Source organism: Corynebacterium sp. NML180780, assembly GCF_007786415.1.
In the GTDB taxonomy this organism is placed as follows: domain Bacteria; phylum Actinomycetota; class Actinomycetes; order Mycobacteriales; family Mycobacteriaceae; genus Corynebacterium; species Corynebacterium gottingense.
In genome coordinates this window covers 165,592-222,719 of the sequence record NZ_VNKN01000001.1, presented here as the reverse complement: position 1 = coordinate 222,719, position 57,128 = coordinate 165,592, and the positions used below count along the sequence as shown (strand labels likewise).

General features: G+C 64.1%; 56 protein-coding genes and 1 tRNA gene (2 of these 57 only partly in view). 48 read left to right on the top strand and 9 right to left on the bottom strand.

Going from position 1 to position 57,128, the window contains the following annotated elements:
• The 3 genes from rplJ to FPP74_RS01110 all read left to right on the top strand — a co-directional run.
• Positions 1-397: the 3' portion of a 50S ribosomal protein L10 gene (rplJ, locus tag FPP74_RS01120; RefSeq protein ID WP_144716846.1), read on the top strand. It extends 125 nt beyond the left edge of the window; only the last 397 of its 522 coding nucleotides appear in the window; its start codon lies beyond the left edge, outside the window; the stop codon is at positions 395-397.
• A 64-nt stretch (positions 398-461) separates the two neighbouring features.
• Positions 462-851, top strand: coding sequence for a 50S ribosomal protein L7/L12 (rplL, locus tag FPP74_RS01115; RefSeq protein WP_095275082.1), 390 nt, complete (start codon positions 462-464; stop codon positions 849-851).
• Between the two features lie 219 nt (positions 852-1,070).
• A complete protein-coding gene (locus FPP74_RS01110; RefSeq protein ID WP_144716844.1) occupies positions 1,071-1,907 on the top strand; it encodes a hypothetical protein in 837 nt (278 codons plus the stop codon).
• A 160-nt stretch (positions 1,908-2,067) separates the two neighbouring features.
• On the opposite strand, the gene FPP74_RS01105 is transcribed toward FPP74_RS01110, so the two are convergent.
• Positions 2,068-6,942 (bottom strand): Rib/alpha-like domain-containing protein, encoded by a 4,875-nt coding sequence (locus FPP74_RS01105; protein ID WP_144716842.1) that lies wholly within the window; start codon positions 6,940-6,942, stop codon positions 2,068-2,070.
• A 605-nt stretch (positions 6,943-7,547) separates the two neighbouring features.
• Here FPP74_RS01105 and FPP74_RS01100 point away from each other — a divergent pair.
• The 19 genes from FPP74_RS01100 (at position 7,548) to FPP74_RS12375 (ending at position 23,022) form a co-directional block, all read left to right on the top strand.
• Positions 7,548-7,757, top strand: a complete 210-nt coding sequence (locus FPP74_RS01100; protein ID WP_070478508.1) for a heavy-metal-associated domain-containing protein — start codon at positions 7,548-7,550, stop codon at positions 7,755-7,757.
• On the top strand, positions 7,757-8,698 hold the full coding sequence (locus tag FPP74_RS01095) for a hypothetical protein (RefSeq protein WP_070478510.1): 942 nt from the start codon (positions 7,757-7,759) through the stop codon (positions 8,696-8,698). The genes FPP74_RS01100 and FPP74_RS01095 overlap by 1 nt, the downstream gene beginning before the upstream one ends.
• A gap of 47 nt (positions 8,699-8,745) precedes the next feature.
• Positions 8,746-11,016 carry a cation-translocating P-type ATPase gene (locus tag FPP74_RS01090; RefSeq protein WP_070478511.1) on the top strand — a complete coding sequence of 757 codons (2,271 nt, stop codon included), beginning with the start codon at positions 8,746-8,748 and terminating at the stop codon, positions 11,014-11,016.
• A gap of 83 nt (positions 11,017-11,099) precedes the next feature.
• The gene (locus FPP74_RS01085; protein ID WP_070478513.1) at positions 11,100-11,351 is read left to right on the top strand and encodes a YHS domain-containing protein; all 252 of its coding nucleotides are present in this window, start codon (positions 11,100-11,102) and stop codon (positions 11,349-11,351) included.
• 85 nt (positions 11,352-11,436) lie between these two features.
• The gene (locus FPP74_RS01080) at positions 11,437-11,772 is read left to right on the top strand and encodes a metal-sensitive transcriptional regulator (RefSeq protein ID WP_070478537.1); all 336 of its coding nucleotides are present in this window, start codon (positions 11,437-11,439) and stop codon (positions 11,770-11,772) included.
• Positions 11,773-11,819: 47 nt separating this feature from the next.
• Positions 11,820-12,965 carry an FAD-dependent oxidoreductase gene (locus FPP74_RS01075; RefSeq protein WP_070478515.1) on the top strand — a complete coding sequence of 382 codons (1,146 nt, stop codon included), beginning with the start codon at positions 11,820-11,822 and terminating at the stop codon, positions 12,963-12,965.
• Between the two features lie 54 nt (positions 12,966-13,019).
• A complete protein-coding gene (locus FPP74_RS01070; RefSeq protein ID WP_255456025.1) occupies positions 13,020-14,153 on the top strand; it encodes an MFS transporter in 1,134 nt (377 codons plus the stop codon).
• Positions 14,154-14,242: 89 nt separating this feature from the next.
• Positions 14,243-14,572, top strand: a complete 330-nt coding sequence (fdxA, locus tag FPP74_RS01065) for a ferredoxin (protein ID WP_070478519.1) — start codon at positions 14,243-14,245, stop codon at positions 14,570-14,572.
• 97 nt (positions 14,573-14,669) lie between these two features.
• On the top strand, positions 14,670-15,278 hold the full coding sequence (locus tag FPP74_RS01060; protein ID WP_070478521.1) for a YdhK family protein: 609 nt from the start codon (positions 14,670-14,672) through the stop codon (positions 15,276-15,278).
• A gap of 213 nt (positions 15,279-15,491) precedes the next feature.
• Entirely contained in the window at positions 15,492-17,552 is a 2,061-nt protein-coding gene (locus FPP74_RS01055; RefSeq protein ID WP_200818376.1) for a heavy metal translocating P-type ATPase, read from the top strand.
• Positions 17,553-17,562: 10 nt separating this feature from the next.
• Positions 17,563-17,868, top strand: coding sequence for a metal-sensitive transcriptional regulator (locus FPP74_RS01050; protein WP_070478524.1), 306 nt, complete (start codon positions 17,563-17,565; stop codon positions 17,866-17,868).
• 393 nt (positions 17,869-18,261) lie between these two features.
• A complete protein-coding gene (locus tag FPP74_RS01045) occupies positions 18,262-18,606 on the top strand; it encodes a hypothetical protein (RefSeq protein WP_099299415.1) in 345 nt (114 codons plus the stop codon).
• Positions 18,607-18,840: 234 nt separating this feature from the next.
• Positions 18,841-19,359, top strand: coding sequence for a carboxymuconolactone decarboxylase family protein (locus FPP74_RS01040; protein WP_070478526.1), 519 nt, complete (start codon positions 18,841-18,843; stop codon positions 19,357-19,359).
• A 15-nt stretch (positions 19,360-19,374) separates the two neighbouring features.
• Positions 19,375-19,448, top strand: a tRNA-Cys gene (locus FPP74_RS01035).
• A 146-nt stretch (positions 19,449-19,594) separates the two neighbouring features.
• Positions 19,595-19,978, top strand: a complete 384-nt coding sequence (locus FPP74_RS01030) for a helix-turn-helix transcriptional regulator (RefSeq protein WP_228008270.1) — start codon at positions 19,595-19,597, stop codon at positions 19,976-19,978.
• A 2-nt stretch (positions 19,979-19,980) separates the two neighbouring features.
• Complete coding sequence (locus tag FPP74_RS01025; protein ID WP_070478530.1) at positions 19,981-20,922, top strand: cation diffusion facilitator family transporter; 942 nt, start codon at positions 19,981-19,983, stop codon at positions 20,920-20,922.
• 120 nt (positions 20,923-21,042) lie between these two features.
• Positions 21,043-21,657 carry a CueP family metal-binding protein gene (locus FPP74_RS01020; protein ID WP_180965366.1) on the top strand — a complete coding sequence of 205 codons (615 nt, stop codon included), beginning with the start codon at positions 21,043-21,045 and terminating at the stop codon, positions 21,655-21,657.
• 94 nt (positions 21,658-21,751) lie between these two features.
• The gene (trxA, locus tag FPP74_RS01015; RefSeq protein WP_099299417.1) at positions 21,752-22,075 is read left to right on the top strand and encodes a thioredoxin; all 324 of its coding nucleotides are present in this window, start codon (positions 21,752-21,754) and stop codon (positions 22,073-22,075) included.
• Between the two features lie 320 nt (positions 22,076-22,395).
• Positions 22,396-23,022 (top strand): replication protein RepA, encoded by a 627-nt coding sequence (locus FPP74_RS12375; RefSeq protein WP_255456024.1) that lies wholly within the window; start codon positions 22,396-22,398, stop codon positions 23,020-23,022.
• Here the strand turns inward: FPP74_RS12375 and FPP74_RS01000 are convergent.
• Positions 22,968-23,246 (bottom strand): hypothetical protein, encoded by a 279-nt coding sequence (locus FPP74_RS01000; RefSeq protein WP_144716838.1) that lies wholly within the window; start codon positions 23,244-23,246, stop codon positions 22,968-22,970. The two genes, FPP74_RS12375 and FPP74_RS01000, sit on opposite strands and share 55 nt — an antisense overlap.
• 531 nt (positions 23,247-23,777) lie before the next feature.
• Here FPP74_RS01000 and FPP74_RS00995 point away from each other — a divergent pair.
• The 6 genes from FPP74_RS00995 (at position 23,778) to FPP74_RS00970 (ending at position 34,701) form a co-directional block, all read left to right on the top strand.
• On the top strand, positions 23,778-24,716 hold the full coding sequence (locus FPP74_RS00995) for a DUF3068 domain-containing protein (protein ID WP_144716835.1): 939 nt from the start codon (positions 23,778-23,780) through the stop codon (positions 24,714-24,716).
• Positions 24,717-25,123: 407 nt separating this feature from the next.
• The gene (locus tag FPP74_RS00990) at positions 25,124-28,621 is read left to right on the top strand and encodes a DNA-directed RNA polymerase subunit beta (RefSeq protein ID WP_095535276.1); all 3,498 of its coding nucleotides are present in this window, start codon (positions 25,124-25,126) and stop codon (positions 28,619-28,621) included.
• 110 nt (positions 28,622-28,731) lie between these two features.
• Positions 28,732-32,730 carry a DNA-directed RNA polymerase subunit beta' gene (locus FPP74_RS00985; RefSeq protein ID WP_095546816.1) on the top strand — a complete coding sequence of 1,333 codons (3,999 nt, stop codon included), beginning with the start codon at positions 28,732-28,734 and terminating at the stop codon, positions 32,728-32,730.
• 134 nt (positions 32,731-32,864) lie between these two features.
• A complete protein-coding gene (locus tag FPP74_RS00980; RefSeq protein WP_144716833.1) occupies positions 32,865-33,509 on the top strand; it encodes a hypothetical protein in 645 nt (214 codons plus the stop codon).
• Positions 33,506-34,012: a hypothetical protein gene (locus FPP74_RS00975; protein ID WP_144716831.1), complete on the top strand. Its 507-nt coding sequence runs from the start codon at positions 33,506-33,508 to the stop codon at positions 34,010-34,012. The genes FPP74_RS00980 and FPP74_RS00975 overlap by 4 nt, the downstream gene beginning before the upstream one ends.
• Positions 34,009-34,701, top strand: coding sequence for a hypothetical protein (locus FPP74_RS00970; protein WP_095277987.1), 693 nt, complete (start codon positions 34,009-34,011; stop codon positions 34,699-34,701). Before FPP74_RS00975 ends, FPP74_RS00970 begins: the two co-directional genes overlap by 4 nt.
• Here the strand turns inward: FPP74_RS00970 and FPP74_RS00965 are convergent.
• Positions 34,641-35,966, bottom strand: coding sequence for a hypothetical protein (locus FPP74_RS00965; RefSeq protein ID WP_144716829.1), 1,326 nt, complete (start codon positions 35,964-35,966; stop codon positions 34,641-34,643). The genes FPP74_RS00970 and FPP74_RS00965 overlap by 61 nt on opposite strands.
• A 244-nt stretch (positions 35,967-36,210) precedes the next feature.
• On the opposite strand from FPP74_RS00965, the gene rpsL reads away from it, so the two are divergent.
• The 5 genes from rpsL to FPP74_RS00940 all read left to right on the top strand — a co-directional run bounded on the left by rpsL (position 36,211) and on the right by FPP74_RS00940 (position 41,793).
• Positions 36,211-36,582 carry a 30S ribosomal protein S12 gene (rpsL, locus tag FPP74_RS00960; RefSeq protein ID WP_076598032.1) on the top strand — a complete coding sequence of 124 codons (372 nt, stop codon included), beginning with the start codon at positions 36,211-36,213 and terminating at the stop codon, positions 36,580-36,582.
• A 6-nt stretch (positions 36,583-36,588) separates the two neighbouring features.
• On the top strand, positions 36,589-37,056 hold the full coding sequence (gene rpsG / locus FPP74_RS00955; protein ID WP_095277982.1) for a 30S ribosomal protein S7: 468 nt from the start codon (positions 36,589-36,591) through the stop codon (positions 37,054-37,056).
• Between the two features lie 257 nt (positions 37,057-37,313).
• Positions 37,314-39,434, top strand: coding sequence for an elongation factor G (gene fusA, locus FPP74_RS00950; protein WP_095547648.1), 2,121 nt, complete (start codon positions 37,314-37,316; stop codon positions 39,432-39,434).
• Positions 39,435-39,797: 363 nt separating this feature from the next.
• Positions 39,798-40,988, top strand: a complete 1,191-nt coding sequence (gene tuf / locus FPP74_RS00945) for an elongation factor Tu (protein ID WP_095277977.1) — start codon at positions 39,798-39,800, stop codon at positions 40,986-40,988.
• A gap of 112 nt (positions 40,989-41,100) precedes the next feature.
• Positions 41,101-41,793 carry a hypothetical protein gene (locus FPP74_RS00940; protein WP_095547647.1) on the top strand — a complete coding sequence of 231 codons (693 nt, stop codon included), beginning with the start codon at positions 41,101-41,103 and terminating at the stop codon, positions 41,791-41,793.
• Positions 41,794-41,817: 24 nt separating this feature from the next.
• Here the strand turns inward: FPP74_RS00940 and FPP74_RS00935 are convergent, their stop codons facing one another.
• The 6 genes from FPP74_RS00935 to FPP74_RS00910 form a co-directional block, all read right to left on the bottom strand.
• Positions 41,818-42,378: a hypothetical protein gene (locus FPP74_RS00935; protein WP_144716827.1), complete on the bottom strand. Its 561-nt coding sequence runs from the start codon at positions 42,376-42,378 to the stop codon at positions 41,818-41,820.
• The gene (locus FPP74_RS00930) at positions 42,375-43,121 is read right to left on the bottom strand and encodes a hypothetical protein (RefSeq protein ID WP_186439355.1); all 747 of its coding nucleotides are present in this window, start codon (positions 43,119-43,121) and stop codon (positions 42,375-42,377) included. Before FPP74_RS00930 ends, FPP74_RS00935 begins: the two co-directional genes overlap by 4 nt.
• On the bottom strand, positions 43,105-44,088 hold the full coding sequence (locus FPP74_RS00925; protein WP_144716825.1) for an Asp23/Gls24 family envelope stress response protein: 984 nt from the start codon (positions 44,086-44,088) through the stop codon (positions 43,105-43,107). Before FPP74_RS00925 ends, FPP74_RS00930 begins: the two co-directional genes overlap by 17 nt.
• On the bottom strand, positions 44,088-44,288 hold the full coding sequence (locus FPP74_RS00920; RefSeq protein WP_095277968.1) for a hypothetical protein: 201 nt from the start codon (positions 44,286-44,288) through the stop codon (positions 44,088-44,090). Before FPP74_RS00920 ends, FPP74_RS00925 begins: the two co-directional genes overlap by 1 nt.
• Before the next feature lie 87 nt (positions 44,289-44,375).
• On the bottom strand, positions 44,376-44,678 hold the full coding sequence (locus tag FPP74_RS00915) for a hypothetical protein (protein WP_095537556.1): 303 nt from the start codon (positions 44,676-44,678) through the stop codon (positions 44,376-44,378).
• 2 nt (positions 44,679-44,680) lie between these two features.
• Positions 44,681-45,193, bottom strand: a complete 513-nt coding sequence (locus FPP74_RS00910; RefSeq protein ID WP_095535286.1) for an Asp23/Gls24 family envelope stress response protein — start codon at positions 45,191-45,193, stop codon at positions 44,681-44,683.
• 656 nt (positions 45,194-45,849) lie between these two features.
• Between FPP74_RS00910 and rpsJ the strand changes: the two genes are divergently transcribed.
• The 15 genes from rpsJ to glmS form a co-directional block, all read left to right on the top strand.
• Positions 45,850-46,155 (top strand): 30S ribosomal protein S10, encoded by a 306-nt coding sequence (gene rpsJ, locus FPP74_RS00905; RefSeq protein ID WP_038588232.1) that lies wholly within the window; start codon positions 45,850-45,852, stop codon positions 46,153-46,155.
• 41 nt (positions 46,156-46,196) lie between these two features.
• Positions 46,197-46,853 carry a 50S ribosomal protein L3 gene (rplC, locus tag FPP74_RS00900; protein ID WP_095277962.1) on the top strand — a complete coding sequence of 219 codons (657 nt, stop codon included), beginning with the start codon at positions 46,197-46,199 and terminating at the stop codon, positions 46,851-46,853.
• Positions 46,850-47,518, top strand: coding sequence for a 50S ribosomal protein L4 (rplD, locus tag FPP74_RS00895; RefSeq protein WP_095277960.1), 669 nt, complete (start codon positions 46,850-46,852; stop codon positions 47,516-47,518). Before rplC ends, rplD begins: the two co-directional genes overlap by 4 nt.
• Positions 47,519-47,824 (top strand): 50S ribosomal protein L23, encoded by a 306-nt coding sequence (gene rplW, locus FPP74_RS00890; protein WP_095277958.1) that lies wholly within the window; start codon positions 47,519-47,521, stop codon positions 47,822-47,824.
• A 41-nt stretch (positions 47,825-47,865) separates the two neighbouring features.
• Positions 47,866-48,705 carry a 50S ribosomal protein L2 gene (gene rplB / locus FPP74_RS00885; protein ID WP_095277956.1) on the top strand — a complete coding sequence of 280 codons (840 nt, stop codon included), beginning with the start codon at positions 47,866-47,868 and terminating at the stop codon, positions 48,703-48,705.
• 16 nt (positions 48,706-48,721) lie between these two features.
• The gene (gene rpsS, locus FPP74_RS00880; RefSeq protein ID WP_095277954.1) at positions 48,722-48,997 is read left to right on the top strand and encodes a 30S ribosomal protein S19; all 276 of its coding nucleotides are present in this window, start codon (positions 48,722-48,724) and stop codon (positions 48,995-48,997) included.
• Positions 48,998-49,000: 3 nt separating this feature from the next.
• On the top strand, positions 49,001-49,360 hold the full coding sequence (gene rplV, locus FPP74_RS00875) for a 50S ribosomal protein L22 (protein ID WP_095277951.1): 360 nt from the start codon (positions 49,001-49,003) through the stop codon (positions 49,358-49,360).
• Positions 49,360-50,103 carry a 30S ribosomal protein S3 gene (gene rpsC, locus FPP74_RS00870; RefSeq protein WP_095277949.1) on the top strand — a complete coding sequence of 248 codons (744 nt, stop codon included), beginning with the start codon at positions 49,360-49,362 and terminating at the stop codon, positions 50,101-50,103. The genes rplV and rpsC overlap by 1 nt, the downstream gene beginning before the upstream one ends.
• Before the next feature lie 4 nt (positions 50,104-50,107).
• Positions 50,108-50,524, top strand: coding sequence for a 50S ribosomal protein L16 (rplP, locus tag FPP74_RS00865; RefSeq protein WP_095277947.1), 417 nt, complete (start codon positions 50,108-50,110; stop codon positions 50,522-50,524).
• Positions 50,524-50,754 (top strand): 50S ribosomal protein L29, encoded by a 231-nt coding sequence (rpmC, locus tag FPP74_RS00860; protein ID WP_038588270.1) that lies wholly within the window; start codon positions 50,524-50,526, stop codon positions 50,752-50,754. The genes rplP and rpmC overlap by 1 nt, the downstream gene beginning before the upstream one ends.
• 2 nt (positions 50,755-50,756) lie before the next feature.
• Positions 50,757-51,041 (top strand): 30S ribosomal protein S17, encoded by a 285-nt coding sequence (gene rpsQ, locus FPP74_RS00855; RefSeq protein WP_095277945.1) that lies wholly within the window; start codon positions 50,757-50,759, stop codon positions 51,039-51,041.
• Between the two features lie 159 nt (positions 51,042-51,200).
• Positions 51,201-52,703: a SulP family inorganic anion transporter gene (locus tag FPP74_RS00850; protein WP_144716823.1), complete on the top strand. Its 1,503-nt coding sequence runs from the start codon at positions 51,201-51,203 to the stop codon at positions 52,701-52,703.
• A 120-nt stretch (positions 52,704-52,823) separates the two neighbouring features.
• On the top strand, positions 52,824-55,358 hold the full coding sequence (gene nirB, locus FPP74_RS00845; protein ID WP_144716821.1) for a nitrite reductase large subunit NirB: 2,535 nt from the start codon (positions 52,824-52,826) through the stop codon (positions 55,356-55,358).
• A 31-nt stretch (positions 55,359-55,389) separates the two neighbouring features.
• Positions 55,390-55,734 (top strand): nitrite reductase small subunit NirD, encoded by a 345-nt coding sequence (gene nirD, locus FPP74_RS00840; RefSeq protein WP_144716819.1) that lies wholly within the window; start codon positions 55,390-55,392, stop codon positions 55,732-55,734.
• Positions 55,735-55,782: 48 nt separating this feature from the next.
• On the top strand, positions 55,783-57,128 hold the 5' portion of the coding sequence (gene glmS / locus FPP74_RS00835) for a glutamine--fructose-6-phosphate transaminase (isomerizing) (protein ID WP_095546804.1). The gene runs 523 nt beyond the window's last position; only the first 1,346 of its 1,869 coding nucleotides appear in the window; the start codon lies at positions 55,783-55,785; its stop codon lies off the right edge, out of view.

The following is a 57,128-nucleotide window of genomic DNA, read 5'->3' as shown; positions in this document are numbered from 1 at the left end:
GCTCGGCTTCGACGTCGAATACCACGTCGCCAAGAACACCCTCATCAAGATCGCTGCTAACGAGCAGGGCATCGAGGGTCTCGACGATCTTCTTGTCGGCCCGACCGCTATCGCCTTTATCAAGGGCGAGGCTGTCGACGCTGCGAAGGTCATGAAGAAGTTCAACAAGGATCACGACGCATTCGTGATCAAGGGCGGCTACATGGATGGCAATGCCATCGATGCTGCTCAGGTTGATGCCATCGCCGAGATGGACAACCGCGAGACCACTCTTGCAAAGCTCGCTGGTGCCTTCGAGGGCTCCTTGGCAAAGGCCGCCGGCCTGTTCCAGGCTCCGGCGTCCAAGACGGCCCGCCTTGTCGCTGCACTGCAGGACAAGCAGGACGACGCTGCATAACGCGAACTAACTACACACACCAAACATTCGGGCCAAAGCGCCCACAAACAGAAAGGATGCCATTATGGCTAAGCTGTCCAAGGACGAGCTCATTGAGCAGTTCAAGGAAATGACCCTCATCGAGCTTTCCGAGTTCCTGAAGGAATTCGAGGAGGTCTTCGACGTCACCGCTGCTGCACCGGTTGCTGCTGTTGCTGCCGCTCCGGGCGCTGCTGGCGACGCTGCTGCTGAGGAAGAGAAGGACGAGTTCGACGTCGTGCTCGAGGACGCGGGCGCCAAGAAGATCGGTGTCATTAAGGCTGTCCGCGAGATCGTCTCCGGCCTGGGCCTGAAGGACGCTAAGGAAATGGTCGAGGGTGCTCCGAAGGCCATCCTCGAGGGCGCAAACAAGGACGACGCTGAGGCTGCAAAGGCCAAGCTCGAGGAGGCTGGCGCAAAGGTCACCCTCAAGTAAGAGCCTTTCGCTTCTCGACGTCACCCCCGCCACCGGTATTCACACCGGGGAGCGGGGGTTTCGCGTGTTTGGTGGGAGAGAGGGGCTGGGTTCTTTCACGTAAGTATTCGCAACAGGGGCGATTAGCTTTAAACCAGTGCAGCAACACTTTGCCTTGTATTGTGCCTAGCGAGTGGCAGCCGCGTCGCGGAGGCTGACTTGAGACTAGGGAGTGAGGCAATGATTAATCGACAACTTGCAATGCAGGTCCGCGAAGCAAGCAATATAGCGCAAGAACATGAGCAGTACCTTTCTCGGTGGGCTGCCTTGAAATCCCAGTTGAGGCGGCCCAGGAGCCTGCCTCAAATCACATTTGACGTGCTGAAATGGGCATTTATTGTGTCACTGTTGTTGTGGGCCGTCCACGCGTACAAAAGTTGGGCAAGGCTGCGGACCTATAAGCGCACCATGGCAGAGTGGGAAGAATACGCCGAGTCTGAAGCCAGTTTCGTTGCAACGCTCAATGACATCTCCGAAGAGGAAGCGCGAGAAATCGTCGACAACTACAGCACTCGGCCTGGGGATCCTCCATTCTATTTTCCCGAATCAGTGTTAGAAATGCTGTTCTTCATAGTTATTGGCGGGATCCTCATTTTCGGCCTCATCTTCGGCACGTTGTACCTCTACAACAAAAATCTCAACACATTGAACCGCGCGCTTTTTGGAAGAGAGAATGCTTCACGCCGCGCGAAGAATCGGGCGACTGAAGCGCAGATGCAACAGTACGCCCAACAGCTGGGAGAACTGCGTCAGCGCTATAACAGCCTTGGATTTCCTGATGTCTACTTTTCCTCCGCGGTACTTCGCAGAATAGGGGAGTACGTTGCAGCAGGCAGGGCCCAGAATTTTAGCCAGGCAGCTAATCTGTACGAGCAGGATGAAAAGCACAACAGGCAGTTGGCCGAAGCCCGTCGCGCGCAGAATCAGCTTACCGAGCAGCTCGAACGACACCATCATGCGCAAATGATGAGTGATATGTGGCTGCAGGCCTCCATCGATGACCTCAAACGCCGGTAAAGAATAGTGATGCAGCGCAAAAGCAGTGCAGCGGAGGCGCTTGAAGCGTGATCGCCGACGTTTGCGCTGCATGACAAACCCCCTGCCTGATCCTCTAGAAGCCTATCTAGACGATCGTGCAGGGGGTTTGATGCTGGCGGCCGCGGCCAACTAGGTGGAACTAGTTTTCATCAGCCTCGTTCTTCTTCGCGTCTTCCTTGCTGGAAGACCCCTTGGCGCCTTCGCCGCCGCCAATCTTGGAGCTCAGGCCGTCGTACTCAGGCGCGCAGGCCTGGGCAATCTGGTCAGCGATGAGCAGACCGAGTGCGGTGAGCGCCAGAGCCGCGGCTGCGGTGCCGAGCTCGCGGGCCGGGAAGTTCGGTCCAAGCACGGACTGTGCCGCCTGGGCGAACTGCTCGTCGAAGATACCCAGCTGCTGCTGGATCTGCGTGTTCACCTGCTCGATAGCCTTGCCAGCCTCGGCGCGGAACTCCTCGAGACCCGGGATAGCCACCTGGGTAGCCACACCGAGCGGGATCAGGAGCAGGAGCGGGATGCCGACGCCCGCGAGACCGGCGATGCAGCGATCGCTCAGTTCCGAGGAACCAGTGGTCGTGCCCTGCGACTCCGAGGAAACCTTGATGACCACGACGCGGTCGCCATCCTTGGTCTCGATGACGTAGGTGCCTTCGGCCCAGTCCTTCGGGACAGTGATGGTGATGTTGCCATCAGCGTCCTTGCCCGGGTTGAGCTCGGAGATGTCCTTGATGGTGCCATCCGGGTAGCGGATCTGCAGATCCTTCGGGTCGATGTCGCCACCAACGGTGACGGTATCGCCCGGCTTGACCTCAACGGTCGCACCGTTGGACACCTGCGGCGGAACCTGCACAGGGACGGTGATCGTTTCGTTCGAACCATCCGGGTAGGTCACCACGACGGGGATGTCGTAGCTTCCGCCCTTGGCGTCCTTGTCCGGGTTTACCGTCACCTTGCCGGTGCCCGGGTGGACGGTCACCTTGCCCCGGAAGGTGTGCTTACCGGGTGCGAAGGTGGTGTCCTTCGGAAGATCGGAGCCGTCCTCGTTCTTCGGGCCCTCAATAACAGTGTCCTGTTCGCGAGGCGTCGTGGTGCGGTCGCCACCGTAGGTGGGATCGTGCGCGTCGCTATCCTGCGGGTCCTTGCCATCGGTGTCGTTGCCGCCGGTGTTTCCGCCGGGGGTCGTGCCGGTATTGCCGCCGTCGCCGGGCTTATCGGAACCGCCCGAGGTGGTACCGACGGTGAAGATCGGAGACAGCGTCTCACTGGAACCATCCGGGTAGGAAACGATGACCGGGATGGTCACCTCGGTGCCGTTCGGAGTGTTCGCAGGCGCCTTAATGGTGAAGTCACCGGTGTCAGCGTCACCATCCAGGGTCCAGCCGGACGGGAACTTCGGGAAGACGAACGTCGTGCCTTCCGGCAGCTCGCGGTCGCCGTTCTGCTCGAACTTGACCGGGGTTTCGGCCAGACCGCGCTGGTTCTCGTAGCCAGGGTTGTTGTTGTCAGCCTGGGAAGTCGAGTCCTCGCTGCCCTTACCGTTGTCGCCGCCCTTACCGTCGTCCTTGTCCTCGTCTCCGCTGTCAGCCGGGATGACCTCGACGGGGACTTCAACGGTGTCGGTGGTGCCGTCCGGGTAGGTCACCTCCACGACGACAGTGTGCTTGCCGGGCTTTGCGTCCTCGTCCGGAGTGACAGTGATCTCGCCGGTACCCGGATCGACCTCGACCTTGCCAGGGAAATCGTCGTCCTTGTGCTCGAACTTGGTGTCATCCGGAAGCGCAGAACCGTCCGGGTTACGCGGTGCGTCGACGGTCTCGGTGTCACCGGGCTCGACCTTGGTGTCGCCGTCGTACACCGGCTCGTTGTCCGTTGCGTCATCGGAAGTGCCAACAACCTCGAACGGTGCGTTGACGGTCTCGCGGGAGCCATCCGGGTAGACCACGCTGACCGGAATAGACACTGCCGTACCCGGCAGAGCGGACTCGGGCGGGGTGACCGTGAAGTCGCCGTTCTCGTTCGGCTCACCGAAGGTCCAGCCAGCCGGTGCCTTCGGCAGGACGAACTTGGTGCCCTCTGGGAGCTCACGGTCGCCATCCTGCTTCAGCTCGGTCGCGGTACCCGCCGGACCGGACCCGGGGGAGTACGCCGGATCGTTGTCTACAGCGTCGGTAGAGCCGTTGTCCTTACCGTCATCCGAACCGTCGCCGGAGCCATCGTCCGAACCGTCATCCGAACCGTCACCGGAACCGTTGTCGCTGCCGCCGTTGTCCGGCGGGGTGATGGTGGTGTCATCCGGGATGAGGACCGGGAGGTCGATGGTTTCCTCGGTGCCGTCCGGGTAGGTGATGTCAACCGGGATGGTGTAGTCGCCCGGGGTGGCGTCCTCGTCAGGCGTGAGCGTGACCTCACCGGTGCCAGGGTCGACGGTGACCTTGCCCGGGAAGTCCGAATCGTCAGAGTCGCCCTGCTCGAAGGTCGTGTCCTCCGGCAGCGAGGAGCCGTCCGGGTTCGTGGGGGCGTCGACACGCGTGTCCTTGCCTCGCGGAGCCTTGGTTTCCTTGTACGCAGGGTCGTTGTCGGCTGCGTCGTTGGTCACCACGAAGACGGCCTCGGTGTCGTCGATGGTGCCGTCCGGGTAGGTGAAGCGAACCGGGATGGTCACGCGGGTGCCGGAGAACGCGTCGGGGCCCGGGGCGACGGTGAAGTCGCCAGCCTCGTTGGGCTCTCCGAAGGTCCAGCCCTCAGGAGCATCCGCGACCGTGATCTTGGTGCCCTTAGGCAGCTCGCGGTCGCCGTTCTGGGAAACCTTGGTCTCCTTGCCAGCCGCGCCCTCGGTGGTGCCGTAGCTCGGGTCGTTGTCAGCAGCCTGGTCGGAGGAGCCGGTATCGCCGCCGTCGCCGTTGTCCTTGGGGTCTTCGGGGACGGTGACGGTGACGGTGGTGGTCTCCTCGGAGTCATCCGGGTAGGTGACCTCAACTGGGATCTCGTAGTCGCCCGGGGTTGCATCGTCGTCAGGAGTGACGGTGACCTTACCGGTGCCCGGGTCGACCTCGACCTTGCCCGGGAAGTCGTTCTCGCCCGGCTTGAACGTGGTGTCCTCCGGAAGCTCGGAGCCGTCCGGGTTCTTCGGCGAATCGATCTCGGTGGGCTCGCCCTTCGGGGTCTCAGTGTCTTCGTAACGCGGGTCGTTCGTGCCCTTATCCAGCGGCAGGACGGTGAACGGCGCGGTGACGGTGTCCTGTGAGCCGTCCGGGTAGGTCACCAGGACGGGGATGTCGACCTTGCCCGGGCGAGCGTTCTTCGCCGGGGTGACGGTGAAGTCGCCGTTTTCATCCGGCTCGGACGCGGTCCAGCCGTTCGGCAGGGTCGGGGTAAAGGTGCTGCCCTTCGGCAGGTCCTGGGTTTGGTCAACCTTCGTGCCCACGCCCGGCTTGCCCTGTGCGGGCTGGTAGTACGGGTCGAAGTTCTCCGCATCGGACTTGTCCGGATCCTCGGTCGCGTTGTCGCGGGCCGGGACGGTGACCTCAACGTCGACCGTATCGGTGGTGCCGTCCGGGTAGGTGACCTTGACCGGAATGTCGTAGTCGCCCTCGCGAGCGCCGTTGTCCGGGTTGACCGTGACCTTGCCGGTACCCGGGTCGACCGTTACCTTGCCCGGGAAGCCCGGGAGCTGCTCACCGTTCGGGCCGGTGACCGGCTTAGTCGGGTGCTGCTCGAAGGTGGTGTCGCCAGGAAGGTCGGAGCCGTCCGTGTTCTTCGGGCCGTCGATGACGGTGTCGGTCCCGCGCGGCGTTTCGACGCGGCCGCCATAGGTCGGATCGTTCGCGTCGTTATCAGCCTCGCGATCGGGCTGGCCCGGGGTGACCGTGTGGCTGGAGCCGTCAGCGTTTGTAGCCAACGCGAAGTTCACGTTGGTCCAGTTGCCGCCACCGTCGCGGTGCGGGGCGGTGGCAACGTTCGCATTGTTGCCCAGGTGCTTCTGGCCAGGCACGTGGCCGTTATGCGCCCAGTCGGTGTCGGCAAGGGAGCGCTGTGCGTGGCCCTTTTCGGTATAGACGTCGTTGCCCACCGGTGCGCGGAACTCAGAGGTGTTCCAGGACGACAGGTTTGTCTTGATGTTGTGGTCTGCGTCCTCGACCCACATGTAGACGTAGTCCGCGTGACGGGCCTGGTCGAAGGACGAGCGCAGCATGTAGGTGCCATCCGCCTTCACCGGTGCGGAGTAGACGGTGAGGTTCTCGGGATGCGCCCGGACGTAGTCTGCCGTTCGCTTGATACGGCCCTGGATGTCGGCTGTCGTGCGGTTACCGGTGGTGTTTGTATCGCGACGGATCGCATCCAGCGCCTGGTACGCCTCGTCGTTCGGTACCGCCTGGTAGACAGTGTGTCCCTCGGCCGGAGTGTCCGTGCCGTCGAAAAGCACACCATTGTCCACGTTGATGTTGTACTGGTCCTTGGCCCACACGTTCTCCGTGTTGGTGCCCTTCATAAAGTCGTTCCATACCCGGCCGGAGTACGTACGCTTGACGGCCTTATCCGGGGTTTCGGAGAGCTGGCTCTTCAGGGTGTTCGACGCGGGGGAGACCTGGTAGACCTTGACCACCGTCTCACCCCACGTGGGGCCGCGACGGTCGTTGACTGCCACTGGGTGGATGGACCAGTTGAGGTTGCGGGAATCTTCGACGCTGCCGCTGTACCATGCGCCACCCGGGGTCGCGCGTACGACGGAGAACGGCTCGTTGATGTGCGGGTTGATCGCCGAGTTGTTCTCGCCGATCAGCAGCTGGACGTCAGCGGAGCCATCCTTCCAGGTGCCTGCAGCCAGCTTCGGGGAGCCGTCCTTGAACTCGAAGGCGTAGACCGTGTTGCCAAAGTCATCCGTGTGTGTCGTCGCCTTGTGGATGCGAGACATCTTCCCGCCACCGGTGTCGTAGCGCATGTACATGTCCGCGCCCTCCGGAACCGGGGTGTCGCTCCATGGGTTGCGCATATCGTCGACCTCCATGGCGACAATCATGTGCGCTAGCACCTCCAGGAACTTATTGAGGTTGCCTGGATCTGCCGTGATGGTTTCGAAGACTTCCTGAGACTCCCGGGCCGCCTGCACGAGTGCGCCGAACCCTTTGTTTTTAAAAGCGTCAGTGCCAGCAACCTGTGAGGGGTTATTTTTCCTGACTAATGCCTGCACAGGGGCTGCTAACTGTCTCCGGCGTAACTGAGCACTCCAGCTGGGATTCGTCTGTTCCACTCACCAATCTCGAACGCCTGCGAATCCAGTTGACATGGCCGGCTTCGTACCATGAGCACCAGCGACTGATCGGTGTTTGGTGGTGTCCGGCCCGTACCGGTCGTCACTGCCTTCGCCGACGTGGCAAGGAAGTCCACGGTTCTCATTAGACCGGGACCACTACTCTCCGACGCGCAGCGACACCGTCCAGCGGGTCGCCCCGCAGCATCGTTTCGCCACGAGGCGCATGTCGGACGCTCCAGCCATCGTCTGCAGCACGCGTGCGATGTGGCTCATACGACCACCCCCTTCTTGCGGAATACCTGACAGGGGTATACTGTTGACTTGTACAGGTACCCGGTAGGGGTACTACAGAGACACAAGGAGGATACATAATGGCTTCGAACAATTACCAGGTGACGGGCATGACCTGCGGGCACTGCGAGATGTCGGTCCGCGAGGAAGTCGGTGAGATCCCCGGCGTCCAGGACATCCAGGTCAGCGCGCAGACCGGCAAGCTTAACGTCACCGCCGAGGGCGAGATTGACGATGCCAAGGTCCTCGCGGCGGTCGAGGAGGCCGGCTACTCGGCGGTGCGTGTCTGATGAAGGCCGGAGGACGGCTTGCGCTCTACGGGGCCGGGCTGGTGGTGGCGTTCGGCGGGGCCTTCGGCCTTGCCGGCGCCGTCATTCCTGACAGCTTCGTAGCAGCATGGGCAGAAGGAAGTGACGTGAACACACACGGTGAAGGACACGGCGGCGCTGCGCAAGAAACTGCGGAGCCCACTCTGAACGGGGTCTCCGCAAGCGCGGACGGCTTCGTACTTTCCCCAGTCCAGGCTCCCACGGCTGCAGGCGAGGATGGAGACCTGAGTTTCCAGATCCTCGACGAGTCCGGCGAAGCGGTGACCGAGTACACTACCGCGCACGAGAAGGACCTGCATCTGATCGCCGTTCGCACCGATGGTACTGGTTTCCAGCACGTGCACCCCGAGCTTGACACGAGCACAGGCACTTGGTCGGTGCCGTGGACCTGGGACGAGGCGGGCACCTACCGCGTGTACGCCGACTTCACACCCGAGGGCGAGGGAGCCGAAGGGATCACCCTGACTCGCGCCGTCGAGGTGGCGGGCGACTTCGCCCCTGTTGAGACCGAGTCACAGACCACCGACGAGGTCGACGGATACACCGTCTCCCTGAATGGCGACCTTACCGCCGGCACCTCAAGCGAGCTCACCATCTCGGTCGAGCGCGACGGTCAGCCGGTGACCACGCTGGAGCCCTACCTGGGCGCGTTTGGCCACCTGGTGGCGCTGCGCGAAGGCGACCTCGCCTACTTGCACGTCCACGCCGAGGGCGACGAGCCCCAGGCCAGGGACACGGCCGGACCCGAGATCGGATTCGCAGCGGAGGCCCCGACCGCCGACCGTTACCTGCTCTACCTGGACTTCCAGGTCGATGGGCAGGTGCACACCGCCGAGTTCGTGATCGACGCCGAGCATGGTGACGGCTCGCAGACAGACGATTCGCATACCGGCGGCCACTGACCCGCAGGGCCTGGCGTCGCACGAGAGATGAAGAGAGAAGGAAGAGGATGAGTACATTAGCGCCCCCCATCGGTGGGCCGGACATCGAGCTGGAGATCGGCGGGATGACCTGCGCCTCCTGTGCGAACCGGATCGAGAAGAAGCTGAACAAGCTCGAGGGCGTCGCGGCCACGGTCAACTACGCCACCGAGAAGGCCAAGGTCACCGTGCCTGCCGGCTACGATCCGGGCCTGCTGGTCGCCGAGGTCGAGAAGACCGGCTACACGGCTGCGCTGCCCAAGCCCAAGGGCACCACGGCGAACACGTCGGAGACCGAGGCCGGGGAGGAGGAAGACACTGAGCTCACCTCGCTGCGCCATCGGCTAGTCGGCGCCATTGTGCTCACGGTTCCCGTGATCGCCATGGCCATGATCCCCGCACTGCAGTTCGTATATTGGCAGTGGGCCTCACTCGCGCTTGCCGCCCCGGTGATCATCTGGGCAGCCTGGCCGTTCCATAAGGCCGCATGGACGAACCTCAAGCACGGTACCGCGACGATGGACACACTCATCTCGATGGGCACCTCGGTCGCACTGCTGTGGTCCGTCTACGCACTATTCTTCGGAACCGCTGGCACACCCGGGATGACGCACCCGTTCGAGTTCACGATCGCTCCCTCGGATGGCGCGGCGAACATCTATCTCGAAGTTGGCGCGGGCGTGACGATGTTCATCCTCGCCGGCCGCTACTTCGAGAAGCGCTCCAAACGCCAGGCCGGGGCCGCGCTGCGCGCCCTCCTGGAGCTCGGCGCGAAGGAAGTCGCCGTGCTCCGCGACGGCGTTGAGGTGAAGATCCCCACCTCTGACCTGCAGGTCGGCGACGAGTTCATCGTTCGTCCGGGTGAGAAGATCGCCACCGACGGCATCGTGGTCTCCGGCTCCTCCGCGGTGGACGCCTCCATGCTCACCGGCGAGTCCGTACCGGTCGAGGTCCGCGAGGGCGACTCGGTCACCGGTGCCACCGTCAACGCGGGCGGCCGCCTTGTCGTGCGGGCGACCCGTGTCGGTTCGGACACGCAGCTTGCGCAGATGGCGAAGCTCGTCGAGGATGCGCAGACTGGCAAGGCCGAGGTGCAGCGTCTGGCTGACACGATCTCCGGCGTGTTCGTGCCGATCGTCATCGTCGTCGCGTTCATCACCCTCGGCGCCTGGCTGGGAGCCGGATTCCCCGTCGCCGCCGCGTTCACCGCAGCGGTCGCCGTGCTCGTTATCGCCTGCCCCTGCGCGCTGGGACTCGCGACTCCGACCGCGCTGCTGGTCGGCACCGGCCGCGGGGCGCAGATGGGCATCCTCATCAAGGGCCCAGAGGTGCTGGAGTCCACCCGCAAGGTCGATACCGTCGTGCTCGACAAGACCGGTACCGTCACCAGCGGCAAGATGACCCTGACAGATGTGATCACCGAATCCGGTGTGGACCGTGCCGAGCTGCTGCGCTTCGCGGGTGCGTTGGAGGACTCCTCGGAGCACCCGATCGCGCAGGCGATCGCCAAGGGCGCCACCCAGGAAGTCGGCCAGTTGCCCACGCCCGAGGACTTCGCCAATGTTGAAGGCAAGGGCGTGCAGGGCATCGTCGAGGGCACCCCGGTCGTCGTCGGACGCGAGTCGCTGCTGGCCGACTGGTCACAGAAGCTCTCTCCGGAGGTCGCACGGGCGAAGGCTCAAGCTGAGGGTGAAGGCAAGACGGTCGTCGCGATCGGCTGGGACGGTGCTGCGCGCGGCATCCTCGTCGTCGCCGACACCGTCAAGCCCACGAGCGCGGAGGCGATCCGCGGGCTCAAGGAGATCGGCCTGACCCCGGTGCTGCTCACCGGTGACAATGAGGCCGTGGCCCGCCAGATCGCCGCCGAGGTCGGCATCGAGGAGGTCATCGCCGAGGTGCTGCCCAAGGACAAGGTCGACGTCGTCACCCGTCTCCAGGGCGAGGGCAAGATCGTCGCGATGGTCGGCGACGGCGTCAACGACGCCCCCGCGCTCGCGCAGGCCGATCTGGGCCTGGCGATGGGCACCGGCACGGACGTCGCGATCGAGGCCTCCGACATCACCCTGGTCCGCGGCGACCTGCGGGCCGCGGTCGACGCGATCCGTCTGTCTCGGAAGACACTTTCGACGATCAAGACCAACCTGTTCTGGGCATTCGCCTATAACACCGCCGCGATCCCAGTCGCAGCGCTGGGCATGCTCAACCCCATGCTCGCAGGCGCGGCGATGGCGTTCTCCAGCGTCTTCGTCGTCGGCAACAGCCTCCGCCTGCGCGGGTTCAAGAGCGTCGCCACGAAGTGACGAACGAGAACCCACCCATCCATACCAATCCGATACAGAACCCACCCATCCATACGAATCCGATACAGAAGGAACACCAGAAAATGAGCAACTGCTGTAGCACGAACGAGACTAACCCCGCCGCCGAGAACGGTGGACGCGAGAACCTGCTCGGCGGGGGCGCCGATGACATGACCACCTGCCCGGTCATGGTCGGCACCCCGGTCAGCAAGAAGACCGCCGAGGCCGCCGGCCTCTACCGCGACTTCAAGGGCGAGCGCTACTACTTCTGCTGCGCCGGCTGCGGCCCCGCATTTGATTCGGACCCCGCCAAATACGCCGCCAACATGGCGTAATCCACCAGCGTGCCGGGGTGCCGCGGCACCGCTGCGGCACCCCGGCACCTGATCGGAGCGAACCGACATGACCACCCCGACCTCAATGACCGAACCTCACATCGACACCTGCCCGGCGGGAGGCGACGGCGATCCGTCCGTCCACGGATACATCAGCGACAAGGCGACCTACCGCAATCGCCTGCGGCGCCTCGAAGGCCAAATCCGCGGCATCGATCGGATGATCGATGAGGACCGCTACTGCATCGACATCTTCACCCAGATCTCCGCAGCCACCAGGGCACTCGAAAACGTCGCCCTCGGACTGCTCGACGATCACCTCAAGCATTGCGTCCTCGACGCCGCCCTCGCCGGTGGACCAGTCAGCGAGCAGAGGCTCGGCGAGGCATCCGAGGCCATCGCCCGTCTCGTTCGCTCCTGACGCCCGCACACCAAATCGATCACGACCTGCAGCCCAGGAGTTTCCCTATGACCACACAACACGTCCTCATCCTCGGTTCAGGAGCAGCCGGAGCCGCAGCCGCCCGCACTCTCGCCACACGTGACGACGTCCGGGTGACGATGGTGACCCGCACCGGGGAGACGCCTTACACGCGAATGCTCATCAAAGGAATCGCGTTCGGCCCGACCCCGCCGGAGATGATCAAGCTCCCGCTACCTCAGATTGAGGTCATCGCCGACACCGTGCTCGATGTCGATACTACGGCGAAGCGGGTCCAACTGACCTCCGGCGCGCAGGTCTCCTACGACGCGCTCATTGTCGCGACAGGGAGCGTGCCCCGCTCTCTGCCCGCGGGTGTACTCGAAGGCGACGACGTCGGACAAGGCCGGGTCACTGCTCTGCACTCCTTGGAAGATGCCATGGGTATCCGCGATCTGCTGACCAGCCTGGCACGGCCGGCGCGAGTGACGATCTATGGCGGCGGAATCATCGCAGCCGAGACCGCTTCGTCGCTGCAAGCCGACGGACACATGGTCATGCTGGTCTCTCGCAGTTCTGTTCCCGGCATCGGAGCGTTTGGGGCGCCGGTGGCTGAGCGCCTCGCCGCTGACCATGCCGCCAAGGTGCAGACTCGATTCGGTCGCACTCTCCAGCATGTCGACGAAACAGAATCCGGTGTTGCCATCACCCTCGACGACGATCAACGCATCGTGGCCGACTTACTCCTCGTTGCGCTCGGCACGACGCCCGCAGCCCCGTCGCCGTGGACGAACGGCATCGACGTCGATGATCGCCTCCGTGCCGCAGCAGACCACGTCTACGCCGCCGGAGGTGTAGCTACGCATCACGACGAAGCACTGGGCGTCTGGCGCATCGACCATTGGGAAGACGCCGCCGCGCAGGGCACGCACGCCGCACAGGCCGCACTGCACGACCTCGACATCAGCGACGATCCGGGCACCTACCTGCCGCGCAGCCCCTACATGGCGCTGGTCTACGGTCAGATGATCTCCGGAGTCGGGTACACCGCTGGTGCAGACGCCCAGGTGGAAGCCGGCGAGGAGTTCATCGTGCGCCACGAGACCGACGGCACCGTCGTCGGCGTCACCGGCATCGACGCGGTCGGCACCGTCTACCAGTGGGGTCAGCAGCTCCACGGCCTGCAGGCATAGACGATGGCGGGCGACTATACGAGGCAGATCCCGCGGCGGGGTTTCGCGCTCGCGATGGCAGCGACCATTCTCATGATGGCGGCTGCCAGCGCGCCGTCGTTGTTCTACCCCCAGATCGCAGAACAGCTCGGACTCGTCCCCGTCGCCACCACACTCGTATTCGCGGTCTACACCTTCACCCTCCTGGCCGCGCTGCTCTACCTCGGACCGCTCTCCGATCACATCGGCCGACGTCCGGTCGTAACCGCCGGTTCCCTGGCGCTGGCACTCAGCCTGGCCATGTTCTGGTTCGCCGACAGCCTCGCGACACTCCTGGTCGCCCGCGCTCTGCAAGGACTCGCAGCGGGTCTGCTCATCCCGGCCCTGTCGGCGATGATGATCGACTTCGAGCCGCCGTCGCATCCGAACATCGCAGCCCTGTGGAACACGATCGGGCCGATGATCGGTCTCGGGACCGGGGCACTCGGTGCTGCGCTGCTCCTCGATCTCACCCCCGAACCGACAGCTGCGGTCTTCGGCCCGCTCGTGCTCGCCTTCCTCACCGTGGCAGCGACGGTGTGGAGCACACCGGAACTGGTCCCCAAGACCCGGATACGACGTGGCGACCTCCGCCCGCGGTTTATGGTGCCACTGCACCTGCGCCGCATGTTCACCGCCGGTGTGCCCGCGATTATCGCCGGGTGGGCGACCAACGGACTCTTCCTCGCGCTCGGAGCCGGCCTCGTCGGCAGTGAGCTCGGGGGCTCCACGCACACCCACGCGGGCATCGTCATCTTCGCACTGGCGATCTCCGGAATCACCGCCTCGTCCGTCCTGCAGCGGCGTTCCGCCCGCACCATCAGCCTGTATGCGACCAGCGCCCTGGCATTCGGCACCGCAGCGAGCATCGTCGCCCTCGCACTCGGTTCCTACCCGGCCTACGTCGTGTCGGTCGCGATCGTCGGTTCCGGGTTCGGCACAGCGTTCCTCGGGGTGCTGCGCACACTCATGCCCCACACGGCATCGTCGGAACGCGCCGCCGTGATGGCTGTGATCTACACGGTCGCCTACCTGGCATTCGGCGTGCCCACCATCGTCGCCGGGTTGCTCGTGCCGGTACTCACCCTGTCAGGAACGATGACAGTCCTCGGTGCGATCATCATCGTCCTCAGCCTTGCAGCCACCGTCCTACGCCTGCGCATTCCTTAGCCGGCCGCAGATCCGGCAGAGACTGACGACTTCTCCGAACTCCCCACCGACTCTCGCCGCCGAACCGCACCCGACCAAGAAGAGCAGCCATGACCTATGCGATCGCGCTTCCCTGCGCGGACGTCAAGGACCGCGCCTGCATCGACGAATGTCCTGTCGACTGCATCTACGAGGGCGAACGCTCGCTCTACATCCATCCCGACGAATGCGTTGACTGCGGAGCCTGCGAACCGGTTTGTCCCGTCGAGGCCATCTACTACGAAGACGACCTGCCCGACGAATGGTCTGACTACTACAAGGCCAACGTCGAGTTCTTCGACGAATTTGGTTCTCCCGGTGGAGCCGCGAAGATCGGACCGGCGGGCTTCGACCATCCCCTCATCGCCGCATTGCCCATCCAACATGAGCAGTCCCTCTGAGAAGGACAATTCGATCGATTCACGCCGGTACAACGCGCAATCCTTGACTAGTACCCCTGGGGGGTATAGGGTAGGTGTCATGATGAAAGGAGCTGACATGCAGAGGAGACTGCGAGCAGGGCTGGCAGCAGGAGTGCTCGGAGTGACACTCGTGCTCGCCGGTTGCAGCAGCGGAGCAGACGAAGACCAGCAGACCGACCCTTCGGCTACTGAGGAGCAGGGCCACGGCGGCGACAATGCAGAAAGCGGAGATGAGGAAATGGATCACTCGATGGAGCACCCGATGGACGGCGGACCGGCACCCGAGGGTATCGCCGAAGCCAGTGACCCCACATACCCGGTCGGCACAGAGGTACAGCTCACGGCCGACCACATGGAAGGCATGGACGGTGCGACAGCGACGATCTCCGGCGCATTCGACACGTACACGTACTCCGTGAACTACACTAACGCAGGTGGCGGCGACCCCGTCACGGACCACAAGTGGGTCGTGCAGGAAGAAATCGAGGATGCCGGCGACGAGCGCCTGACCGATGGCACAGCGGTGACGCTGCTCGCCAAGCACATGGAGGGCATGGAGGGCGCGAGGGCCACCATCGCTTCGTCCACCGATGAGACGGTCTACATGGTCGACTACGAGACGGACGGCATGAAGATGACGAACCACAAGTGGGTCGTCGAGAGCGAGATCCAACCAGCGCCCTGAGCCGACGTTCGCTTGCCCGGCGACCGGGTGAGCGGCATGGCTCGATGACGAAGGAGAAGAACGATGACGGACCCGAACTCACACCAGCACCACGGTCACGGAACCGATGCACCCGCTCACGGCGAGCATCACCACGGGTCTGTGTCCGCACACGCCTCGGCGGAGGCGCACGGCACGCACGAGGGCCAGCACACTGGACACCAGGGCCACGCCATGAACCACGGGCAGCACTCAGACCACACGGGCCTCGATGAGAACGGTGTCCACGGAGATCACAGCGGCCATGGCGGCCACGGGGACCACGTTGGCCAGTTCCGCCGGCTGTTTTGGATCAACCTCGTCATCGCCATCCCCGCGGTCACCCTCTCGCCGATGTTCTCCATGCTGCTGGGCTACGAGGTCCCCGGCTGGGCGGGCTGGGTCGCCGCGGTACTGGGCACCGTCATGTACGTCTGGGGCGGCAGGCCCTTCCTCACCGGCGCCGTCAGCGAGTTGAAGTCCCGCAAGCCCGGGATGATGCTGCTCATCGCTCTGGCGATCACGGTGGCCTTCTTCGCCTCCTGGGCCGCGACCCTCGGGCTTGTCCATCACGAGCTGGAGTTCTGGTGGGAGCTGGCGCTGCTGATCGTGATCATGCTGCTGGGCCACTGGATCGAGATGCGCTCCCTGGCCCAGACCACCTCGGCGCTCGACTCGTTGGCTGCACTGCTGCCCGACGAGGCCGAGCGCGTCGAGGGCGAGAACGTCGTTAAGGTGGCCCCAGCCGACCTCGTTGTGGGTGACGTCGTGATCGTGCGCCCCGGCGGCAGCGTTCCGGCCGACGGCACCATCGTCGACGGCCGCGCCGACATGGACGAGTCCATGATCACCGGCGAGTCCCGCCCGGTCTCTCGGGGCGAGGGCGAGACAGCTACCGCCGGCACCGTCGCCACCGACTCCGGCCTGCGGGTGAAAATCACCGCCACCGGCGACGACACCGCCCTGGCCGGGATCAACCGGCTCGTCACCGAGGCCCAGAACTCCTCCTCCCGCGCCCAGCGGATCGCCGACAAGGCCGCGGCCTGGCTGTTCTGGTTCGCTCTCGGCGCGGCGCTGGTCACCGCTGTCGTCTGGACGCTCATCGGCATGCCCGACGAGGCCGTGGTCCGTACCATCACCGTACTCGTCATCGCCTGCCCCCACGCCCTCGGCCTGGCGATCCCGCTCGTGGTCTCCATCGCCACCGAGCGCGCCGCCCGCGGCGGCGTGCTGGTCAAGGACCGCCTCGCCCTGGAGTCGATGCGGCAGGTCGACGCAGTGCTCTTCGACAAGACCGGCACACTGACCAAGGGCGAGCCCACCGTCACCGGCGTCGAACCGACCGGCGACCTCGACGCCGACCAGGTCCTCGCCCTCGCGGCCTCGGCCGAGGCCGACAGCGAGCACCCGCTCGCCAAGGCCATCGTCGCCGCCGCCAAGGACAAGGGCCTCGCCCTTCAGCAGGCCAGCGGCTTCTCATCCTCGCCCGCCGTCGGAGTCACCGCGACTGTCGCCGGCCAGGAGGTCCGCGTCGGCGGCCCCCGGCTGCTTGAGGAGACCGGCCAGCACGAGGTCGGCACAGCCGAGGAATGGCGTTCTGAGGGCGCGATCATCCTGCACGTCCTCCGCGACGGCCAGGTGGTCGGCGGCCTCAAGCTCGCCGACGAGATCCGCCCCGAATCCCGCAACGCCGTCGACGCCCTCCACGCCCTGAGCGTCGAGGTCGTCATGATCACCGGCGACGCCGAGGCCGTGGCGAACGAGGTCGGACGGGAGCTCGGCATCGACCGCGTCTTCGCCGGCGTCCGCCCCGAGGACAAGTCCGCCAAGGTCGCCCAACTGCAGCACGAGGGCAAGAAGGTCGCCATGGTCGGCGACGGCGTCAACGACGCCCCGGCACTGGCCCAGGCCGACGTCGGCATCGCGATCGGCGCCGGCACCGATGTCGCCATCGCCTCGGCCGGGGTGATCCTGGCCAGCTCCGACCCCCGGTCGGTGCTCTCCATCATCCAGCTCTCACGACGCGCATACGGTAAGATGAAGCAGAACCTGTGGTGGGCCGCCGGATACAACCTCATCTCCGTGCCGCTTGCGGCCGGCATCCTGGCACCGGTGGGATTCGTCCTGCCAATGTCGATCGGCGCGATCCTGATGTCGGCCTCCACCGTGGTCGTCGCGCTCAACGCCCAACTCCTGCGGCGCATCGACCTCACACCCGAAGCCAGCACGCGTTCCGTCCTGGAACGCCAGAAGTAAGGACATGCCCATGTCTGTCGACACCGATTCTCATCAGCACGGATACATCAACGACAAGGAGCGCTACCTCGGCCGTATGAAGCGCATTGAGGGTCAAGCCCGAGGGATCGCGAAGATGATCGATGAAGAGAAATACTGCATCGACATCCTCACCCAGGTATCCGCCCTGACCCGCGCCCTCCAGGGGGTCGCGACCGGTCTACTCGACGATCATCTCAAGCACTGTGTGCTCGACGCAGCGAAGCTCAGCGACGAGGCGGCCGTCGAGAAGATACAGGAAGCCACCGACGCCATCAACCGACTCGTCCGCTCCTAATCCCGGACCCCGAGGCCGCGTTCCAGGACACGGCGGGAAGCCCTCACGACGCCCTCCACGCCTGATCCTCACCGACACGCCGTCCGCCCGCGATGCGCCCACTTTCGCTCAACGGGCCAGGCGAGCCGGCGCCCACGGCGTGCGCTTGCAGGCCGCGGCCGGGCTGCTGCGCATGAGTGCGGTGTACCAACGCCCCGTGGTCCGCTCGACCGCACCCCTACGATCCTCGTCCTTCGCACGCTCCATTCCGACCCCGAGCTGCAGTGCGACGTCACCGTCGAAACCCTGACCGCGACCGTCGACCCCCTGTCCCTCGAACTGCCGGAGACCTCGCTGGCACCCGCTTGGACCAGCGTCGAACCCCCACAACACGGGTGGAGATACATTGCGGACGTGTCCAGTCTGACGCTGATGCGTAGCGTCCGTGCCGGCATCGAGGCCGTGGCCCAAGCACTTCCCGACAAACCCGGCGACGATGTCGCCCGCAAGATCCGGGGCATGGTCTGGGGCACCCCGGACACAGCCCTCGCGTCGCTGCCACAAGGCGTCGCGTTCGCCGCCTACGTCTTCGGGTTCCTCAGCTCCGAAGGAGAGGCCGCGATCTCCACCGCCGGCCGCTGGACGCGGTTGACCCTTCCGACTGGACACGTACTCCTGCGCGGACCCGTCGTCTCTGGCCTCACCTCAATCCGCCGCACCCGGCCACGCGTCTCCGAGTCCTTCAAACCAATCGGATAATACTTGATACCCCATAGGGGTAAAGGGTAGGATTGGTGACTATGAGAGAGGCTGAACACGCGCACGCCACGTATGACACACCGCACCTGGATGCGGCCGGGATCGTGAGTCGGCAGCAACGCGAGTCCGGCGACTTCTACCTATTGACCGGTGTACATGCCGGGCATCAGCAGCAGGAACGCATCCCTGCGGGTTCAACCTCGAACTCGCGACCAAACTGACTAAGGAGGCATTATGCCCCGTTTTTCCCGATTGACCCCTGAGACCGCAGTGGGGAGCTCACGAGACTTGCTCGGCGATCTCGTCGAGCGGCACGGCGAGGTCGGAGACATGGTCTCGACGATGGCGCATTCCCCGGCGGTGCTCGGCGGTTATCTCCAGCTGAGCAAAGCCATGCGTCGCGCCAAGCTCGACCGCAAGGTCAGCGAGCTCGTTTCGATCGCCGTGCAGTCGCAGCAAGGATGCGGAATGTGCCTGGCCTCGCACATCAGCGCGGCACGATCACTCGGGGTCAGCGATAACGAGATCGCACTCGCCCAGCAGGGTACGGCGATGACCGGCCCGGTCGCGGCGATGATCGCGCTCGGCCTCCAGGTCTACCGTGAGCCTGCGTCGATCACCGACGAGCAGATCGACGAGCTTCGGGGGTTCGGGTACAGCGACCGTGAGATCTCTGATGTCGTCGGGGTCGTGTCGCTGAACATTCTCACCGGCGCCTTCAACCTGGTTGCCGGCCTCACGCCGGGCGACTGATCTTGCCGGCGACTTGGCGCCTTGGCCGAGAGGATAGGCAGCGGTCTGCAAAACCTTGTACACGGGTTCGAGTCCCGTAGGCACCTCCACTTTCCGCCGAATCCAATAAGGCACGCGTCGCAGGAAGCGGGCAGTCCACCCTCGGGCGCGCCGGAACCTCTGAGCTTCATTTCGCATCGAGCGACAGATCACACTCGACAATATCGTCATAGAGCGATATAATCGCTATATGACTATGAATCAACAAGAGGGGGCAACCCTCGACGAGGTGGCGACAGCAGCGTACGCCCACCTGTTCCAGGCATTTGCAGAACCGACGAGGTTGGCGATCGTGCAGCACCTCGCCTCGGGCGAGCACCGGGTCCGCGATCTGGTCGAGCACATGGGCCTGGCCCAGTCCACGGTAAGCAAACATGTCGGCTTTCTCGTTGAGTGCGGCCTGGCGACGATGCGCCCGGAAGGGCGCTCCACCTGGTACTCGCTGACACAGCCCGAACTCCTGCGTACCCTCGTCGCCGCTGCCGAATGCCTCCTCGATGCCACCGGCACGCAGGCCCTGCTCTGCACGCACCTGCGACTCCCACATACCCACCACGCGACAGATACGGAGAAGAAGTAGACATGGGCGCAGGACACAATCACGGCCCCGCAGCCAGCGAGACCGGGCACCCTGGAGATTTCCGCAAGAAACTCTGGATCGCATTCTCGATCACCGCGACGATCGTCGTCGCCCAGGCCATCGGCTCGGTCATCACCGGCAGCCTCGCACTGCTAACCGACACCGCCCATGCCATCACCGATGCCGTCGGCCTACTGGTCGCACTGATCGCCGGGACGCTGATGCTCAAGCCCGCCAACTCCAAGCGCACCTGGGGGTTCCGACGTATCGAGGTGATCGCAGCCCTCGGACAGTCGGCACTGCTGCTGGTGGTGGGCACGTACGCCGCCATCGAAGGAATCCGGCGACTGTTCGAGCCGCCGGAGGTGCCCGCAAGCGAACTGCTGATCTTCGGCATCATCGGCCTGGTCGCGAACATCATCGCCATCACCATCCTCGCCTCCAGCCGCGGTTCGAACTTCAACATGCGTGCCGCGTTCCTCGAAGTCCTCAACGACGCCCTCGGCTCACTCGGAGTGATCATCGCGGCGATCGTGATCTCCACGACCGGGTTCATGCAGGCCGACGCCATCGCCGGACTGTTCATCGCCACCCTGATCGTGCCTCGCGCGTTCAAGCTGATGCGCGAGACCACCGGCGTCCTCATGGAGTTCACTCCTAAGGGCCTCGACCTCGACAAAGTCCGCTCACACATCCTCGAACTCGACCACGTCCAGGATGTTCATGATCTGCACGCCTCCACTGTGGCGACCGGCCTACCGACCCTGACCGCCCACGTCGTCGTCGACGACGAATGCTTCACCGACGGTCATGCCGCCCAGATGCTCCAAGAGATCAAAGACTGCGTCGCAGGACACTTCGAGGTCTCCGTCCATCACGCAACCTTCCAGATCGAGACCGAGCACATTGCCGAACATGAACCGGAAGTCAGCAAGCACGACTGAACGCAGCGCCCCCTCCCGGGCTCGTACCGGGCGGGGCGCTTCCGCATCACACAGGTAGGCACTACCCCTATGGGGTACTATGGCCAATTGGCACCACGGGCAGGCACGAGAAGGAATCCCATGAAAAACCTCAGGTCATTGCCGAAGTACGGCGGGAAGAAAACCGCTGCAACCACCGTCGTGATCGGCGCTTTCCTGCTCACCGGATGCGCGGCCGCCAACGACTCACCCTCAGCCACCTCGGCCAGCGGAGCCGAGATTCTTGTCGAGAATGGTCTCGAAGGCCTCGACGTGCGGGAGCTGGTCGAAACGCTCGATGCGATCCCGCTGGACGATCGCACGGAGACCTTGACCACGTCGATCACTGCGGAGATGGTCACGCTCACTGATCAGCACGAGCACGCGACAGAGGTGCGGTTGCCCAGTGACGAGATCTACGTATCCGTTGCCCCGTATCGGTCGCAGACCCATGATTGCTACTACCACAGCCCGACCGGATGCCTGGGCGAGCTGCGCAACGCAGACGTGGCCGTAACGGTGACGGATGCGACGACCGGCGAGACGATCGTCGACGAGGAGTTGAGAACCCTCGACAACGGCTTCGTCGGGATCTGGCTGCCCCGAGGCATCGAGACATCGATCTCGATCACCCACGACGGCCAGACCGTCACCTCCGAACTTTCGACCGTCGGCGACGATGCGCAAACCTGCCTGACCACGATGCGACTGGTCTAAAACTAGCACCACGGGAATACCCCCACCGGGTAGGGTGTTGTGATGTGCGCGCGGTCTATCGCACGCGACGTGTAATAGGAAGGAAAGCAGTCCCATGAGCGAAGTCACCACCGTCGACACCCAGGCCTTCGAAGAGGTTGTGCTCCAGAGCGAGGTCCCCGTTCTCGTGGACTTCTGGGCAGCCTGGTGCGGCCCGTGCCGTGCGATCGCGCCGGTCCTGGACCAGATTGCAGCTGAGCAGGATGGAAAGCTCCTCATCGCCAAGCTCAATGTCGACGAGAACCCCGACATCGCCTCACGCTACAACATCAGTTCGATCCCTGTGATGAAGGTCTTCGACAAGGGTGAAATCGTGCGCGAGATCATTGGGGCGATGCCGAAGCCGCAGATCGAGCAACGCCTCGAAGGCATTATCTGAGGCTCGGCCGTCGAACCGTTCCCGAACTCCGCCGACCGTTGCGCGGCAGTTGATGGTCGCCCGACTCAGCGTGATTGCATACGTAATGCAAGACTGCGCAGTGCAACGAGCGCTTGAAGTGGCAGGACCCCGTTACCGAAGGCGGTCTTCTGCTGATTTGCAGTCAGTCCGCCCATCGTGTCGGTAATCCATCTGACTGGCAGATCCATAAGCCATTCCACGAACTCCGGCGACGGGCGTGGCCCTCTGTCCTCGTTCATATACACCAAATACACGGTTTGCAAGAAGTTAAGCAGTGTCACCAGAAAAGGGATTCTTCCATGGCACTGCCACCAGAAAAAATTGCTCAGCTTCAAGCAGCCCAAAAGACTGCCCAAGACCGAGAAGTTAATCAAGCAAAAGAACTTATAAACGCCCAAGACATTGGCTACACATCCAAACTCTTCGTCCAAGCATTATTTCCATACCGCAAGACCGACGAAGAAAAACGAGTCATAGAGACAGCACAAGGCCGAATCGTTGTCTACGCCGATGGAGGATTGCCCTACGGCAAATATCCCCGACTAATCATGGCCTACATCGTCACCCGTGCCGTGGAAAACGCAGGAAAGCTCAAAGCAGGCAAAATAGACCTTGAGCAAGCAGTCCGCATCCCTCTCGGACACTCCATGAACCACTTCCTCCAAGCCATCGGAGTAACTGGACGCGGCACAGGTGGCGCAACAGGGAACTTGGCCAATATCCGCGAGCAATTATTGCGCCTGGCTGATGCTCGCGTGACCGTCAAAGAGGACGATGGCGTACGCGCACGTGGTAAACACACTCAAATTATGGATGAATGGGACTTATGGTTTGATGCACGCGACCCTAATCAGGGAAGCTTCATCGAGTCCTACATCAAACTCACGCCACAATTTTTCCAGCACATGGTGCCACGGTCAGCGTAGGAGAGGTAGCCCCACACCACGTTGCGTTTTCCGTCGAGGACGCCCTTGTTCACGCGGTCAGTCGGCGTGATGGCATCCGCTTCGACGATGTTGGCGGGGTCCCAGTCGCTCGCGCTCGGTGCCTCGGCGGCGTGAGCCACGTTGGCAATTGCTGCGTGAGGGCCAACTACTGGAAGCGCTTGCGATCCGACGGCGATGGCCATCGAGGCTGCAAGCATTGTCATGCCGCGGCGGCGGCCTCTCTTAGGGGGTTGGGCAGGTGGGTAAGCCATCATATTCTCCTTAGTATTTTCTGACGGTTTGGCACGATATTCTAAGTGAGTCTCAGGAATCTGGAAATGGCTTTGGGGTGCCTGGGGGGTAATTCGGCGACGCCAGTACGCGAAAAGGCGGTATAAATGTGTCCCTACTCACTATGTATGCGTCCAAGCTTATATCCGGTCCGCGGGTGGTATGGGGGTGATCAGGGGGGGGTAATGGTTTTCAAACACTAACCAGTAGGCCGGAAAGGGTAGTTTACCTGCCACAAAAGGTATAGAGGTACGTGTTTGTATCCGTGCAGAAGGGGGGTGGGCGTGAAGTGTTGCAAAGCGGGTGCGAAACGCGCGAATGTCCTTACACATGCTGAGCCGAAGCTGTGTGCAAAAATCTTGCATTCTGAGATACCGGGGGCGCAACGCCTCGTTTGCTGAGAATGTTACGTGGTCATGCCCGCCCGCAGGGGAGCCCGAGCTGTGTCCACTACACTTTGGCCCATGCTGCCTAAATCCAGGATTCTCTCCGCGCTCCTCGTGGGTCTCGGCATCGCGCTCGTGGTTGCTGGCCTGCTCGCGCCGCGCTTCCTGCTTGGCGACGCCCGCCTGCCCCTCGACCTCGCGCACACCACCTGGACGCTTCGCGACGACGACGGCACACGCGAAGGCGAGCCTGCCCCCGTGACCCGCCAGCTCCACATGGAGGTGCAGGACCCCTCGAATGACGACGTGGCGAGCGTGCGCATCGGCGATACCTTGCGTGCCGGCACGGCCGGTTCGGACTTTGACAACCTCGTTACCGCGTCCACCTGGTCGATGGTGCTGGACCGTGCCACCGGCCAGGTGGCCTTGCCTGCGCAGGTGTCCAGCCAGATGGCGATGCCTGCGACGGAGGTGCCCGTGGACGGGCCCTGGCTGAAGCTGCCGTCCGACGTGCAGCAGCAGGACTACAACGTGTTCGACCCGCAGCTGCGGGGGAGTGCGCCCGCGCAGTTTGCCGGCGAGGAAGAGATCGGCGGCCGCACTGTGTATACCTTTACCCAGCATATCGAGCCGACGAACTTAGCGCTGCGCTACGCCGACGCCTTGAATACCAGCACCGCCGAGGTCGGCGAAGGCGAGGATGCTGACAGCGTGCGCACCTTCCGCAACTACGCTGCGGACCGCGAAATTCAGGTCGACCAGGTCACCGGTCTTGTGGTTGGCATGAGAGAAAAGGTCGACATCTTCTACGCCGACGACAACGGCGAGCACCCCACCAACGTCATTACCTACGACGCCGCGATGTCGCCGGAGGATACCGAGGCGATGGTGGCCCAGCTCTCCCGCGTGGTGCCGCAATCCGTATCGCAAAAGGTTACGTGGGGTACCATCGCGCTCGGCGCGTTTGTCGCCCTGTTTGGCCTGGTCGGCGCGTTCCGTCCCGGCCGCGCCCGCTAGCCGGGTGTCGCGGGGTTGCCGAGTTAGCAACCTCTGGTGGTAGGCTTCCCCGCAGCGACGTCACCGGTGAGGTTTCCGGTGCAGGAGCAAGCTTATCGACGGCACCGCTTTCGCTCCGACGACGCGCAGGCGACACGGGGGTGTGTCTGCTCTTTACAAAGCGTGCACTGTGCTATAGGCTAAGTCGTTGCGCTGGAAGCCGTCTCCAGTGAAGTGCGCGAGCCTTGCATGAGGCGCCCGTCGGAAAGCCTGTGTGAGCAGGGGGTATGTCGAAGGGTGCTGATTTGACAAGGTGATTTTGTCATCTCTGGGGGCGGGTCTTCCGAAGCAGACCGAAATGCTAACTTACCCAGCGGAAATGCCGGTTGTTTACAGAGCCAGAGTAAATAGCGTGGCGTCCGCCCTAGGTGCTGGAAGGACCCAACTTGGCAGTCTCAAACCAGACCATGTCAATGGCTGATATTCCCGGGGCCCCCGAACGTTACTCGTTCGCCAAGATCGCTGAGCCGATCACCGTCCCGGGTCTTCTTGATGTACAGCTTGAATCTTTTGCGTGGCTCGTCGGTACGCCTGAGTGGCGCACCCGCGAGCAGGAGCTGCGCGGCGAGGACGCCCGCGTGGCCAGCGGCCTGGAGGACATCCTGGAGGAGATCTCTCCGATCCAGGACTACTCCGGCAACATGAGCCTGACGCTGTCCGAGCCGCGCTTCGAAGATGCGAAGTACACCATCGAGGAAGCAAAAGAGAAGGACATTAACTACTCCGCGCCGCTCTACGTGACGGCGGAGTTTATTAATAACGATACGCAGGAGATTAAGTCCCAGACCGTCTTTATTGGCGACTTCCCGCTGATGACGGACAAGGGCACCTTTATTGTCAACGGCACCGAGCGTGTCGTCGTCTCCCAGCTCGTGCGCTCCCCGGGCGTCTACTTTGACGAGACCATTGATAAGTCCACCGAGCGTCCGCTGCACGCCGTGAAGGTGATCCCTTCCCGTGGTGCGTGGCTGGAGTTCGACGTGGACAAGCGCGACACCGTCGGTGTGCGCATTGACCGTAAGCGTCGTCAGCCGGTGACCGTCCTGCTGAAGGCGCTCGGCTGGACCGAGGAGCAGATCAAGGAGCGCTTCGGCTTCTCCGAGCTCATGATGTCCACGCTGGAGAACGACGGCGTGGCCAACATGGACGAGGCCCTGCTGGAGATCTACCGCAAGCAGCGCCCGGGCGAGCAGCCGACCCGCGACCTCGCGCAGTCCCTGCTGGAGAACTCCTTCTTCCGCCCCAAGCGCTACGACCTGGCCCGCGTTGGCCGCTACAAGGTCAACCGCAAGCTGGGTCTCGGCGGCGATCACGATGGCCTGATGACGCTGACCGAGGAAGACATCGCCACCACGCTCGAGTACCTCGTGCGCCTGCACGCTGGCGAGACCGAGATGACCTCCCCGTCCGGCGAGCTCATCCCGATCAACACCGACGACATCGACCACTTTGGTAACCGTCGCCTGCGCACCGTTGGCGAGCTGATCCAGAACCAGGTCCGCGTCGGCCTCTCCCGTATGGAGCGCGTCGTGCGCGAGCGCATGACCACCCAGGACGCGGAGTCCATCACGCCGACCTCTCTGATTAACGTGCGTCCGGTCTCCGCTGCGATCCGCGAGTTCTTCGGTACCTCGCAGCTCTCGCAGTTCATGGACCAGAACAACTCCCTGTCCGGCCTGACGCACAAGCGTCGTCTGTCCGCGCTGGGTCCGGGCGGCCTGTCGCGTGAGCGCGCAGGCATCGAGGTCCGAGACGTGCACCCGTCCCACTACGGCCGCATGTGCCCGATTGAGACCCCTGAGGGCCCGAACATTGGCCTGATCGGCGCGCTCGCGTCCTACGCGCGCGTCAACCCGTTCGGCTTCATCGAGACCCCGTACCGCAAGGTCAACGACGGCAAACTCACGGACCAGATCGACTACCTCACGGCCGACGAGGAGGACCGCTACGCGATTGCGCAGGCGGCCACCCCGATGACCAAGGACGGCGAGCTGACCGGCGAGCGCATCGAGGTCCGCCTCAAGGACGGCGACATCGGCGTCGTCGGCCCGCAAGGCGTTGACTACCTCGACATCTCGCCGCGCCAGATGGTCTCCGTGGCAACGGCGATGATTCCGTTCCTCGAGCACGACGACGCGAACCGCGCCCTCATGGGTGCGAACATGCAGAAGCAGGCTGTGCCGCTGCTGCGCTCCGAGGCTGCGTACGTGGCCACCGGCATGGAGCAGCGCGCTGCTTACGACGCTGGCGATACCGTCATCTCCCCGCTCTCCGGTGTCATCGAGACCGTGACCGGCGACTACATCACCGTGCTGGGCGACGACGGCACTCGCGACACCCAGCAGCTGCGTACCTTCCACCGCACCAACCAGGGCACCTGCTACAACCAAACCCCGATCGTGTCTGCTGGTCAGCGCGTCGAGGCTGGCCAGGTGATCGCGGACGGCCCGGGCACGAAGAACGGCGAGATGGCGCTCGGCCGCAACCTGCTCGTCGCCTTCATGCCGTGGGAAGGCCACAACTACGAGGACGCAATCATCCTCAACCAGCGCGTGGTGGAGGAGGACATCCTCACCTCCGTGCACATCGAGGAGCACGAGATTGACGCCCGCGACACCAAGCTCGGTGCCGAGGAAATCACCCGCGAGATCCCGAACGTGTCCGAGGACGTGCTCAAGGATCTCGACGAGCGCGGCGTGATCCGCATCGGCGCTGATGTGCGCGACGGCGACATCCTCGTGGGTAAGGTCACCCCGAAGGGCGAGACCGAGCTGACCCCGGAGGAGCGCCTGCTGCGCGCCATCTTCGGTGAGAAGGCCCGCGAGGTCCGCGACACCTCCCTGAAGGTGCCGCACGGTGAGACCGGCAAGGTCATCGCGGTCCGCCGCTTCTCCCGCGAGGACGACGACGATCTGTCCGCAGGCGTGAACGAGATGATCCGCGTCTACGTCGCGCAGAAGCGCAAGATCCAGGACGGCGACAAGATGGCAGGCCGCCACGGCAACAAGGGCGTTGTGGGCAAGATCCTGCCGACGGAGGACATGCCGTTCATGGAGGACGGCACCCCGGTGGACATCATCCTGAACACGCACGGCGTGCCGCGTCGTATGAACATCGGTCAGGTCCTCGAGGTGCACCTGGGCTGGCTGGCCAAGGCCGGCTGGACCGTGAACCCGGACGACCCGAAGAACGCCGCGCTGCTGGAGACCCTGCCGGAGCACCTTTACGACGTCCCGCCGGAGTCGCTGACCGCAACGCCGGTGTTCGACGGCGCGTCCAACGAGGAGATCGCAGGCCTGCTGGCAAACACCAAGCCGAACCGCGACGGTGACGTGATGGTCGACGGCCAGGGCAAGACCCGCCTCTACGACGGTCGCTCCGGCGAGCCGTACAAGTACCCGATCTCCGTCGGCTACATGTACATGCTCAAGCTGCACCACCTTGTGGACGAGAAGATCCACGCCCGTTCCACCGGTCCGTACTCCATGATTACGCAGCAGCCGCTGGGCGGTAAGGCCCAGTTCGGTGGCCAGCGCTTCGGCGAGATGGAGGTGTGGGCAATGCAGGCGTACGGCGCTGCCTACACCCTGCAGGAGCTGTTGACCATCAAGTCGGACGACGTGGTCGGCCGCGTGAAGGTCTACGAGGCGATTGTGAAGGGCGACAACATCCCGGATCCGGGTATCCCGGAGTCCTTCAAGGTGTTGCTCAAGGAGCTGCAGTCTCTGTGCCTCAACGTTGAGGTGCTCTCCACGGACGGCAGCGCCATGGAGCTCGACGGCGACGACGATGAGTTTGACCAGGCCGGTTCCTCGCTGGGCATCAACCTCTCGCGCGACGAGGGTTCAGCGGCGGATACCGTCTAGGCGCCAGGTGGGCGTCGATAAGCACTTGTGCTTGCGGCGCCCTGAATGAAACGAGAAGAAACTATCCACACGCAATCCTCCCCAGCTGGGGGAGGTGAAAGGGAATTTACGTGTTTGACGTAAACCTCTTCAACGAGCTTCGCATCGGCCTGGCCACTGCAGAAGACATTCGTAAGTGGTCCCACGGCGAAGTGAAGAAGCCGGAGACCATCAACTACCGCACCCTCAAGCCCGAGAAGGACGGCCTGTTCTGCGAGCGCATCTTCGGCCCCACCCGCGACTGGGAGTGCGCCTGCGGTAAGTACAAGCGCGTCCGTTACAAGGGCATCATCTGCGAGCGCTGCGGCGTCGAGGTGACCAAGTCCAAGGTGCGCCGCGAGCGCATGGGCCACATCGAGCTCGCCGCTCCCGTGACCCACATTTGGTACTTCAAGGGCGTCCCGTCTCGCCTGGGTTACCTGCTTGACCTCGCTCCGAAGGACCTGGAGCGCATCATCTACTTCGCCGCCAACATCATCACCAGCGTCGACGAGGAGGCACGTCACAACGACATGTCCACCCTCGAGGCGGAGATGCTGCTGGAGAAGAAGGAAGTCGAGGAGGACGCAAACTCCGAGATCGCCGAGCGCGCACACAAGCTGGAGGAAGACCTCGCCGAGCTCGAGGCTTCCGGCGCGACCGCCGCTGCCCGCAAGAAGGTGCAGCAGGCAGCCGACAAGGAAATGACGCACATCCGCGAGGCCGGCGAGCGCGAGGTCGAGCGCCTCGACGACATCTGGCAGACCTTCCAGAAGCTCGCCCCGAAGCAGATGATTATCGACGAGGTGCTCTACGAGGAGCTCGTCGACCGCTACGAGGACTACTTCACCGGCGGCATGGGCGCTGAGGCAATCCAGACGCTGATCCGCAACTTCGACCTCGAGTCCGAGGCCGAGGAGCTGCGCACCATCATCGCTGAGGGCAAGGGCCAGAAGAAGGTCCGCGCGCTCAAGCGCCTCAAGGTCGTCGCTGCGTTCCAGCGCTCCGGCAACGACCCGGCCGGCATGATCCTGGACGCGATCCCGGTGATCCCGCCGGAGCTGCGCCCGATGGTGCAGCTGGACGGCGGACGCTTCGCCACCTCCGACCTGAACGACCTGTACCGTCGCGTGATCAACCGCAACAACCGCCTCAAGCGCATGATTGACCTCGGCGCGCCCGAGATCATCGTGAACAACGAGAAGCGCATGCTGCAGGAGTCCGTGGACGCGCTGTTTGACAACGGCCGCCGCGGCCGTCCGGTCACCGGACCGGGCTCCCGCCCGCTGAAGTCCCTGTCCGACCTGCTCAAGGGCAAGCAGGGCCGCTTCCGCCAGAACCTGCTGGGTAAGCGCGTCGACTACTCCGGTCGTTCCGTGATTATCGTCGGCCCGCAGCTCAAGCTGCACGAGTGCGGTCTGCCAAAGCTGATGGCGCTCGAGCTGTTCAAGCCGTTCGTGATGAAGCGCCTGGTGGACAACCAGTACGCGCAGAACATCAAGAGCGCGAAGCGCATGGTGGAGCGCCAGCGCCCCGAGGTGTGGGACGTGCTCGAAGAGGCCATTTCCGAGCACCCGGTGCTGCTCAACCGCGCACCGACCCTGCACCGCCTGGGCATCCAGGCCTTCGAGCCGAAGCTGGTCGAGGGCAAGGCCATCCAGCTGCACCCGCTGGCGTGCGAGGCGTTCAACGCTGACTTCGACGGCGACCAGATGGCAGTCCACCTGCCGCTGTCCGCAGAGGCGCAGGCGGAGGCCCGCGTGCTGATGCTGTCCTCCAACAACATCCTGTCCCCGGCGTCCGGCAAGCCGCTGGCAATGCCGCGCCTGGACATGGTGACCGGCCTGTACTTCCTCACCATGCTGAAGTCCACCGATGAGATCGGCGGCGAGGGCGCCTACGCGCCTGCCGACGAGAACGGCCCGGCACAAGGCGTCTACTCCTCCTACCGCGAGGCGATCATGGCGTACGACCGCGGCGTGCTCGGCCTGCAGGCCCCGATCAAGGTCCGCATCGACCACCTGCGCCCGACCGTTGAGGTCGAGGAGGAGCAGTTCCCGGACGGCTGGACCAAGGGCCAGGCATGGATGACCGAGACGACGCTCGGCCGCATCATGTTCAACGAGCTTCTGCCGTTCAACTTCCCCTTCCAGGAAGGCGCCATGGTGCGCAAGGGCGGCGGCGCCGGCAAGGTGCTGCTGGGTGACATCATCCAGGACATGGTGGAGAAGTACCCCATGATCACCGTCGCGCAGACGCTGGACAAGATGAAGGACGCCGGCTTCTACTGGGCAACCCGTTCCGGCGTGACCATCACCATGTCTGACGTGCTGGTGCTCCCGAACAAGACGCAGTTCCTCGAGCGTTACGAGAAGGAAGCCGAGGAGATCGAGCGCAAGTTCTGGGAGAAGGGTGCGCTTACCGAGGAGAACCGCTACGACCGACTGGTTGAGCTGTGGCAGGACGCCACCAACAAGGTCGGCCAGGCCGTGGAGGACCTCTACCCGGACGACAACCCGATTCCGATGATCGTGAAGTCCGGTGCTGCCGGTAACATGCGCCAGATCTGGACCCTGGCCGGCATGAAGGGCATGGTCGTGAACTCGCGCGGTGAGTACATCACCCGCCCGATCAAGACCTCCTTCCGCGAGGGCCTGTCCGTGATGGAGTACTTCAACAACTCCCACGGTTCCCGTAAGGGCCTGGCCGATACCGCACTGCGTACCGCGGACTCCGGCTACCTCACCCGTCGCCTGGTGGACGTGGCGCAGGACGTCATCGTCCGCGAGCTGGACTGTGGCACCCACCAGGGCGTCAAGGTCCCGGTGGCAGAGGCCGCTGGTGACTCCTTCGTCCGCCATGACCTGGTGGAGACCTCCGTGTCCGGCCGAGTCCTGGCCTCCGACGCGAAGGACTCCGAGGGCAACGTCGTCTTCGAGGCCGGCACCGAGCTGTCCGAGGAGCGTATCGACGTGCTCGTGCAGAAGGGCGTCGCCGAGGTCAAGGTCCGCTCCGTGCTGACCTGCCAGACCCCGACCGGCGTCTGCGCCAAGTGCTACGGCAAGTCCATGGCGTCCGGCCAGCTGGTAGACATCGGCGAGGCCGTCGGCATCGTCGCTGCACAGTCCATTGGTGAGCCGGGTACCCAGCTGACCATGCGTACCTTCCACCAGGGTGGTGTCGGCGGCGACATTACCGGTGGTCTGCCGCGTGTCCAGGAGCTGTTCGAGGCCCGCGTGCCCAAGAACTGCGCTCCGATCGCGTCGGTCGCCGGTACGGTCTCCCTGGAGGACGAGGGCAACTTCTGGACCCTCACCATCCACCCGGACGACGACTCCGACGACGTGGTGTACGAGAAGCTGTCCAAGCGCCAGGGCCTGGCCCAGGTGCGCCGCCCGATGGAGTCCAACCCGGACGCCATGATCGAGCGCTCCCTGCGCGAGGGCGACCACGTCGAGGTGGGCGAGCGCCTGCTCCGCGGTGCCGCAGACCCGCACGACGTGCTCGAGGTCCTCGGCCGTCGCGGCGTGGAGAAGCACCTCATCGACGAGGTGCAGGCCGTGTACCGCACCCAGGGTGTGTCCATCCACGACAAGCACATCGAGATCATCATCCGCCAGATGCTGCGCCGCGGCACGGTCATCGACTCCGGCTCGACCGAGTTCCTGCCGGGCACGCTGATCGACCTCTCCGAGGCACGCCAGGTCAACGCCGCCACCGTGGCGGACGAGGGTCAGCCGGCGGAGATGCGCTCCGAGATCATGGGTATCACCAAGGCCTCACTAGCTACCGAGTCCTGGCTGTCGGCCGCCTCCTTCCAGGAGACGACCCGCGTGCTCACGGACGCCGCGATCAACAAGCGCTCCGACCAGCTCATCGGTCTGAAGGAGAACGTGATCATCGGTAAGCTGATCCCGGCCGGTACGGGCATTTCCCGCTACCGCAACATCCAGGTCAAGCCGACCGAGGCCGCGCGCTCCGCGGCGTACTCCATCCCGAGCTTCGGCGAGGGCATCTACGGCGACGAGGGCTACGGCGAGTACACCGGCGCCTCCGTCCCGCTCGACGAGTACGGCATCGACCAGATCTAGCCTTCTGGCTGTTAGCTAGGTCTGCTCACCAACCGGCCCGGCTCCTCCGCAACTGTGCGGTAGGGGCCGGGCCGTTGGCGTCGATAAGCACGCGTGCCGAGCGCGCCTGCGGAAACTCTGCTTAGATTCCAGGTGTGAGCGAAGTATCGTCGACACCAGCGGCGAAAGGCCCCCGGCCATTTGCTGGATTGGCCAAATCGGTCGCGGCCGACCTTGGCACCCGGACCAACGCGACCCTCGCGGCGTTGCTCGCGGTTGTGGGCATCACCGGTGTCAGCGGCGGACTGGAAGCGGCCCCGCCCGAGGGCCTCACCGTGGCCGCGGCGCCGAGGGGCACCGGTGCGCTCGCGCAGCCTGCCGAGTTCACGGCCGCACCGTTCGAGATCTCGGTGCGGCGCACCTATACGCTTGGCGACGCACGCGTGGTGGAAATGCGACTCACCAACACCGCCTCGCGGCCTGTCCCTGCGCCGCAGTTCCTCATGGCGTTCGCCCTAGAGGACTCGCATCTTGGCCCAGAGGAGCAACCGGACATGAGAGCTGCGGTCGTACGCAAGCACAGCGCGGAGGCGCTCACCGAGGTTGCCCCGTCCGAGGCGATCTCGCCCAACCCTGGCGTGCCGCTGGATGTCGCGCTCATCTTCCAAGGCCCGAGCGGCACGAATGCCGCGGAGGCGGACACGCTGGTGATCACGTCGCTGGAGTACCGTACCTCCTTCCTGGACGGGGCGAAGGCCTGGCTGACCAAGGACTGTGCTGCGGAGGTGAGCCTGCGGTGACGACGGTACCGCGCCGAATAGTGGCGACCGCGGCGGCGCTGGCCCTGCTCAGCCTGGGCGGCCTCATCCGCGAGCAGCTTCCCGACGCGCAGGACCGGGCCTTCGCGCCGTTTGACTACGGCGCCGAGGCACCGAAGATCGGGCGGGTTGATGGAGTCCACACCATTACCGCCGATGCGATCAACGGCGTGCCAACGCACGCCCGCTGGCTGGTCGTGGATTTTACCCACACACCCGATACTGGCCAGGTACTCGAAGGGCAGATCAAGGCTACCGACGGCACGCTCTACGGACCCGCGAACCACCTCGCGTCGTCGTGTGGCACCCTGTACCCGCAACTTCCTACGCAGTGCACCCTCGTCTTCGAAATGCCGGCAGAGCAGATTGCGGGGGCGAGGCTGTTCTTGCACCCGTCCGCCACGCAGATGGCGCCGCGGGTGGTGCTGGAGCTCGGCGAACCAGTCGATGCCGGAAACATCAGCAGGGAGGGGCTCACGCTATGAAACTTGCCTGGTGGGCTGCCGCCCCGGTGGCGATCGGGTGCATGCTGGCGGCATCGTCGCAGCCGTACTTCGGGATCTATCGGCCGTGGTCCTGGACCCAGGAGCAACGCATCGCGGCCGGCACCCCGGGCTCGTTTGACCTGCCCATCGATGGCCTCGTGGAGGGGGAGGGGAGCGGGCCGCCGCGCCGCACCGCTGAGGTGGAGGTGATCGGGTTCCAACGGGTCGAACACGAGGAAGAGATCGGGCTCGATGCGCCCGACGGGTTTGCCATCTGGGCGCTACTCACCCAGTGGCGCGCACCGGAAGACTCGGTGCTGTCCCACTGCCGCATGTGGGCGACAGGCTCGGACGGGCGTGACTACCAGCGCACGGATCAAATCTTCGGCGAAGTGGTGAGTGACATGAGCGCCCTGCACAGCTGCACCCCGCCGGGCGAGGGCGGGCCGGCGACGGAGTCGGTGGACCTCCGCACCGCTACGGTCCGCGTTGTCCAGGGTGACCCGCGCCCGGAGGAGTGGCGCAAACTCATCCCCATCGCGATGCCGGAGGGCGTGCAGCCGGAGCAGCTCCACCTCGGGTGGAACGAGCCCGACTACGTCACCCTCGACCTGCCGGAGCCGAAAAACTACGTGGACGACCCGGAGTCTAAGGCGAGAGACGCATCGGGATCTGCGGCGGGCGAGTAGGAGCGGCGCAGGAAGAAGTCGAGCCCCGAGGCGATCAGGCACACCACGAGCAACAGGTACGCGGCGCGCGCGACGATGAGGATGTACGCAGCGATGACTTCGCTGACAAGCGCGTCCTGTGGTCCCACGATGGCGCGACCCACCTCGACCACGCCCAACTCGACTCCGGCGGCGAGCATGAACACGATGCAAAACATCACCATTGGCACGATGCCTGCCTTGGCCAGCGTGCGAAGGCCGCTCCACGTGGTCTTCAGCGGCCCGGCGATAGGCTGCATCGCCTGGTTGGCAACATACTTGGCCTCCTTTTCAACCACGTGGCGCGCCCGCCTCCTGAAGCGCTGCGAGCTGTCCGCAGCTTCGGCGTCCGGCGCCGCTTCCTTCTCCCGGCTGGCAACCAGCGACGTGCCGAAGACCACTGCGCCGAGGGTGAGCCACGCGACCGGAATGGTCACCAGCTGGTTGATCACCGGTAACGCCTCCGCCAGCCAATCCCAGGCGCTGGCGAGGATGCCTGTGTGCTCGGCAATGCCGTCCCTCAGGTCCACGTAGCGGTCGTACGCGGGCGCAATTCCCCGCCTGCTCAGCGCCCAATCATGTACGTCTGTGAGCTTGTTGGTCACAAATATCGATACGGTGGACATCCACAGCACGTCGAGGTAGGCGGCGAGATAGGTGAGGCCGAGACCGCGTTCTGCCAGCGCGAAGTAACCAATAATCTTGCGCAGCACGATCGTCACCATAATAAGGGCGAGCAGGGATGCGGTGCCGTCGACGAACACCCGGCTAAAGTCCGCGGCAAAGCCCTGGTTCATGAATTCGTCGTTCGTGGCGGCGCGGCGGAACGCGGCGAGGTCCTCCTTAAGCATGCCGTGCGTGGCGTACACAGTGAGAAACGAAATCAGCATCCCGCCCGCCGAAAACAGGCGCGTGCGTGACGACGTCTCCTCCCGCCCCGGAATCGCCCGGGAGAGGAAGGGGAGCGACGGGCGGAGGTACCAAAGGGCGTAGATCAGTGCGACCATGACGGAGAGCGGAGCAAGCGGCATCACCAGGCTGGCCCCGACCTTGCTGAAGTTGGAAATCCACACCGCGAGCCAGATCACGGCTTGGCGTCCCGTCAGGCCCAGGCAGACACACGTGATGAGCTGCGGGAGGTGCCGGAGGAGGAGACCGGCGGCGCGTACGGGAATGATGACGGACTCGGCTGCGATCTCGCGCGCAGACTGGGAGAACTCACCCGGCGGTGAGGTCGTGGTCGACATGCTTGCAGTGTAAATGAGGAGGCGTCGGGTGGCTCGTCGATAAGCGATTTGCTCTTGTGACGCGGGGTGATGTAGCTTGTATGAGGTTTCGCTCGCGATAATTCGCGTGGCGGAAAGATACGAACTCCGTGCGGCTGCGCACTCGCGGTCAGGTAGTTCATGCACACGGCAGGGCCCCGAAAAGAGCCCCCATTTTTGCATGTACGGCCACCTTAGCGCGCACCGCTTAACAGAAAGAGCGTGAATGCCTACTATTCAGCAGCTGGTCCGCAAGGGCCGCCACGATAAGAGCAAGAAGGTGGCTACCGCTGCGCTGAAGGGCTCGCCCCAGCGTCGCGGCGTGTGCACCCGCGTGTACACCACCACTCCGAAGAAGCCGAACTCGGCACTGCGTAAGGTCGCCCGTGTGCGCCTGACCTCCGGCATCGAGGTTTCCGCATACATCCCGGGTGAGGGCCACAACCTGCAGGAGCACTCCATGGTGCTCGTGCGTGGTGGTCGTGTGAAGGACCTCCCGGGTGTCCGCTACAAGATCATCCGCGGCGCACTGGATACCCAGGGCGTCAAGGACCGTAAGCAGGCTCGTTCCCGTTACGGCGCAAAGAAGGGACAGTAATCAGAAATGCGTAAACAGCAAGCTCCGAAGCGTCCCGTAGTCAAGGACCCGGTTTACCAGTCCGAACTTGTTACCCAGCTGGTGAACAAGGTGCTGCAGGACGGCAAGAAGTCCACCGCCGAGCGCATCGTCTACGGCGCACTCGAGGCGTGCCGCGAGAAGACCGGCACCGACCCGGTTGGCACCCTGGAGAAGGCCCTGGGCAACATCCGCCCGGACCTCGAGGTTCGTTCCCGCCGTGTTGGTGGCGCGACCTACCAGGTCCCGGTTGAGGTCAAGCCCGGCCGTTCCAACACCCTCGCACTTCGCTGGATGGTGACCTTCACCCGCCAGCGTCGTGAGAACACGATGGTCGAGCGCCTTGCTAACGAGATCCTGGATGCATCCAACGGTCTCGGCGCTTCCGTGAAGCGTCGCGAGGACATGCACAAGATGGCCGAGGCCAACCGCGCCTTCGCCCACTACCGCTGGTAATGACCGGCGCGCACGGTTTTTCTATGACACCCGGACGTCAGCTGCCGCAACTGCGTAGAAGCAAATTGAATATCTGCTTCGTGCATCGTTGTTGTGCAGTTGCGTCCGGGTGTTTTTTGGAATGACCGACGCGACTCACCCTGCCATTTGATGAAAAAGGTGGCAGAATTGACAAAGGAAATTATTCGCCATAGGCGCCCGCTGGAGATTCCCCCGAGTCTGCAGAGCGTCGACGACTTTTAAGTTGGGGTAATAACGTGGCACAAGAAGTGCTTAAGGACCTGCACAAGGTTCGCAACATCGGCATCATGGCTCACATCGATGCTGGTAAGACCACCACGACCGAGCGCATCCTCTTCTACACCGGCATCAACCGTAAGGTCGGCGAGACCCACGACGGTGCTTCCACCACCGACTGGATGGAGCAGGAGAAGGAGCGCGGCATCACCATTACGTCCGCTGCCGTGACCTGTTTCTGGGACTCCAACCAGATCAACATCATCGACACCCCGGGCCACGTGGACTTCACCGTTGAGGTGGAGCGCTCCCTGCGCGTGCTCGACGGCGCTGTTGCCGTGTTCGACGGCAAGGAGGGCGTTGAGCCGCAGTCCGAGCAGGTCTGGCGCCAGGCTGCTAAGTACGACGTGCCGCGTATCTGCTTCGTCAACAAGATGGACAAGCTGGGCGCTGACTTCTACTTCACCGTGCAGACCATCATCGACCGCCTCGGCGCGAAGCCGTTGGTAATGCAGCTGCCGATCGGCGCTGAGGACGAGTTCGACGGCGTCGTCGACCTGATTGACATGCAGGCCATCACCTGGCGCGGCAAGGTCGAGACCGGTGCAGAGCCGACCATCGAGGAGATCCCGGCCGACCTCAAGGACAAGGCTGAGGAGTACCGCGAGAAGCTGCTCGAGGCAGTCGCTGAGTCCGACGAGGAGCTCATGGAGAAGTACTTCGGCGGCGAGGAGCTGACCAAGGACGAGATCAAGGCTGCCATCCGCAAGATGACGGTCAACTCCGAGATCTACCCGGTCCTGTGCGGTACCGCTTACCGCAACAAGGGTGTCCAGCCACTGCTCGACGCTGTCGTCGATTACCTGCCGAGCCCGCTCGACGTGGGCGAGGTGCACGGCACCGCCCTCGACGGCGAGACCCCGATGACCCGTAAGCCGTCCGTGGAGGAGCCGTTCTCCGCACTGGCCTTCAAGGTCGCCGTCCACCCGTTCTTTGGCAAGCTCACCTACGTGCGCGTGTACTCCGGCCAGGCTATCCCGGGCGAGAACATGCTCAACTCCACCAAGCAGAACAAGGAGCGCGTGGGCAAGCTCTTCCAGATGCACGCGAACAAGGAGAACCCGGTCGAGCACGCCGACGCCGGTAACATCTACGCGTTCATCGGCCTGAAGCAGACCACCACGGGTGACACCCTCTGCAACCCGGACCACCCGATCATCCTGGAGTCCATGGACTTCCCGGATCCGGTTATCCAGGTGGCAATTGAGCCGAAGACCAAGGCCGACCAGGAGAAGCTGGGTACCGCTATCCAGAAGCTGGCGGAAGAGGACCCGACCTTCACCGTCAAGCTCGACGAGGAGACCGGCCAGACCGTCATCGGCGGCATGGGCGAGCTGCACCTCGACGTCCTGGTTGACCGCATGAAGCGCGAGTTCAAGGTCGAGGCAAACATTGGTAACCCGCAGGTTGCCTACCGCGAGACCATCCGCAAGAAGGTCGAGTCCCTGGACTACACCCACAAGAAGCAGACCGGTGGTTCCGGCCAGTTTGCAAAGGTCATCGTCACCATCGAGCCGTACGATCCGGATCCGGAGACCCTGGAGGAGGGCGAGTCCGCGACCTACAAGTTCGAGAACGCCGTCACCGGTGGCCGCGTTCCGAAGGAGTACATCCCGTCCGTCGACGCTGGTATCCAGGACGCGATGCAGTACGGCTACCTGGCTGGCTTCCCGCTGGTGAACATCAAGGCCACCCTGGAAGACGGTGCCTACCACGAGGTCGACTCCTCCGAGATGGCCTTCAAGATGGCCGGCTCCCAGGTGCTGAAGGAAGCAGTTGCGAAGGCAAAGCCGGTGCTGCTCGAGCCGCTCATGGCCGTCGAGGTCGTGACCCCGGAGGAGTTCATGGGCACCGTCAACGGTGACATCAGCTCCCGTCGTGGCCAGGTCTACGCAATGGAGGACCGCTCCGGCGCGAAGGTCGTCAAGGCAAAGGTGCCGCTGTCCGAGATGTTCGGCTACATCGGCGACCTGCGCTCCTCCACCGCCGGCCGCGCGAACTTCACCATGGTGTTCGACTCCTACGCTGAGGTTCCGCAGTCCGTCGCACAGGAGATCATCGACGAGCGCAACGGCAACTAGTCCATCGTCCCGGCACCTTCCTCGGACGGTAGCTCCGCGTGCCAGCGGAGGTACCGGCTGATGGGGGAGGCGCTCCCGCCAAAGGGGTAACGGCTGGGCTGAGTCACCGCACAGCTCGGAAGGATCCGTCGAGGGTCGTCCGCAGACTGTGGGTGTCTGAGCCGGCCGTTACTCACTTGGTAGATCCGGGTTTTTCGGGTCGACCGGTTTGAAAAACGGTCACCAAATATCTAGGATCATGTAACTGGCACATTGTGAAATGGTCATTGCCCTCGGCATCGTGTGAACGGGGCCGGGGCAGGGCAAATGTAAACTACGTGGCTGCGAAGGTCGTAGCCACCATGAAGTCCAGGAGGACATACAGTGGCAAAGGAAAAGTTCGAGCGCAGCAAGCCGCACGTGAACATCGGCACCATCGGTCACGTCGACCACGGCAAGACCACCACCACCGCCGCAATCACCAAGGTGCTCGCTGACGCTTACCCGGAGGAGAACAAGGCCTTCGCGTTCGACGCGATTGACAAGGCTCCGGAGGAGCGCGAGCGCGGCATCACCATCAACATCTCCCACGTGGAGTACAACACCCCGAAGCGTCACTACGCACACGTTGACGCCCCGGGCCACGCCGACTACATCAAGAACATGATTACCGGCGCTGCTCAGATGGATGGCGCTATCCTCGTCGTCGCTGCTACCGACGGCCCGATGCCGCAGACCCGTGAGCACGTGCTGCTCGCTCGCCAGGTTGGCGTCCCGTACATCCTCGTTGCACTGAACAAGTGCGACATGGTTGACGACGAAGAGATCATCGAGCTCGTTGAGATGGAGGTCCGCGAGCTGCTGGCCGAGCAGGAGTTCGACGAGGAAGCTCCGATCGTCCAGATCTCCGCTCTGAAGGCTCTCGAGGGCGACGAGAAGTGGGTCCAGTCCGTCATCGACCTGATGGAAGCCTGCGACAACTCCATCCCGGATCCGGAGCGCGAGACCGACAAGCCGTTCCTGATGCCGGTTGAGGACATCTTCACCATCTCCGGCCGCGGTACCGTTGTGACCGGCCGTGTTGAGCGTGGCGTCCTGAACATCAACGACGAGGTCGAGATCATCGGCATCCGTGACAAGGCCACCAAGACCACCGTCACCTCCATCGAGATGTTCAACAAGCTCCTCGACACCGCTGAGGCTGGCGACAACGCAGCACTGCTGCTCCGTGGCCTGAAGCGCGAGGACGTTGAGCGTGGCCAGGTTGTCATCGCACCGGGCGCTTACACCCCGCACTCCAAGTTCGAGGGTTCCGTCTACGTCCTGTCCAAGGACGAGGGCGGCCGCCACACCCCGTTCTTCGACAACTACCGTCCGCAGTTCTACTTCCGCACCACCGACGTTACCGGTGTTGTGAAGCTGCCGGAGGGCACCGAGATGGTCATGCCGGGCGACAACGTCGACATGTCCGTCGAGCTCATCCAGCCGGTCGCTATGGACGAGGGCCTGCGCTTCGCTATCCGCGAGGGCTCCCGCACCGTCGGCGCTGGCCGCGTTACCAAGATCCTCGACTAATTCAGTCGCTGATCTGGTAATCACCAGAGCATAAGCAAAGGGCCACCACCCCGCGAGGGGAGGTGGCCCTTTTCGCGCGCCCGAATTCAGCGCCTGATTAGACTCTGCAACTGTGCACAACGACCCAACCCGCATCCCCACCCTCCTCGACGCGCTCCGAGACACGTGGGAGGGCCAACCCGACTTGTCGCTCTCCGCGCTGATCGGCGTGCTGCAAAACCGGGGAGCCTCCTACGGCACCACGGACGAGGAACTCCTGGGGCTGCTCCGCGAACTCGAAGCCGAACACCCCGCGCTGCTGCGCGAGCTCCCGGAACAACCCGTGCTGATCACCACCGAGGAACCCGCACATGAAGTGAGCATGGACGGCAGCACCGTGGTGGTGCGCTCAAGCGCGAACCCGGATCAGATGCCCAGCGTGTGGAAGTACGCGGCGTTTCGGCCCGTGGGGCCGGGCAGGCCGCTCGTCGTCGAGGACACGGAAGGGTTCCAGCACCGTCTTGGGGTGGTGAGGCTCGTGACGGTGCTGGACGCGCAGGACGCGCCGGAACTTGCGGGGCTGGAGCGCGGGGACATTGGGGGTGCCCGGTGGTTCGTTGCGCTCGAGGACGGCGCACGTGCCGTGCTGGGTCAGCGTCTGCGTGTGTGGCGGCCCGAGGGGCGCCGCGCGACGGCTCGCGAGGAGTTGCGGTGGTCGCGGATCCTGCGGTGTGCAGTGGGGGAGGACATGCAAATCGCCCCAGGAGGCGGCGCGGGGCCGGCCTCGCTGGGGCGAGTGACGCAGATCGTGCTGCTGGAGGTGTAGGAGCCGGTCCAGCGGCACGGGGCGCTACGCGACGATCCTATCCAGGTGCAGCTGCCACACCGTGTCAATCTCCATGGTGTGGTTGGCCAGACGGAAGTCCTCGTCGGCGGCTTCGAGGAACCGCGTGACGTCGTCAAGCGAATAGCTCGGGGACGCAGTGACGGTGAAGCGCGCCGTGGGGCGGTTGCCCACAACGGAGACCTTGCTGCGGGCCTCGGTAACCATCTCGGACTTTTCCAGGAACGCGCAGGCGGCGTCGGCGACACGGGCAACGTTTATTGTGCTGTCGCCGTGCTGCGAGTCCGCGGACATGATCTCGCGGGTGCTGAACGCGCGGCTGCGGATGTTGGCCAGGACGAACCATGCGCCAAGAATCAGCAGAGCGACGAACGCGATGATCAGCGCCGTGCGGTACCAGGACTCGTCGGGCGTTGTGCCCAGCGATTCGCGGTCGAAGCGGTTGAGGTACTCGCTCACGTAGGGGATTTCCCAGTAGTAGGCCACGGGGATGAGCCCCGCGACCAGCATGAGCAGGCCGACGAGGAACACAACGAGTCGGTCGAAGAAGGACAGTGTCTTGCTCATCGCTGAACCCCCTGGGTCTGCTGGGAAATCTCTGCGGCTGATTCCGGCGTGGCGTACGCGTCGGCAGCGCTGCCGGTCTGGTTCTCCGCACTCGCCGTGCTGGTCGAGGCGCTCTGCTGCTTCGGCGTGACCTTGACGCTGATGGCGGGCGGGGTGGTGAGCCGCTGGAATTCGCCGGACAGCACCGAGGTCAGGCGCTCCTGGAGCGCGGCACCGGAGCCGTCGTCCTCGACCTGCACGCGCAGCTTCTTGCGGTCCGCGCGGGACTGGATGCGCGCGTTGCCGACCTCGGCGCGCGTGGTGTGGGTCGCCTTGCGCGCGATGTCCACCGGGCGGGTCCAGATGGACGCCGGCGAATCAACACGCACGTGCGTGCGTCCCCTGGGCACGAAGGCGTAGACGATGAGCACGAGACCGATGATGGCGATGATGATGCCCACCGTCACGGCGGTGACGTCCATGGTGGCGCGGCCGACAAACTCGAAGACCGGGCGCAGCCACGAATCGTCGGAATTGCTGTTTTGGAAGAAGTACCACAGGTCGCGGCCGACCACCGCGGCGAGCGCGAGCAGGATCAGACCGATCAGCAGGGTGAGCCAGCGGACAGCGGGGTTTGCCCGCGGCTCGTCGCCCGGGTGCGGGCCCGCCGGGTGTGCGGTGGGCTGCACGGTCTGGGTGTGCGGCTGGTCGACCGGTGCTGTGGCGTCGTAAGTCGGCGCGGAGGTGCTATCGGGTGCGGTCATACTTATTCACCACCGGTGTAATAGAGATCTGTTTCAGCGGTTGCGGGCGCGGCGCTCGCGGGCGGACGACGCGCTGCGGCGTCGGGACCTGAGGCTCGCGCAGCGGCGTGGCGTTGACCGTGACCTTGCGCAGCGGGCGCGCCGGCCGCGTCTCCACCTTCCGCAGGCGCAGCGGGGCGGCGGTGATCTCGGTGAGCCTGCGGCGAGGCGGCACCTCGGTGCGGCGCACCGCTGCGGGCTCCGGCACCCGCACGCGCTTGAGCTGCGTGGAGTTCACGGTGAACGGTGCTGGCACGCGCGGCTCCGGGGTGCGCGGGGACCACGGCTGCGCAGGAGCAGGCTTATCGACGCCCCTGAGCCTCGGCCCTGCGGCCACAAAGCCCTTCGTCTGCACGTCCATCGGTTTCGGCGCACGGATGGACCTCGCGGTGGGTGCGGCTGGCGCGTGCACCGACGCGACCTTCGTCGGGCGCGGCGTGTTGAACTCCCACATGTCGTCCACGAGGGAACGCGCGTGGATGGCCTTCAGCGGTTGGCGCTCCCGCGTCACTGGAGAGGTCACCTTGAGCTGGTTGACTTTGATCGGCGTCGGGATGGCAAACGCGGAGTGGCTTGCCACGTCGTCCCACGTCACGCGCGAGTTCAGGTCCTGCGCCTCCACGCTGGAAACGGACACGTTGACGCGCGAGACGTCCAGACCGGTGAGGGTGCGCACGTGGGAGATCACGGTGGCGCGCACGGCGTCCGTGATGGCGGCGATCGGCGCGGGGTAGGCGGTAGCGATCTCGGCTTCGATTGCCGCGACACCCGATTGTCGGTCGAGGTGGACATCAATTCTGGGGAAGCTGCGGCCGGCCAGTCCGGCGAGCTTCGCATCCACCGCGAGGGTGCCGGGCACCGACGAAGCCGCCACCTCGGCGATGCGCTCAACTGAGCGCTCGCTGATGTGGTAGAACGTCGTACCCATTAGCTGCGGCCTTTACCGGAGCTCGTGCTCAGGATCTCGGCGATGTCGAGGCGGCCGTCGAGCTGCGCGCCGATGACGCCACCGACGATGGTGAATAGCAGCAGCCAAAGCAGGCCCAGCCATCCGCCGAACATGACGAAGAATGCGATGACCACGCCGATGATCACGCCGGCCAGCGTTTTATTGGAAGAAAGATTCATATCAATACCACTTTTCGGGGATTGGTGGCCGTGCGCCCCCGCGGGTGGCGGGGCGGCGCTCAGCCGCATGAGACGAGATCCGGGTGCCTACCGTGCGTCGGCCACGACGACGTCAACGAACGGGAGGTCCGTCGCGCCGAGTACGGCGGAGCGGACATCCTCGGCTACTGACTGAATGTCGCGCCCCGACGCCGTGTCGAAGACGATGTGCACTTCGATGCCGCGGTCGTCGTTGCGGGCGACCTGGCGCAAGCCGTCGATGCGGGCCTTTGGCAGCAGGAGCGCTACCTCGCCGACGCGGCCATTGTCCAGGGCAGCGACACCGGGAACACCGAGCGCACTGTCGCGGACGGCTTCCCCGACCTCAAGGGTGATGGGGGTCCGCGCCATAACTACTGACCCAGCGCCTGGTTATTGGACTGGAATGCAGCGTCCTCGTTGTCGGACTCGTCCTCCTGCTCCGGCAGGTGCACGTCGTGCACGGTGACGTCGACGCGGTCAACGATCAGGCCGGTCATGCGGGTCAGCGCGACGGTAACGTTCTCGCGGATCGCGTTCGCCAGCTCGTGGATAGCCACGCCGTACTCAGCGATGATCGCCACGGCGACGGAGGTGTGACCGTCCTCGACAGCCACGTTGACGCCCTGCTGGACGTTGGTGGAGGAGGTCAGAGATTCGCGGACCGCGCCCCACATACGGGCAGCGCCGCCGCCCAGGTTGTACACGCCGGAGACCTCGCGTGCAGCGATGCCGGCGATCTTGCCCACGACGTTGTCATCGATGACGGTGGAGCCGGAGTCGGACTCCAGGTTCTCGTTGCGCGGACGGGTCTGCTCGGCGTCCACGGCGGTCGAGGTGGAGTCGGTGGGGGCAGGGGTGTTCTCGTTCAGAGTGTGATCGGCCATGACTGGTCCTTCCTTCACTGCGTTTTGTAGCTGTAGAAAAATCGGCCCGTTCCACCTGCGTACAAGCGATGAACTGATGGATGAGCGGGCTCAGCAAACAAGGGTACACATTTTCCGCGCCGAGGCTCCGGGCGTTGAGGAGACCCGGCACGAATTGGTATTAAGTTGCAATCTTTGGGGTGGCGGGATGAGGGGGAGGTGGGGGCGTCGAGAAGCGAAAAAGCTCGGGCTTGCGTAAATGAGGAGGACGTGCTTTAATACTCGGGTTGCCGAAACATGGCGCGCAAGCGCGATGGTCCGGTAAACATGACACCTTCGGTTGAAGGGCCTGCCATGAGACACGGGCAGGACCGGAGAAGGCGCCATGGCAAATAAACAGCGGCAGTACGCAAGGGTCACGCACCCTTCCGAGTCTTGCACCCCGGCACGCGCCGAGGCAGAAGCACTGACTTGCAGCGCGCAGTTATTTGCTAGCGCCTTGTCACCTTCCGGAAGTGTCAAGAAGTCAATGAAACGACACTGGCGTTGAGCCATGGGCCCAGCCCGGACAACGTTATAGAGAAACTAGAAGCTACAAACCCCACCGCTTCGTCTTTGCCTCGTTCAACTACGAGCGAGGCGGGAATTGAAAGTGGGGATGCGAGGAAGAGGTAAGCGTGGCGGGACAGAAGATCCGCATCAGGCTCAAGGCCTACGACCACGAGGCGATCGACGCATCTGCGAAGAAGATCGTTGCTACGGTCACCCGCACGGGTGCCCGCGTCGTTGGACCGGTGCCGTTGCCCACCGAAAAGAACGTGTACGCCGTTATTCGTTCTCCCCACAAGTACAAGGACTCTCGCGAGCACTTCGAGATGCGCACTCACAAGCGCCTCATCGACATTCTCGATCCGACGCCGAAGACCGTTGACGCGCTCATGCGCATCGACCTTCCGGCAAGCGTCGACGTGAACATCCAGTAAGCAAGAGATCCCCAAAACGTTCAGTAGTGGAGAACTAATACATGTCTGAGAACCAGATCAAGGGCATTCTGGGTAAGAAGCTCGGCATGACCCAGGTCTTCGACGATGAGAACCGCGTAATCCCGGTGACCGTCGTCGAGGCTGGGCCGTGTGTGGTCACCCAGATCCGTACCAAAGAGACCGATGGCTACGACGCCATCCAGATTGCTTACGGCGACATTGACCCCCGTAAGTCCAAGAAGCCGCAGGCTGGCCACTTCAAGAAGGCTGGCGTGACGCCGCGTCGCGTTGTTGCGGAGATCCGCATGGACGATACCTCCGAGTACGAGGTCGGCCAGGAATACAACGCCACCATCTTCGACGGCGACGTGTTCGTCGACGTCGTCGGCACCACCAAGGGCAAGGGCTTTGCCGGCGCGATGAAGCGCCACGGCTTTGCCGGCCAGGGTGCCGCACACGGTAACCAGGCCTCCCACCGCCGCGTCGGCGGCATCGGTGGCTGTGCTACCCCGGGCCGTGTCTTCAAGGGCAAGCGCATGGCTGGCCGCATGGGCGGTAACCGCGTTACCACCCAGAACCTGAAGATCCAACGCATCGACGGCGACAACAATCTGATCCTGGTCAAGGGTGCAATCCCGGGCGCCAAGGGCAGCGTTGTTACCGTCAAGACCGCAGTGAAGGGCGGTGCTCACGCATGACGAACCTGACGCTTGACGTCCACACCGCTGACGGAAAGACCAACGGTTCCGTAGAGCTTCCGGCAGAACTTTTTGACCGCGAAGCTTCCATCCCGCTGCTGCACCAGGTTGTCACCGCACAGCTCGCAGCAGCTCGTCAGGGAACCCACGCCACCAAGACCCGCGCCGACGTGCGCGGCGGTGGTAAGAAGCCGTTCCGCCAGAAGGGCACCGGCCGTGCCCGCCAGGGTTCCATCCGCGCTCCGCAGTTCACCGGCGGCGGCACCGTTCACGGTCCGCAGCCGCGTTCCTACGCGCAGCGCACCCCCAAGAAAATGATTAAGGCAGCTCTCGTAGGTGCCCTCACCGACCGCGCGCGTAACGCACGCATCCACGTCGTTGAGGACCTGGTCCCGGGCCAGAAGCCCTCGACCAAGTCTGCACGCACCTTCCTGGAGCGCCTGACCGACCGTAAGTCCGTTCTGCTGGTGATCGGCCGCGATGACAACAACTCCCGTCTTTCCGCAAGGAACCTGCCGGGCGTCCACATCATCGAGCCGGGTCAGCTGAACACCTACGACGTGCTCAACGCAGACGACGTGGTCTTCTCGGTCGAGGCACTGCACACCTTCATCAACCGCGACGCGGCACAGGCTACCGCCACCGCTGCGGAGGAGGAGAAGTAAATGGCTAAGACTGTTAACCCGCGCGACATCATCATCGCCCCGGTCCTCTCCGAGAAGACCTACGCGCTGATGGAGCAGAACACCTACACGTTCTATGTCAGCCCGTCTGCTAACAAGACCCAGATCAAGATCGCCGTGGAAGAGATCTTCGGCGTCGACGTCGCTTCGGTGAACACCGCCAACCGTGAGGGCAAGCGCAAGCGCACCCGCACCGGCTACGGCAAGCGCAAGGACACCAAGCGCGCCTACGTCACTCTCCGCGAGGGCAGCGACTCCATCGACATCTTCGGCGGTGCAACCGCCTAACAGCGGCTGCTGCAGAAGACACCGATAGAAAAGGACACACTATGGCTATTCGTAAATACAAGCCGACAACTCCGGGTCGCCGTGCCAGCTCCGTTTCCGAGTTCGACGAGATCACTCGCTCGACCCCGGAAAAGTCGCTGCTGCGCCCGCTCCCGAAGAAGGGTGGCCGTAACACCCACGGCCACATCACCACTCGTCACCGCGGCGGCGGCCACAAGCGTCGCTACCGCGTCATCGACTTCCGCCGTTCCGACAAGGACGGCGTGCTGGCAAAGGTCGCTCACATCGAGTACGACCCGAACCGCACCGCAAACATTGCACTGCTCCACTACTACGACGGTGAGAAGCGCTACATCATTGCGCCGAAGGGCCTGAAGCAGGGCACCGTGATCGAGTCGGGCGCTAACGCGGACATCAAGGTTGGCAACAACCTTCCGCTGCGCAACATCCCGACCGGTACCACCATCCACGCTGTGGAGCTCAAGCCCGGTGCTGGCGCCAAGCTTGCCCGTTCCGCTGGGTCTTCGATCCAGCTGCTGGGTAAGGAAGGCTCCTACGCCGTGCTGCGTATGCCGTCCTCCGAGATCCGTCGCGTGGACATCCGCTGCCGCGCAACGGTGGGCGAGGTTGGCAACGCTGACCAGATCAACATCCGTTGGGGCAAGGCCGGCCGTATGCGCTGGAAGGGCTGGAGGCCCACTGTCCGCGGTGTTGTCATGAACCCGGTCGACCACCCGCACGGTGGTGGTGAGGGTAAGACTTCCGGTGGCCGTCACCCGGTTTCCCCGTGGGGCCAGAAGGAAGGCCGTACCCGCAACCCGAACCGTTACTCCAACAACATGATCGTGCGTCGTCGTCGCTCGAAGAACAAGAAGCGCTAAGAGGAGGTAAACAGACATGCCACGCAGCCTGAAGAAGGGCCCGTTCGTCGATGAGCACCTCCTCAACAAGGTGGATGCTCAGAACGAGGCCGGCACCAAGCAGGTCATCAAGACCTGGTCCCGCCGCTCGACCATTCTCCCCGATTTCATCGGACACACTTTCGCCGTCCACGACGGCCGTAAGCATGTCCCGGTGTTTGTCGATGAGTCCATGGTCGGTCACAAGCTCGGCGAGTTTGCACCAACCAAGACCTTCAAGGGTCACGTCAAGGTAGAGAAGGGACGTCGATAAGCAATGGCTGACACAATCACCACTGCATCCGCGACGGCCAAGTTCGTCCGCACTTCCCCGATGAAGGCCCGCCGCGTGCTGGCCCTCGTCCGCGGTAAGTCCGTATCTGAGGCACTCGCCATCCTGAAGTACGCGCCGCAGGCAGCGTCCAAGGATGTTGCGAAGGTTGTTGCTTCCGCAGCTGCCAACGCCGAGAACAACTTCGGTCTGGACCCGCGCACGCTCGTCGTGTCCGAGTGCTGGGCCAACGAAGGCCCCACTATGCGTCGCTACCAGCCGCGCGCCCAGGGCCGCGCCTTCCAGATCCGGAAGCGCACGTCCCACATCACCGTCGTTGTCGAGTCCAAGGAAGGGGCTAAGTAATGGGCCAGAAAATTCACCCACACGGCCTGCGCCTGGGTATCACCGCTGACTACAAGTCCCACTGGTACGCCGACAAGAACTACGCAGACTACGTTCACGAGGACATCAAGATCCGTGAATTCCTGTCCAAGGGCCTCGAGCGCGCCGGCATCGCCGACGTCAACATCGAGCGCACCCGCGACCGCGTCCGCGTTGACATTCACACCGCCCGCCCGGGCATTGTGATTGGCCGCCGCGGTGCTGAGGCTGACCGCATCCGCCGCGAGCTGGAGAAGCTCACCGGCAAGATGGTCGCCCTCAACATCCTCGAGGTCAAGAACGTTGACGCCAACGCGACCCTCGTTGCACAGTCCATCGCTGAGCAGCTGGTCAACCGTGTTGCGTTCCGTCGCGCAATGCGCAAGGCTATCCAGTCCGCAATGCGCAACCCGCAGGTCAAGGGCATCAAGGTGATGACCTCTGGCCGTCTGGGTGGCGCTGAAATGTCCCGCGTCGAGCGCTACCACGAAGGCCGTGTGCCGCTGCACACCCTGCGTGCGGAGATCGACTACGGCACCGCAGAAGCCCACACCACCTTCGGCGTCATCGGCGTCAAGGTCTGGATCTACAAGGGCGACGTTGTTGGCGGTGTCCGCGAGTCCGAGCTCAACGCTCCGTCCAACGAGCGCCGTGGCCGCGGCGACCGTCGCCCGCGTCGCGGCGGCCAGCGCCGCCAGCGCGCCGAGAAGAAGCAGGAGGGCTAAACACATGCTTATCCCTAAGCGCGTGAAGTACCGCCGCCAGCACCGCCCGAACCGTCGTGGCGTGTCCAAGGGCGGGAACACCATTAACTTCGGTGACTGGGGCCTGCAGGCACTCGAGCCGGCCTACATCACCAACCGTCAGATTGAGGCATCCCGTATTGCCATCAACCGCCACGTCAAGCGTGGCGGCAAGGTCTGGATCAACATCTTCCCGGACCGCCCGCTGACCCAGAAGCCGCTCGGCGTGCGTATGGGTTCCGGTAAGGGCCCGGTGGAGAAGTGGGTTGCCAACGTGAAGCCGGGTCGCATCCTTTTCGAGATGTCCTACCCGAATGACGAGGTTGCCATCGAGGCTCTGCGCCGTGCGGCTGCGAAGCTTCCGTGCAAGACTCGCATCATCAAGAAGGAGGACCAGTACTAATGGCGAACGGTACCCCCGCATCTGAGTTCCGCGAACTCACCGATGAAGAGCTGAAGAGCCGCCTGTCCGACGCGAAGGAAGAGCTGTTCAACCTGCGCTTCCAGCTCGCGACCGGCCAGCTGACCAACAACCGCCGCATCTCCACCGTGAAGCGCGACATCGCACGCATCTACACCGTGCTGCGCGAGCGAGAGCTCGGCCTGTCCGTCGTCCCGGGAGCTGAGGCTTAATCATGAGTGAGGCAAACGTGACTGAACAGAACACCCAGAAGGCAGTGCAGAAGCGCCGCCGCGGCTACGTCGTGTCCGACAAGATGGACAAGACCATCGTCGTTGAGGTCGAGGACCGCAAGTCCCACGGCCTGTACAGCAAGATTGTCCGCACGACCAACCGCGTCAAGGCTCACGACGAGGACAACACCGCCGGCGTCGGCGACCTGGTCCTCATCGAGGAGACCCGCCCGCTGTCCAAGGACAAGCACTTCCGTCTCGTCGAGATCGTCGAGAAGGCTCGCTAGTCCCTAGCGGACCCCGCACCAACCGCACCCTCTCCAAGGGGGTGCGGTTTTTGCATGCTTATCGACGCCACCGTGGCGGGCAAGTAGGCGTCGATAGGCATCTGCCCGGGCGCGGTACTACAGTGTGTACGTCGCTGACCCCGAGACCCGGAGGACCTGATGCCTGTGGAAACGCTGACCGCCCAGGCCGGCGAGCGCTACGCGCCCCGGCCAACAGTGTGGGAGGCGCTGCGAACGCCGCGGATCCTGAGCAAGGAGGTGCTGGCCGGGCTCGTCGTGGGCCTGGCGCTGATTCCGGAGGCGATCAGCTTCTCCGTGATCGCGGGCGTGGACCCCAAGGTGGGGCTGTACTCGTCGTTCATCATGGCGACGGTCACGGCGATAGTTGGCGGGAGGCCGGCCATGATCTCGGCGTCGACCGGCGCGGTCGCACTCGTGGTCGCGCCACTCGTGCGCGCGCACGGCTACGACTACCTGCTGGCCACGATCATGCTCGCCGGCGTGTTCCAGATTGTGCTGGCGCTGCTCGGGGTGGCCAAACTGATGCGGTTCATCCCGCGCAGCGTCATGGTGGGCTTTGTGAACTCACTGGCCATCATGGTCTTTTCGGCGCAGCTGCCCGAGCTGTTCGGCGTCCCCGCCGCCGTCTACCCGCTCGTCGCACTCGGCCTGGTCATCGTGATTGCCATGCCGCGCATCACGGAAGCGGTGCCGCCGCCGCTCGTGGCCATCGTGGTGGTCAGCGCGGTAGTGATCGGGTTTGGCATCGACGTGCCAACCGTGGGGGACCGCGGCGAGCTACCGCGCTCCCTGCCGCACATGGTGGTGCCGCAGATCCCGTGGGAACTGGACACGCTCAAGGTGGTGGCCCCGTACGCGCTGGCGGTGGCGCTGGTGGGGCTCATGGAGTCGCTGCTGACGGCGAAACTCATCGATGAGATCACGGATACCCACTCCAACAAGACCCGCGAGGGGATCGGGCAGGGGGCCGCGAACATGGTCTCCAGCCTCTTCGGCGGTATGGGCGGCTGCGCTGTGATTGGGCAGTCCATGATCAACGTCAAGGCGTCGGGCGCGCGCACCCGCGTGTCCACCTTCCTCGCCGGCACGTTCCTGCTTGGGCTGATGCTGCTGCTCAATGAGCTGGTCGGCCAGATCCCCATGGCAGCGCTCGTGGCCGTGATGATCATGGTGGCCATCGGCAGTTTTGACTGGCACTCGGTGCGCCCGTCCACGCTGCGCAAGCTCCCGCTGTCTGAGACGGTCATTATGGCGCTTACCGTGGTCGTGGTGATCCTGACGGGCAACCTGGCCATCGGCGTGGTGGTCGGCGTGCTCGCGGCGTCCGTGGTGTTCGTGCGTAACGTGGCGCACCTGGTGGAGGTCACCCGCGAGGAGGTCGACGGTGAGGCGCGCTACGCGGTGCGCGGCCAGCTCCTGTTCGCGTCTTCGAACGACTTGACCACGCTGTTTCGGTACTCCGCCGACCCGGAACGGGTGGTGGTGGACCTCAGCGAGGCCACCCTGTGGGATGCGTCCACGATCGCTGCGCTGGATTCCATCGAGCAGCGCTACGCCCAGTACGGGAAGACGGTGACCTTCGTGGGGATGGGCGAGCGTTCGAGCGCGTTCCACGGGAAATTGACCGGCGTGATGGGGTAGGGGACGCGGAGGTGCCGGCGAACTGGCTGTTGGGGGAAAGCCACCGCGCACCGCTTTTTAGCCGGTACGATCGGGGGTAATTGGCGCAGCCGCGCCGCCCCTACTGCAAAGGACGGTTTTATGAGTACGCAGACCACCCATGCCGAGATTCTGGTCGTGGGCTTCGGCATGGTTGGGCACCGTTTTGCCCAAGAGATTTCGGCGCGGCGCCCGGACGCGCAGATCACGGTGATCAACCGTGAGACCGAGGATTACGCCTACGACCGCGTGCAGCTGTCCAGCTACGTGGGCAACTGGGACCGCGAGGCGCTCTACCTCGACCGTCTCCCGGAAAATGTCACAGTGGTGCCGGGACGCGCGGTGTCGATTAAGCCTGAGGCGAAGGAGCTTGTGCTTGACGACGGCCGCGTGTTCGCCTACGAAGAACTCGTCCTTGCCACCGGCTCGCGCGCGTTCGTGCCGCGCCTCCCGGGCAATGAGCTGCCGCAGGTGCACGTCTACCGCACGCTCGACGACATGGACGGTATCCGCGCGGCGATCGAGGGCGTGGTGGGCACGCACGGCGAAGCGACCGCCGTGGTGATTGGCGGTGGCCTCCTTGGGCTTGAGGCGGCAGGCGCTGCTCAGCACATGGGCGCGAAAACACACGTTGTAGAAATGGCCCCGCGGCTCATGCCGTTGCAGGTGGATGACGCAGGCGGCGAGATGCTCTCGCAGGCGATCCGCCAGATGGGCGTGGACGTCCACGTCGGGGTGACCAGTCGCGCCATCGAGCCGTCGACGCAGCGCGAGGGGGCCGTCGTGTTGGACCTGGGCGAAGACGGCCAGATCGAGACCGACCTGGTGATCTTCTCCGCCGGCATCCGCCCGCGCGACACGATGGGCCCGGACGCTGGCCTGGAACTCGGGCCACGCGGTGGCTTCCTCACCGACCGCCAGTGCCGAACCTCCATCGAGCACATCTCCGCCATCGGCGAGTGCGCAGCGGTGGATGGCAAGACGTACGGACTGGTCGCGCCCGGCAACACCATGGCGCAGATTGTGGCGGCGCGCCTGGCGGGCGAGGAAGGTCCCGACTTCGAGGACCCGGATATGTCCACCAAGCTCAAGCTCATGGGCGTGGACGTCGCCTCCTTCGGCGACGCGTTCAATGCCGACGAGGGCCACAAGGAGCTGCACATCCAGGACCCGGTCTCGGGCGTGTACAAGAAGCTCATCCTGGACGCGGAGGGCAAGCGCCTCATCGGCGGAATTTTGGTCGGCGAGGCCTCGAACTACTCGATGCTGCGCCCGATGGTTGGCTCCGAGCTGCCGGGCGACCCTGTCAGCCTGATTGCCCCCGAGTCTGGGGCGGGGACCACCGCCATTGGTGCGGGCGATCTCCCGGACGCGGCGCAAATCTGTTCCTGCAACAACGTGTCCAAGGGTGAAATCCGTGCGGCCATCGGCCAGGGGTGCCACTCGGTGGAAACGCTCATGGGCGCGACCCGCGCCGGTACTTCGTGCGGGTCCTGTATCCCGCTGCTCAAGGGCATTTTGGAAGCCGAAGGCATTGAGCAATCGAAGGCCGTGTGCCCCCACTTCCAGCAATCGCGCGCCGAGCTTTTCGAAATCGCCCGCTCCACCGGTATTACAGACTTCCCGACCTTCATTGAGCGCTTCGGCACCGGTGGCGGTTGCGAGGTGTGCAAGCCAACGTTCGCGAACATTGTGGCGTCCATGCATACCGAAAATCACGTGCTCGACGGGGCGAGCGCCGGTCTGCAGGATACGAACGACCGCATGTTGGGCAACATGCAGAAGAACGGAACCTACTCCGTGATCCCGCGCCAGCCGGCAGGCAACGTGACCCCGGCACAGCTGCAGGAGATGGGGCGCATCGCCGAGGACTTCGGCCTCTACCTCAAAATCACCGGTGCCCAGCGTATCGCCATGTTCGGCGCGCGCACCGAGGACCTTCCGGAGATCTGGCGCAGACTGATCGACGTGGGGATGGAGTCCGGTCAGGCGTACGGCAAGTCCCTGCGCGCGGTGAAGTCCTGCGTGGGCACGGACTGGTGCCGCTACGGACAGCAGGACTCGGTGGCTATGGCAATCAATTTGGAGTTGCGCTACCGAGGTCTTCGCTCCCCGCACAAGCTGAAGATGGGCGTGTCGGGTTGTGCCCGCGAGTGCGCGGAGGCGCGAGGCAAGGATATTGGCGTGATTGCTACCGAGCAGGGTTGGAACCTGTACGTGGGTGGTAATGGTGGCGCGACGCCGCGCCAGGCACAGCTGTTGGCCAAGGACCTCACCGACGAGCCCCTGATCCGTTACATCGACCGCTACTTGGCCTTCTACATCCGCAACGCCGATCGCCTGCAGCGCACCGCCGCCTGGCAGGCGGAGGTCGAGGGGGGTCTCGACCACATCCGGGACGTGGTGGTGGATGATTCGCTGGGTATTGCCGATGACCTGGAGGCGTTCATGGACCACCACGTAGCGAACTACTCGGACGAGTGGCAGGACGTGCTGAATGATCCGGAGAAACTGAAGCGCTTCGTGTCCTTTATTAATGCGCCGGGTACCCCGGACCCCACCGTGCAGTTTGAAGAGCACCCGCAAGGTGGTCGAAAGGTCCCGTTGATGACCCCGACCGTTGGCGCTGCCAACTAGCCAGTGTGAATCACTAGAGATTGGGAGAAAAATGACAGACACAGTGATTTGTGCACTGAAGGACCTCTCGGTGGGCGTGGGCGTCGCTGCACTCTTGCCCGGCGAGACGCAGGTAGCGGTGTTCCGACTCCGCACCGTCGACGGCGAGCAGCTGTACGTGGTGGACAACATCGATCCGTACACGGGTGCCGGCGTGCTCTCGCGCGGTATCGTGGGGGAGGTCGATGGGCGCCCCACGATTGCTTCGCCGTTGCTCAAGCAGAGGTTCTATCTTGACGACGGTGCATCGTTGCAGGGAGACAACCACACCATCACCACGTACGCGGTCCGGGTGGACGGCGAGGGCGACAACGCAAAGGTTGTCGTATCCAATTAAGCGCGCGCGAACTCGGAGCAATGGTGTACCCCGTGTATTCTGGTCGCTATGTGTGGAATCGTTGGATATATTGGTGACCCCGCGTCGGGCGAGCACGACGCCCTGGGCGTGATTATTGAAGGTTTGCGCAGGCTGGAGTACCGAGGGTACGACTCTGCTGGCGTCGCCGTGATGAGCGGCAACGCGATCGAGCACCGCAAGAAGGCGGGCAAGGTCGCAGACCTGGAGGCGGAGATTGAAAAGGCCCCGCTCCCGGGCTCCAACTTGGGCATTGGCCACACCCGCTGGGCCACGCACGGCGGCCCGACCGACGCGAACGCGCACCCGCACGTAGTGGGCAACGGCCGCCTCGCGGTGGTGCACAACGGCATCATTGAGAACTTCGCCTCCCTGCGCCACGAGCTGGAGGAGAAGGGCCACACCTTTATTTCCGAGACCGATACTGAGGTCGCCGCGACCGTCCTGCTCGATGTCTACGACAACGAGGCTGACGGCGACCTGACCAAGGCGATGCAGATCACCGCGAACCGCCTCGAGGGTGCCTTCACTCTGCTGGCCATCCACGCGGATCACCCGGACCGCATCGTCGCTGCGCGCCTGAACTCCCCGCTGGTCATCGGCCTGGGCGAGGACCGCAACTTCCTCGGTTCCGATGTCTCCGGCTTCATCGAGTTCACCCGCGACGCGGTGGAGATGGACAACGGCCAGATTGTCACCCTGACGGCGCACGATTACGAGATCACCTCCTTCGACGGCGAGCAGGCCGAGGGCAAGCCGTTCCGCGTCGAGTGGGACGTCACCGCAGCGGAAAAGGGCGGCTACAACTCCTTCATGGAGAAGGAGATCCACGACCAGCCGTCGGCAGTCCGCGACACGCTCTACGGTCGCTTCAACGAGGAGGGTGCCCTGACGCTGGACGAGCTGCGTATCGACGAATCGCTGCTCCGCTCCATCAACAAGATCATCATCGTCGCCTGCGGCACCGCCTCCTACGCGGGCCAGGTCGCGCGCTACGCCATCGAGCACTGGTGCCGCATCCCCACGGAGGTGGAGCTCGCGCACGAGTTCCGCTACCGCGACCCGATCGTCAACGAGCAGACCCTTGTGGTCGCCGTGTCCCAGTCCGGCGAGACCATGGACACCCTGATGGCCGTGCGCCACGCCCGTGAGCAGGGCGCGAAGGTCATCGCGATCTGCAACACCGTCGGTTCCTCCATCCCGCGCGAGTCCGACGCGGTCCTGTACACCTACGCCGGCCCGGAGATCGCCGTGGCGTCCACCAAGGCGTTCATCTCCCAGATCGTGGCGTCCTACCTGCTCGCCCTGTACCTGTCCCAGGTGCGCGGCGACAAGTACGCGGACGAGATCCGCGGCGTGGTGGATGAGCTGCAGGC

Coding starts and splice junctions, on each gene's coding strand:
- FPP74_RS01030 (WP_228008270.1), top strand. CDS start 19,595: ATGAATCAACAAGAGGGGGCAACCCTCGACGAGGTGGCGACAGCAGCG.
- FPP74_RS00995 (WP_144716835.1), top strand. CDS start 23,778: ATGCTGCCTAAATCCAGGATTCTCTCCGCGCTCCTCGTGGGTCTCGGC.
- rpsL (WP_076598032.1), top strand. CDS start 36,211: ATGCCTACTATTCAGCAGCTGGTCCGCAAGGGCCGCCACGATAAGAGC.
- FPP74_RS00925 (WP_144716825.1), bottom strand. CDS start 44,088: ATGGGTACGACGTTCTACCACATCAGCGAGCGCTCAGTTGAGCGCATC.
- FPP74_RS01100 (WP_070478508.1), top strand. CDS start 7,548: ATGGCTTCGAACAATTACCAGGTGACGGGCATGACCTGCGGGCACTGC.
- rpsS (WP_095277954.1), top strand. CDS start 48,722: ATGCCACGCAGCCTGAAGAAGGGCCCGTTCGTCGATGAGCACCTCCTC.
- FPP74_RS01050 (WP_070478524.1), top strand. CDS start 17,563: ATGTCTGTCGACACCGATTCTCATCAGCACGGATACATCAACGACAAG.
- rpsQ (WP_095277945.1), top strand. CDS start 50,757: ATGAGTGAGGCAAACGTGACTGAACAGAACACCCAGAAGGCAGTGCAG.
- FPP74_RS00930 (WP_186439355.1), bottom strand. CDS start 43,121: ATGACCGCACCCGATAGCACCTCCGCGCCGACTTACGACGCCACAGCA.
- FPP74_RS00965 (WP_144716829.1), bottom strand. CDS start 35,966: ATGTCGACCACGACCTCACCGCCGGGTGAGTTCTCCCAGTCTGCGCGC.
- rplB (WP_095277956.1), top strand. CDS start 47,866: ATGGCTATTCGTAAATACAAGCCGACAACTCCGGGTCGCCGTGCCAGC.
- FPP74_RS01020 (WP_180965366.1), top strand. CDS start 21,043: ATGAAAAACCTCAGGTCATTGCCGAAGTACGGCGGGAAGAAAACCGCT.
- rpsG (WP_095277982.1), top strand. CDS start 36,589: ATGCGTAAACAGCAAGCTCCGAAGCGTCCCGTAGTCAAGGACCCGGTT.
- FPP74_RS01090 (WP_070478511.1), top strand. CDS start 8,746: ATGAGTACATTAGCGCCCCCCATCGGTGGGCCGGACATCGAGCTGGAG.
- trxA (WP_099299417.1), top strand. CDS start 21,752: ATGAGCGAAGTCACCACCGTCGACACCCAGGCCTTCGAAGAGGTTGTG.
- FPP74_RS01095 (WP_070478510.1), top strand. CDS start 7,757: ATGAAGGCCGGAGGACGGCTTGCGCTCTACGGGGCCGGGCTGGTGGTG.
- FPP74_RS00910 (WP_095535286.1), bottom strand. CDS start 45,193: ATGGCCGATCACACTCTGAACGAGAACACCCCTGCCCCCACCGACTCC.
- FPP74_RS01085 (WP_070478513.1), top strand. CDS start 11,100: ATGAGCAACTGCTGTAGCACGAACGAGACTAACCCCGCCGCCGAGAAC.
- rplW (WP_095277958.1), top strand. CDS start 47,519: ATGGCTAAGACTGTTAACCCGCGCGACATCATCATCGCCCCGGTCCTC.
- FPP74_RS00970 (WP_095277987.1), top strand. CDS start 34,009: ATGAAACTTGCCTGGTGGGCTGCCGCCCCGGTGGCGATCGGGTGCATG.
- nirD (WP_144716819.1), top strand. CDS start 55,390: ATGACAGACACAGTGATTTGTGCACTGAAGGACCTCTCGGTGGGCGTG.
- rplL (WP_095275082.1), top strand. CDS start 462: ATGGCTAAGCTGTCCAAGGACGAGCTCATTGAGCAGTTCAAGGAAATG.
- rplP (WP_095277947.1), top strand. CDS start 50,108: ATGCTTATCCCTAAGCGCGTGAAGTACCGCCGCCAGCACCGCCCGAAC.
- rplD (WP_095277960.1), top strand. CDS start 46,850: ATGACGAACCTGACGCTTGACGTCCACACCGCTGACGGAAAGACCAAC.
- FPP74_RS01060 (WP_070478521.1), top strand. CDS start 14,670: ATGCAGAGGAGACTGCGAGCAGGGCTGGCAGCAGGAGTGCTCGGAGTG.
- rplV (WP_095277951.1), top strand. CDS start 49,001: ATGGCTGACACAATCACCACTGCATCCGCGACGGCCAAGTTCGTCCGC.
- fdxA (WP_070478519.1), top strand. CDS start 14,243: ATGACCTATGCGATCGCGCTTCCCTGCGCGGACGTCAAGGACCGCGCC.
- FPP74_RS01070 (WP_255456025.1), top strand. CDS start 13,020: ATGGCAGCGACCATTCTCATGATGGCGGCTGCCAGCGCGCCGTCGTTG.
- FPP74_RS01040 (WP_070478526.1), top strand. CDS start 18,841: ATGCCCCGTTTTTCCCGATTGACCCCTGAGACCGCAGTGGGGAGCTCA.
- FPP74_RS01075 (WP_070478515.1), top strand. CDS start 11,820: ATGACCACACAACACGTCCTCATCCTCGGTTCAGGAGCAGCCGGAGCC.
- FPP74_RS01105 (WP_144716842.1), bottom strand. CDS start 6,942: ATGATTGTCGCCATGGAGGTCGACGATATGCGCAACCCATGGAGCGAC.
- rplC (WP_095277962.1), top strand. CDS start 46,197: ATGTCTGAGAACCAGATCAAGGGCATTCTGGGTAAGAAGCTCGGCATG.
- FPP74_RS00920 (WP_095277968.1), bottom strand. CDS start 44,288: ATGAATCTTTCTTCCAATAAAACGCTGGCCGGCGTGATCATCGGCGTG.
- FPP74_RS01080 (WP_070478537.1), top strand. CDS start 11,437: ATGACCGAACCTCACATCGACACCTGCCCGGCGGGAGGCGACGGCGAT.
- FPP74_RS01000 (WP_144716838.1), bottom strand. CDS start 23,246: ATGACAATGCTTGCAGCCTCGATGGCCATCGCCGTCGGATCGCAAGCG.
- FPP74_RS00915 (WP_095537556.1), bottom strand. CDS start 44,678: ATGGCGCGGACCCCCATCACCCTTGAGGTCGGGGAAGCCGTCCGCGAC.
- rpmC (WP_038588270.1), top strand. CDS start 50,524: ATGGCGAACGGTACCCCCGCATCTGAGTTCCGCGAACTCACCGATGAA.
- FPP74_RS00850 (WP_144716823.1), top strand. CDS start 51,201: ATGCCTGTGGAAACGCTGACCGCCCAGGCCGGCGAGCGCTACGCGCCC.
- FPP74_RS01025 (WP_070478530.1), top strand. CDS start 19,981: ATGGGCGCAGGACACAATCACGGCCCCGCAGCCAGCGAGACCGGGCAC.
- FPP74_RS01110 (WP_144716844.1), top strand. CDS start 1,071: ATGATTAATCGACAACTTGCAATGCAGGTCCGCGAAGCAAGCAATATA.
- rpsC (WP_095277949.1), top strand. CDS start 49,360: ATGGGCCAGAAAATTCACCCACACGGCCTGCGCCTGGGTATCACCGCT.
- FPP74_RS12375 (WP_255456024.1), top strand. CDS start 22,396: ATGGCACTGCCACCAGAAAAAATTGCTCAGCTTCAAGCAGCCCAAAAG.
- FPP74_RS00935 (WP_144716827.1), bottom strand. CDS start 42,378: ATGAGCAAGACACTGTCCTTCTTCGACCGACTCGTTGTGTTCCTCGTC.
- FPP74_RS01055 (WP_200818376.1), top strand. CDS start 15,492: ATGAACCACGGGCAGCACTCAGACCACACGGGCCTCGATGAGAACGGT.
- nirB (WP_144716821.1), top strand. CDS start 52,824: ATGAGTACGCAGACCACCCATGCCGAGATTCTGGTCGTGGGCTTCGGC.